A 54,680-nucleotide genomic window follows, 5' to 3' on the forward strand; every position below is an offset into this window, starting at 1 on the left:
CAAGAACAGATCCGTATGAGAGAGGCGGGGATCCTGCCCTCTCCCCGCTTTGCAGAAAAAATAACCAGCCCATGCCCTTGAAATAGCCCGTACGGGCCTCATCTTTCATCTCAGAAAGTTATGTTGTTTGCCGCGCAAGCGGCGTCTGCCTGTTTGAAGGGGGAGTGCAATGCGCCTCGATCGCCTGACCAGCAAATTCCAGATTGCTATTTCCGATGCCCAGTCTCTTGCGCTGGGTCGTGACCACCAATTCATCGAACCCGTTCACCTGATGACCGCGTTGGTCAATCAGGATGGCGGCTCTATCCGTCCGTTGCTCACCCTGACCGGGATGGATATCAACGCCCTGCGCTCCCGTCTCGGTGAGGAGCTGGATCGCCTGCCGCGCGTGAGCGGCGTGGAAGGGGACGTGCAGCTCTCCAACGGCCTCGGCCGCCTGCTCAACGTCTGCGACAAACTGGCCCAGCAGCGCAAGGATCAGTTCATCTCCTCCGAGCTGTTCGTGCTGGCTGCCCTCGACGACAAGGGAACGCTGGGTGAGCTGCTGCGCGCCCAGGGGCTGACCAAGGAAAAACTCGAAGCGGCCATCGACAAGGTGCGTGGCGGCAAGAAGGTGGAAGATGCCAACGCCGAGGAGAACCGCCAGGCGCTGGAGAAGTACACCATCGATCTGACCGAGCGGGCCGAAATCGGCAAACTCGACCCGGTGATTGGCCGCGATGACGAGATCCGCCGTACCATTCAGGTGCTGCAACGCCGCACCAAGAACAACCCTGTGTTGATCGGTGCTCCCGGTGTCGGTAAAACCGCCATCGTCGAGGGGTTGGCCCAGCGCATCATCAACGGCGAAGTACCGGAAGGGCTCAAGAACAAGCGGGTGCTGTCGCTGGACATGGGGGCGCTGGTGGCCGGGGCCAAGTATCGCGGCGAGTTTGAAGAGCGGCTTAAGGCCGTACTGACCGATCTCGCCAAGGAGGAGGGCAACGTCATCCTCTTTATCGACGAGCTGCACACCATGGTCGGCGCCGGCAAGGGTGAGGGGGCCATGGACGCGGGCAACATGCTGAAACCTGCGCTGGCCCGTGGCGACCTGCACTGCGTCGGCGCCACCACCCTGGATGAGTACCGCCAGTACATCGAGAAGGATGCTGCCCTCGAGCGCCGTTTCCAGAAGGTGCTGGTGGAAGAGCCGAGCGTGGAGGACACCATCGCCATCCTGCGCGGCCTGAAAGAGCGTTACGAGCTGCATCACCATGTGCAGATCACCGACCCTGCCATCGTGGCGGCGGCCCAGCTGTCGCACCGCTATATCGCGGATCGCCAGTTGCCGGACAAGGCTATCGACCTTATCGACGAGGCGGCAGCCAGCATCCGGTTGCAGATCGACTCCAAGCCCGAGGCGCTCGATCGTCTCGAGCGGCGCATCATCCAGCTCAAGCTGGAGCAGCAGGCGTTGATGAAGGAGGACGATGACGCCAGCCGCAAGCGTCTGGAGCTGATCAATCAGGAGATTGGCGAAAAAGATCGGGAATACAACGAGCTGGATGAGGTGTGGAAGGCCGAGAAGGCCGCCCTCGCCGGCACCCAGCACATCAAGGCGGCCCTCGAACAGGCCCGCCAGGATCTCGACGTGGCGCGCCGCGCAGGCGACCTGGGCCGGATGTCCGAGCTGCAGTACGGCCGCATTCCGGAGCTGGAGAAACAGCTGGATCTCGCCACTCAGGCCGAGATGCAGGAGACCAGTCTGCTGCGCAACCGGGTCACCGACGTGGAGATTGCAGACGTGCTGGCCCGCTGGACCGGTATTCCGGTCGCCCGCATGCTGGAAGGGGAGCGCGACAAGCTGCTGCGGATGGAAGATCAGCTGCACAGCCGGGTGATTGGTCAGGAGGAGGCGGTCGATGCGGTCTCCAACGCCATTCGTCGCTCCCGTGCCGGTCTCTCCGACCCGAATCGCCCCATCGGCTCCTTCCTGTTCCTGGGGCCCACCGGGGTGGGCAAGACCGAGCTGTGCAAGGCGCTGGCGGAGTTCCTGTTCGATACCCAGGATGCCATGGTGCGGATCGATATGTCCGAGTTCATGGAGAAACACAGCGTGGCCCGTCTGGTGGGGGCGCCTCCCGGATACGTGGGTTATGAAGAGGGTGGTTATCTGACCGAGGCTGTGCGCCGTCGTCCCTACTCGGTGATCCTGCTGGACGAGGTGGAGAAAGCGCATCCGGATGTGTTCAACATCCTGTTGCAGGTGCTTGATGATGGCCGCCTGACCGATGGTCAGGGTCGCACCGTCGATTTCCGTAACTCGGTGGTGATCATGACCTCCAACCTCGGGTCGGATCTGATTCAGGAGCACCACTCCGAGAAGGATTACGACGAGATGAAGGCCATGCTGATGGATGTGCTGACCCGCAGTTTCCGGCCGGAGTTTATCAACCGGATCGACGAGACCGTGGTGTTCCATCCGCTCGGCGAGGAGCACATCAAGTCCATCGCCCGCATCCAGCTCAAGAGCCTGATGGGCCGTCTCGAGGCTCAGGGTTACGAGGTGGAGGTGAGCGAAGCGCTGCTCAACAAGCTGGTTCACGCCGGGTTCGACCCCGTTTACGGGGCACGACCCCTCAAGCGGGCGATCCAGCAGAAGGTGGAGAACCCGCTGGCGCAGGCCCTGCTCTCCGGCCGCATCGTCCCCGGCAAGAAACTGTTGCTGGGAGCCGACAGCAACGGCCTCACCATGACCCAGTAACCGATCTCGTGTCGATGTTTGCAACGCCAGCCCTCGGGCTGGCGTTGTCATATCTGGTGGCGGGGATTCGGGCGCAAAAAAACGGCAATCCGAAGATTGCCGGGAGGAATGTAGTGAAGCGACCTGACGTGGGTTGAGCGGGTCGCAGGGGCAAGCCCCAGTTTCGCCGTGGGCCATCAGGGATGACCACGCGACTTACAGCATGTCCGGACTGCGCTCGTTCAGTCCGCACCGCCACACACCTTCAGGGCTGACCCGCGAGCCACTGCGCGCAGGCCAGACCGATGAAATCAACGCGTTTACAGCATGCCCGGGATGGCGGCTTTCATCTCGGCTGGCCAGACACCGACCTGCACCTGACCGATGTGCTCTTTTTGCAGCAGCAGCATGGCCAGACGGGATTGGCCGATGCCACCGCCGATGGTCTGCGGCATCCGTGCGGCCAGCAGGTCCTGATGCCAGTCGTACTGCAGGCGATCCTCGTCGCCTGTGATGGCCAGCTGGCGGCGCAACGCCTCGGCATCGACCCGGATCCCCATGGAGGAGATCTCGAAGCTGTCTTGCAGCACCGGGTTCCACACCAGAATGTCACCGTTCAGACCCGCCAGACCCAGCTCGCTGTGGCTGCTCCAGTCGTCGTAGTCCGGGGCGCGGACATCGTGACGCTCGCCGTGGGAGAGGGCACCGCCGATGCCGATCAGGAACACGGCCCCCAGCTCTTTGGCGATGGCACGCTCGCGCCCCTTGGTATCGAGGTCCGGGTAACGGGCCAGCAGCTCTTCGCTGTGCAGGAACTGGATCTCGGCTGGCAGGAAGGGGGTCAGCTCATGTTCGGCGCAGACTGCGCGCTCGGTGGCCTTGATGGCGGCCCAGATGCCGCGCACGGTTTCCTGCAGATAGGCCAGATCGCGGCGCTCGCTCGGCATCACCTTCTCCCAGTCCCACTGATCCACATAGACGGAGTGGATGGGGGTGAGGCGATCCTCGTCCGGACGCAGCGCCTTCATGTGGGTGTAGATCCCTTCACCCGGGCCGAAGCCGAAGCGACCCAGTGTCTGGCGCTTCCATTTGGCCAGTGAGTGCACAACTTCGTAGCTGTGCTCCGGCAGGGTCTTCACCTTGACCTGCACTGCATTCTCGTGGCCAGAGAGGTTGTCCTGAGTGCCATCACCGACCCGGCTCAGGATGGGGGCTTGTACCTCCATCAGACCTAGTTGCTGGGCGAGTTGGCGGGAGAACATCTCTTTGACGAAGCTGATCTGCTGTTGGCTGCGAATGTAGTGCTGTTTCATGCTGAATTCCTGTTTCAAACCCCGTTGGATGTGGTGATTCTTCAACGGATTGCCAACTAAATTCAATATTCGATAATAGAAATAGGCTTTATGTATTTTTTTCTTCAAAATAAGCCGTTATTTAATGAGGTATCGTCAACGGGAGTGCAAAAAAATGCCGGAAAATTACCGGATCGATAATCTCGATCAGGCCATCCTCACTGCTCTGATGGAAAATGCGCGGATCCCTTACGCCGAACTTGCGAAACAACTGGCGGTCAGCCCGGGCACCATCCATGTGCGGGTGGAGAAGATGAAACAGGCGGGGATCATCGAGGGGACACGGGTGCAGGTTAACCCCAAGAAGCTGGGTTACGACGTCTGCTGCTTTATCGGGATCAATCTGAAGAGTGCCAAGGATTACCCCTCGGCACTGGCCAAGCTGCAGGCGCTGGACGAGGTGGTGGAGGCCTACTACACCACGGGCCACTACAGCATCTTCATGAAGGTGATGACCCGCTCCATCGACGAGCTGCAGATAGTGCTGATCAACAAGATCCAGACCATCGACGAGATCCAGTCCACTGAAACCCTGATTTCACTGCAAAACCCGATCCTGCGGGATGTGAAACCCTGACCCCTGATCAGGGGTCGATATAGGGGATGGCGTACTTGTCGTAGAGGGTCTTGAGGCTGCCGTTTCGCTTCATGCGCAGCAGTTCGGCATCGTAGGCCGCCATCAGGGCGGGGGTCTGTGCATCCGCTCGTGCGCGGGCCCAGGTGTTGAAGTAGGGGCTGCTCTTGAGCGGTTTGGGCAGGTAATCGACCTTGCCTGTCAGCCCCTCCTCCTTGATCTGGGTGAAGGCGGTGACCAGCGGCATGGGCACGGTATCGATCCGTCCGGCCAGCAGTTTGCGCAGTTGCAGCTGGTTCATGGTGATCTTCTGGAACTGATAGGCCGGGTCGGTCATGGCCGCTGCCAGTTCAGGGGTGTAGGAGAAATCCTTGGTCACGCCGATGCGCCAGGGTTTGAGGTCGGCCAGCGTTTCGTAGCGGATCTTCATCAGGTCCGCCTTGCGCACGAAGAAGTGCCAGCTGTGGCGAAGATGGGCCTGCTGGGGATAGATGAGATAACTCTCCCGCTCTGCCTTGTAGGAGTGGGTCATCACCAGATCGCAGGCGCCGGTTTCGGCATTGCGGGTGAGGCGGGCACCGGAGTCGGCCAGTTCGATCCGAAAGGGCGTCTCCAGCTTGTCGAAGATGGCGGTGACGATGTCGATATCGAGTCCGCGGGGTTTCTGATCGACATCGAGAAACTTGAGCGGGGGCTCTATGGTGCCGCAGATCACCAGCTCTTTGGCGGGCAATCCGAGTGGAAACAGCAACCAAAACAGGGGGATCACACGCAAACTATGTCTCCTGAGCCCGTTTGAAGATATTCCAAGACCTGATTCCAGTATATTGGATGGCACCTGATCCGTTAGAAGCGACTGTTTATGGCAAATCCTGAAATTGAGAGCCCGCTGGACGGGATCGACAAGTTGACCGTCTCGCTCTACCGCCTTGGCTTGAGTGCGGCTGCCCTGTTGCTGCTTTGCCGCGGTGCGGCGCTGCTGAGCGGGATGGCATTGCTCCCGTCGGCACAATGGTTGATGTCGCTGGCAGTGGCAAGCGCAATCTGCGGCTTCTCGCTGCATATCTACGACAAGCGGATTCGCCTGATTCTGCAGGGATTTGGTTGGGGCGCGCTGGCCCTGGCTGCGGTGGGGGCTCCGGATGCGCTGGTGCTGGGGGCGGCGTTGGCGACCCTCTCCGGGCTGGCGTTCAAGGAGCAGTTTTGTTTCGCCATTCCCGGCATCAAGCTGGTGCCCGTATTGCTGCCGGCGTTATGGCTGCTGGAGTGGTTGCGGGTGGAGTGGGCTGCCGCACTGGTGGCGCTGGTCTGTGGCGCCCTGTTGACCTTGCTGGCGCTGGCCAAGTGGCGGATGCCCCTGCACTTCGATATCGGTGACAAGGGGCGTTACCAGATCTAGGTCTGCTGGCACACCTTCATCTGCTGGTTGAGGGCCTGCATCACCTGACGGCGGCTGATGATGCCGACCACCTTGCCCTGTTGCAGCACCGGGTAGATCTTGGGCTTGGCATCGGCCATCTGGCGAGCCAGATCCAGAATGCTCTCATCCGGCCCGACCGAGAGGGGCGAACGGTTCATCAGATCCTCCACCCGGGTGCGGGTATCGCAGTGGTAGCTGCCGGTGAGCAGGCTGGGGATGCAGTCTTGTTCGGAAAGAAAGCCGATCAGCCGTTTCTGCTCATCCAGCACCGGCAGGCCGCCAAGACCCGATTGATGCAGGCGATCCAGCGCCTCGGCCAGGCCGAGTCCGGCAGTGAGGGAGTGGGTCAGGCGACCCATGTGGTGGTGTACTTTCAGCATGGTGGTGACTCCGCAAGATGGGGATGCCGCCACTATGACGCGGGCGGGTAGCTCGCGACCAATGGCTTGTGCCGCAGGGATTGATAGGCACAAGCCATCGGCGGTGATCCGCTGGCAGGCGGGCTTCGTTCATGCAAGACCATGAAAGGGAAAGGAGATCGTATGCGTGCATTGGTTACGGGCTGCGGCCGTCGACTCGGATTTTATCTCTGTGAACAACTGGTGGCAGCGGGCTGGCAGGTGACGGGCAGTTATCGCAGCGAGCGGCCGGAGCTGGCCACGCTGGCAGTACTGGGGGTCGAACTGGTGCAGGCGGATTTTGGCCGGGAAGAGGACGTTGGCAAGCTGATCGATGTGCTGGCGACCCATCAGGATCTGACGCTGGTGATCCACAACGCCTCGGCCTTCGAGCCGCAGGCAACTGATCCGGCTGCACAACTGGCCCAGTTCGAGCAGTTCTACCGTGTACACATGGCGGCCCCCTTCCAGCTAAACCGGGCGTTGGCCCCCCAGCTTGCCAGCAATCCCAACGCCAGCATCATTCATATCACCGATATCTATATCCATGCCCCGGCCCCCCGTTTTGCCAGCTATGTGGCGACCAAGGCGGGAGCCCATTCGCTGGCCATGAGCTTTGCCCGGGAGCTGGCGCCAGCGGTTCGGGTCAACACTATAGAGCCGGGCCCCATCCTGTTTCTCGACGAGCATGACGAGGCATGGCGCCAGCAGGTGTTGGCGAAAACACCGCTGGCGCGGGAGGGAGGACTGGAGCCCATCTGGCAGGCGGTGCAGTTACTGATGGGGAATAGTTATATGACGGGGGCCAGCATCAAGGTAGATGGCGGGCGTGCGCTGGCTACCCTCTGAAGAATTGCCAAGCACCAGCGGCCCCAGCCCGACCTGCCGGGTCAGCAAGCCCTTGCCGGGTTTGAGCTTGCCCGATGGGGCGGGGAGCGTCACTTGCAGCGCCACCTTGGGGTCATGCACCTCGCCATGGCCATAGAGCTCTGCCAGCAGCTCCGCCAGATAGGAATCGACCTCTGCCGAGGCAAAGTCACCGCTCCTGTTGCTGGCCAGAATATCGATGTCGAGCGGCCGGTCGTGGACCTTGCAGAGCGGATCGCTGCGATCCCGGCCGTGCGCCACCTCGAGGGTGACAAAGTGCTGCTTGAGGCGGGCGGCATCGAGCGGGCTCTCCACCACCAGCAGGCAGTTGAGAAAGTCGTGGTTTGAGTGCATTCCCACCGGCTTGGTGCGGATCACCGAACTCAGCCGCAGGGGGCCGACGTTCGCAAGCAGCTCGGCCAGCGCGCGGCTGACATGGATATGCGGGTCAATATTGGAACCAATGCTACACAGATAGAACATGCTCACCTTCCCGGGGTTGGGCTCATCTGAAATGTATACGCAGCTCACGGTTATCGGATTAACTATGGCTTAACATTGTCTTATCTATTGTGATCCGGCACTGATTGGCAGAAAGGAGGTTTGCATGAGTGTGGAGCTGAAATGGGCGCTGTTGACCGCCTCGGGCGCGCTGGCGATGATCATGATTATCTGTCTGGCCTCTGTCGCGTTGGCGTGAATCACCACAATCCAGATAATACAAACCGGCCTGTTGGCCGGTTTTGTTTTTTGGGGCGGTGCGGCTATGCTGGCGCACCGGTGAGAATGCAAGAGAAGAGATGATGACCAAGGTTCGCCCACGCTCCCTGCTGCAGGTGGTATTGATGGGATTTGTGCTGGTATTGATGCCGCTGGGCGGCATGATCTGGCACAACAGCACCTCCCTTGCCCACCTCAGTCAGCTCACCAGCGACGAGATGGAGCGGGCAGTCAAGGATACCCGCCGCGCCACCCTGCTGACGGCGCAAGCCATCGATATCGAGCGCACCTTGCGCCGCTTCGCGGTGCTGGGGGATCGCCGCAGTCTCACCAGCTACCAGCAGCAACTCGACGGGTATCGGGTGTTGCTGGCGGAGCACCGCAACTCCATCACCGACGGCCAGCTCTACAGCGGGCTCGATCAGGGGCTGGCTTGGCTCGACAGCCTGCAGGATGCCGCATTGGCTCGTGCTGCGGTAGCGGGGGACAAGCTGGAGCAGTTCAACGATGCCAACAAGCAGCTCGAAATAGTCACCCGCAGCCGGGTTGACGAACACATGGATCGGGTGCAGCTCACTATCGCCGGACTGACCAGTGAACTCTGGTGGGTGAGCGGAGCGGTGGCGGCGCTCAGCCTGCTGATGGTCTTTATCTTCACCTACCTCATCATCCACCCGGTACGACAGATTGAGTCGCGCATCTTGAGTCTGGGAGCCGGGGTCGAACCCGATCCCAAGCCGGTTGACGGCCCTGCCGAGCTGGTATTGCTGGGGGAGCGGATCGTCTGGCTGCACGACAAACTCAAGGAGCTGGAGCTGCAGAAATACCAGTTCCTGCGCCATGTATCCCACGAGCTCAAGACCCCGCTGGCGGTGCTGCGGGAAGGGACGGATCTGCTCTGCGAGCAGCTGGTCGGGCCTTTGACGCCGGATCAGCTGGAGATCTGCCAGATGCTCGATGAGAACAGTCGGCGCCTGCAGACCCTGATCGAGCGGCTGCTCGACTTCAACCGGCTCAGTCAGCAGGAGGCCTTCGAACTGGAGCCCGTCCCCCTGCTGCCGATGTTGTCGGAACTTTCTGCCGAGTACCGGCTGGCATTGGAGTCCAAGCAGATCCGTGTACACTTGCCGACCGTGCCGGTTACCCTGTGGGCGGAGCCCTACCGGCTAAGACTGATCCTCGATAACCTCTTCTCCAACGCCGTCAGTTACGGCGCCAGCGGGGGCAATATCTGGATCAGGGCAGGGCAGGATGAACAGATAAGCTGGCTGGAAGTGGCCAACGAGGGGCCCAAGATCCCCGTGGCCGATCAGCAACGCATTTTTGAACCCTTCGAGCAAGGCAGCACAGTGCGGCAAGGTCTCTTGAAAGGCTCGGGCATGGGCCTTTCCATCGCCCGCGAGTCTGCCAACAGCCTGGGGGGGGAACTGGTTCTGGTAGAGGATGAACAGGCGGATGTCTGTTTCAGGTTGATGTTGAAATGAGGACTATGAAGATACAACGCGTATTTCCAGCTCTGATGGCAGGGCTGCTCGCGGGTTGCTCCTTGCTGCCGCAACAGGCACAGCGGGAGTCCTCCGATATCGCTTTTGCCAAGCGGATGGAGTTTGCCAATAAGGAGATGCAGGTGCGTCTGCAATACTCCGACTGGCTGCTGGCCAGTCACCCCCAGCAACGGGTGCAGGAGCGTCAGCGTCTGAAAGGGGCCGACGATCTGGAGAGCCGGGTCAGTCTGGCGATGGTGGACTCCCACCCCGCCGAATCGGTGGCCAATCGCACCGCCGGTCTGGCGCGCCTGAAGCAGATGTTGCCCGAACTGGGTCTCGATGCGCAGGCCTTTTTACGTAGCTGGATCGCCCTTGGCGAGCAGCTGCTGGCTCGCGACAGCCGTCGCGATGACCAGAGTCAGGAGATCCAGCGGCTGCGCCGCCAGATCGAGCAGCTGACCGCTATCGACGACCAGCTCAACCAGCGTAAGCTGAACGAGAATCGTGAGGTAATACCATGAGCCGGATCCTGTTGGTGGATGACGACGTCAGCCTGCTCAAACTGATGAGCATGCGGCTGCGCAGTCAGGGTTATGAAGTGGATACCGCCGACAGTGCGGAAGGGGCCCTCGACCGGTTGCGTCAGCAACGGGCCGATCTGGTGCTGAGCGATCTGCGGATGGCCGGCATGGACGGTCTGGCGCTGTTCGAGCGGATCCAGGCCCAGTGGCTGGGTTTGCCGGTGATCATCATGACCGCCCACGGCACCATCCCGGACGCCATTCAGGCGACCCGCTCCGGCGTCTTCAGCTTCCTGACCAAACCCATCAACAAGGATGAGCTGTTCGCCACCATCGAACATGCGTTGAGTCTGACGCGGCCGAAACAGCAGCAGGAGTGGCAGTCGCTGATCCTGACCCGCAATCCCCAGCTGGAACAGCTGCTGATCCAGGCCCATAGCATTGCGACCATGGAGGTGCCGGTGCTGATCATGGGGCCGTCAGGCTCCGGCAAGGGGGCGATGGCGCAGGCGCTGCACCAGGCCAGCCAGCGGCGCGACAAGCCGCTCCATACCATCAACTGTGCCGCCATTCCGTGGGCGTCACTCGACTTGCAGCTGTTTGGTGAAGATGGCCAGTCCGGTCTGTTCGAGCAGGCCAAGGGGGCGACCCTGTTTCTCGACGAGATTGGCAGCCTCTCCGAATCCCTGCAGGCCAAGCTGCTGCAGGTGATGGAGGAGTATGGTCAGGGCACGCCGGAGGTGCGGGTGCTCAGCTCCAGCCATCAGGATCTGGTCAAGGCGATGGAGGAGGGGCGCTTTCGGGAAGATCTCTTCTACCGTCTCAATGTCGCCAATATCACCTTGCCGTCTCTCAGTGCCCGCAGCGAGGATATCCCCCTGCTGGCCCGTCAGGCGCTCGACGATTACCGTAGCCGCCACAGCGACTGCGCCGCCATGGGTTTTTCGCCCGAGTCGCTGGCGATGCTGGCGGCCGCTGCCTGGCCCGGCAACGTGCGCCAGCTCTGCAACGTGGTGGAGCAGCTCGCCAGCCTCTGTTGCAGCCCGGTGATCGGGGTCTCCATGGTGGAGTCCGCCCTGAGCGGCGGTGGCGGTGGCATCCCCTCGTTCAACGAGGCGCGGGCCGAATTCGAGAAGGAGTATCTGATCCGTTTGCTGCGCACCACCGAGGGCAACGTGACCCTGGCGGCCAACATGGCGGGCAGAAACCGTACCGATTTCTACAAGTTATTGAATCGGCACGGTATTGAAGCAGCAAACTTCAAATCGAAGGGATAAATCAGGCGGGATCAATCACCGCCGGAGCGGCATCGGCTTTTTGAGTTTTATGGGAGAGCCAGAGGCCGCTCGCCTTCATCAGGTAACCGAACAAGGCGCCAATGATGAGGGAGGGCAGGATCAGCCGCCACTCGCCAGCCGCCCCGAAGGTGGCACAGCAACCGGCAAAAGTGCCGGGAATGTAGCCGAGCCACTGCTGCTTGGCCTGTACGCACATCAGGGTTGCGACCACCCCCGTCATCACATAACCCGCCACACCCGCTCCCCACAGACTGTCGCCATGGATCAGCAGTAGTGCCCACAGCATGCCGCTGGTGTTGCAGAAGATGGTCTGCAGCAGCGCCTTGTAGCCGCCGCTTGACGCGAAATAGCTGGTGCAGCCGAGAAAGCCGACCCAGGAGATAAGGCCGAACGCGACGGCAATCCAGCCCCAGACGGCGGAGAGAATACCTGTGGTGATGGCGATGGCGATCAGTGGGCTCATGGGGCGACTCTTCAGTTGGCTTCGCAAAATGGGCAGCCTACCCTCGGCAATCGGGGCGGCAAGCGGGGGCCGAATTGTGTGTGATCTTCATCACCCTTTTCAACTCAGGAATACGCTTGCGCTCGCGAAAAAAATTCATTGGTGACCGGCCTGACAGTCGGCCATAGTTAGAGGCCCTGTCCTGCTCATGGAGTGAGTCTGATGGCGCCAAATGTGATCGTTCCCCTGCTGGTGTTCGTAGTCCTGTTTCTGGTCGGCACCATGGCCAAGGCACTGCCCCTGCACCACATGATGTAAATTTGTGTGAAATAAAAATCTGCCGGGGCGGGTCTTATCCATACTGCCTCACTCAGCCCCGGGAGTTTTTCATGTTGATCAAGCGTCGTACCGCCCACCCCCTCACCGAACAGGATGTCACCCCGGAAGCCGTTTATCAGGACCGCCGCCTTATTCTCAAAGGGCTGGGTCTGGGCGCTGCCACCCTCGCTTTCCCCACTCAGGCCGGTGTACTCGACCTGCTGCGCGGTAAAGAGGATGCTCCCCAATTAGCCACCAAGCCGCTCAACAGCAAGCCTGCCGAGCGCCCGGCCAATCTGGCACTGACACCGGAAGAGAAGGCCACCAGTTACAACAACTTCTATGAGCTGGGCACCGACAAGTCCGACCCGGCTCGCAACGGCCATTACCTCAAGCCCGAACCCTGGACCCTCAAGGTGGAGGGGGAGGTGGCCAAGCCTTTTACCCTCGATGTGTGGGACCTCATCAACAAGAGCGAGCTGGAGGAGCGGATCTACCGGCTGCGCTGCGTTGAAGCCTGGTCCATGGTACTGCCCTGGAACGGCATCTCGCTGGCGGAGATTATCCGCCGTGCCGAGCCCACCAGTCGCGCCAAGTTTGTTGCCTTCGAAACCCTGTTTGATCCGAAACAGCTGCCGGGTCAGGCCTCCAGTCTGGGGGGCGGTATAGAGTATCCCTACGTCGAAGGGCTGCGTATCGACGAGGCGATGCACCCTCTCTCTTTCCTTGCGATGGGGCTCTATGGCAAGACCCTGCCCGCCCAGAATGGCGCGCCGATCCGGCTGGTGGTGCCGTGGAAGTACGGCTTCAAGAGCATCAAGAGCATCGTCTCGATCCGGCTGGTGGAGGAGATGCCGCCGACCACCTGGAACCTGCTGGCTCCTAACGAATATGGCTTCTACGCCAACGTCAATCCGCAGGTGGATCACCCGCGCTGGAGTCAGGCCAGCGAGCGCTTTATTGGCGAGGGTGGAGTATTTGGTGCCAAGCGTCAGCCGACCCTGATGTTCAACGGCTATGGTGACGAAGTCGCCTCGCTCTATCAGGGGATGGATCTGCGCCAATGGTACTGAGATTGAAACCGGCCCATATCAGCGGCTTGCGGGCGCTGGTGCATCTGGGCTCCTTGGGTTTCCTGCTCTGGCTGGTTTTTGCCATTCCAGCGGGTCTGCTGGGGGGGGATCCGGTGCCCGAGCTTATCCACTACCTTGGCAAGGGGGCGCTCAATCTGCTGCTGCTCACCCTGCTGGTCTCGCCGCTGGCCAAGCGCTGGCGGCAGGGGCAGCTCATCAAGCTGCGCCGCCCCCTCGGGCTCTGGTGTTTTGCCTGGGCGCTGCTCCACTTCATGGCGTGGCTGGGGCTGGATCTGCAGTTTGACTGGGGCCTGATTGGCGGCGAGCTGGTCAAGCGCAGCTACATAGTGGTGGGGATGGTGGCATTGCTGCTGCTGGCCGCCCTCAGCATCACTTCGCTGCCCGCATTGCAGCGCCGCATGGGCGCCGCATGGCAGAAGCTGCACAACTGGGTCTATGCCATCGCCTTGCTGGTGCCGGTGCATTACTGGTGGTCGCTCAAGAGTGGTTGGGGGGAGCCCCTCATCTACCTGCTGCTGGCCTGCGCCTTGCTCTGGCCGAGACGGGAAAAACTGCTGCGCCCCATGCGGGGACGCTGGAATGCAAAAGAGGCCTAATCGGCCTCTTGTTGTTTGATCTCGCCAGTGTAGGCATCGACGATGAGATGCACCTTCTGATCCTGGCGATTGAGGGTTTTGACCTCGAATTTGTCCCCTTCCAGCTCCACTTCCCGAATGTCGTGATACCCTTGCGCCAGCAGGAGTTTGACCAGCCCGGCCATGTCGAGACGGCTCTGGGCCGCCCAGCTTGTGGCACTCAACAGGCAAAGGATCAGCAGGAAACTGCGCGGGATCATATTCATTCCGGATTCATGGCTGGCAGACTATAAACGCCATTATGTTAGGTTTTTGGAGATGAATCATCCATGAATAGAGCGCTCCCTCTGCTTGGGTTATTGCTGCCGTTGCTGGCGCAGGCGGTCACGCCTGATGAAGCCATGCTGCAGCAAGCTGTCCATGAGGGACGGGTTCGGCCCTTCCATGAAATGATGGAGGTGGCGGCCAGATTGCCGGTGCGGGTGTTGCGGGTGGATCTGGGGGAAGAGGATGGTATCTGGCTCTATGAACTGAGAGTCATCGATCGGGAAAACAGCGTGATCAAGGTGGCCTATCGGGCTGACAACCTTGAGCTGGTGTGGGCCAAGGGCCACCATCTGGAGCGGCTGTTCGAACCGCCAAAGCCCCCGGTCGAGGATGATGAATAACCCCTGTGTGGAAGCCTGTTCATGCGAATTCTGATTGTTGAAGACGAAAAAATTCTGGCTGGCCAGCTGGCCGAACAGCTGCGCCTCTCCGGCTTTGTCACCGACCTCTGCCACGATGGCAACGAGGCCGGCTTCCTCGGTGAGACCGAACCCTATGACGCCATCATTCTCGACCTCGGCCTGCCGGGGCGCGATGGCCTGAGCGTGCTGAAAGAGTGGCGCAGCAAGGGGATCGATACCCCTGTGCTGGTGCTGACCGCCCGTGGTCAGCTGCACGAGAAGATCGAAGGGCTCAACGCCGGTGCCGATGACTACCTTACCAAGCCGTTCCAGGTGGCCGAGCTGGTGGCGCGAGTCCATGCGCTGGTGCGCCGGGCGGCAGGCAACGCCAGCTCCATTCTGGAGATTGGTGGGGTGCGGCTCGACATGGCTGCGTCGCAGGTGTGGTACGAAGGGACTCCCATCAAGCTGACCGCCCACGAGTTCCGGGTGCTGGGTTACCTGATGCAGCACAGGGGCAAGGTGGTGTCGCGTAGCGAGCTGATCGACCACATCTATGCTCAGGATTTTGACCGTGACTCCAACACCGTGGAGGTGTTCATCGGCCGGATCCGCAAGAAAACCAACCCCGATCTGATTGAGACAGTGCGCGGCCTCGGGTACCGGATCAACGAATGAGGCTGGTCAGAACCCTGCGGGGGCGACTGGTCGCCATCGCGCTGGTCTGGTGCGGGCTGTTTCTGTTCGCCACAGGTTTCAGCCTGCAGACCATGATGCGCAACTACTGGCAGGAGGCGGAGGCCGACGGCCTTCGCCTGCAGCTTTATGATCTGCTCTCTCGGCTGGAAGTGGCCAAAACCGGCCTGCCGGTGGTCACCGGCTCCCTCTCCGATCCCCGCTTCAATCAACCCTACTCCGGCTACTACTGGCAGCTGGAGCTGGGCCGCGATGTGGTGGGGCGCTCCCGCTCCCTGTGGGATACCAACCTGAAGAGCGATGGCCTCAAGTCGGCGTTTGGCGATCCCGACCTCTTTGTCGGCAAGGGGCCCAACAAGGAACCGCTGCTGATCATGACCCGTACCGTGCTGCTGCCAGGTTCTGATCGGGTCTTCACTCTGGTGATGGCCAAGGACAGCAGCGCCCTGACCCAGACCCTCAACAAGACCCGCATCAGCCTGTTTCTCGGTCTCGGCTTTGCTGCCGCCGGTCTGGTGCTCGGCTTCATGTTCCAGATCGTCTACGGCTTGCGGCCGCTGCACCAGCTGCGCCGCGAACTGGGGCGGGTTCACGAGGGTCATCAGGAGGGATTCCGGCTGCGCTATCCGCTGGAGATCCAGCCGCTGGTGGAGGATATCAACCGGCTGCTGCACCACTACGGCGAGCTGCTTCAGCGGGCGCGCTCCCACACCGGCAATCTGGCCCACGCCCTCAAGACGCCGCTCAGCATCATGCGCAATCAGGTGGCCCAGTTGCCGCCGGAGGATCAGGCCGCCATCGGCGAGCAGCTCGACCAGATCCAGCGACATATCGACTATCACCTCGGCAAGGCACGGGTGACCGGCGCCGCCAAGATCCTCGGGGTCTCTACCCCGGTGCGGGCGCGGGTAGAGTATATCTGCCGCGCCTTCTCCCGCCTCTATCCGGGCAAGACGGTGGACTTGCAGGTGCCGGCCGAACTGGCGGTCGGGGTGGAAGAGCAGGATTTCGACGAGATGGTGGGCAATTTGCTGGAGAACGCCTTCAAGTGGTCTGCCAGCGAGCTGCGCATCTCCAGCGCCGAGCTGGGGGGCTGGATCACCTTGCGTATCGAGGATGACGGCCCTGGCATGAGCGAAGATCAGATCGCCAAGGCGGTGCTGCGCGGGGTGCGGCTCGACGAGAAAGTGCCGGGCTCGGGCCTGGGCCTCAATATCGTCTCCGATCTGGCGGAAGCCTATCGGGGCAGTTTCATCATGGGCCGCGCCGAACTGGGCGGTCTGGCCGCCTCCCTCTCGTTGCCCAAGGTGGCAAGAGTCGAGAGCTAGGCATAACATATGGCATTTGTTTTAGCCTGAGGAAGAGAAGCATGACCGACGATCCGTGGGCACTGTGTCACCTTGACGATTCGTTTGATGCCTCTGTGCTGGGGGTCAAGGGCGCCCAGATCCAGTGGTTTGAAGACAGGGATGGCCTGATCGCGTTCCTGCTGGAAGATTTTGTCGACCTGCTGGCCGATGTGGGCGAGCTGGACGAGGAGCAGACCGAGCAGGCGCGCGAGCGCTTCACCCTGCTGGTGGAGCAGAGCTTTGACGATCGCACCCTGATGGATGCCATCAACGATCTCGCCTCCGGCCTGCGCCGCATCGCCTGGTTGGGGCCGCTCTCGGAGCTGGCCGAGATCAGCGACGAGTTTGCCTCCGGTCTGCGCCGCTACTTCTGGAGCCAGTACGACGGGGATGAAGATGACCCGGACGCCTGGGTGCCGGAAGAGCTGTGGCCGCAGCTGGTTGAATGCGCGCAGGAATATATGGAGGAAGGGGAGTTCTAAACCCGTCCCGACCATGCCTGCGCTTTGGCAGACAGATAAAGAAACGGCGCCTTGATGGCGCCGTTTTTATTGGGTGGCAATCGCCTTAGCCGTTGGCCGGTACCGCGTGGGCGGTGTTGGCCAGCACAGGGCCTGTGTACTTCTCGATCTGCAGCTGGGCCATGTGGCCGCAGTTGCCCTGCGCCAGGCTGGACGAGCCTTCGTCGAAGGTGAGGCAGTTGACGTTGCCGTTTTTGCAGATGCTGCCCGCTTCGCCCGGCTTGGCCGGGTCGTACCAGGCCCCTTCGCAGATCCGCACCACCCCTTGGCGCACATCCTCGGAGAGCAGGGCGCCCACCAAAATCTGGCCGCGCTCGTTGAAGGCGCGCACCAGATCCCCTTGGGCGATGCCACGGGCCTTGGCGTCGGCGGGATGGATCATGATCGCCTCGCGGTCGGCGATGGCGAACTTGTCCCGCAGCGGAGTGTTGTCGAGCTGGGAGTGCAGCCGCTGGGTCGGGTGGGAGGTGTTGAGCGACAGCGGATAGCGTGCCGCCACCTCGCTCTTCACCCACTCCTTGGGCTCATACCACTTGGGATGGCCGGCGCAGTCGGCATAACCCATCCCGGCTACCGTGTTGGAGAAGATCTCGATCTTGCCGGACGGGGTGCCGAGCGGGTTGAGCAGCGGATTCTCGCGAAAATCGGCGTGACGGATCCACTGGCGGTTGGCCTCCGGGATCGGGAAGCGGATGTAGTTGTTGGACTCCCAGAACATGTTGAACGGCGGCAGCGCCACGCGGGCACCGCGGGCCTGCGCCGCCATGCCGTCGTACATCTGCTTGAGCCACAGCATCTCGTCTTTGCCTTCGGTGTACTGCTCCTGCACGCCCAGCTTGGCGGCGATGGCGCTGAAGATGTCGAAGTCGTTGCGGGACTCGTGCTGGGGCGGTACGCACTGGTGCATCGGGAACACATAGCGCTGGGAGTAGTCGCCGCCCATCTCCAGATCGTTGCGCTCGTAGCTGGTGGTGACCGGCAGCACGATATCGGCGTGCTTGGCGGTGGCGGTCCAGTAGGGCTCGTGGACGATCACGGTCTGCGGCTTGCGCCACGCTTGCAGCAGGTTGTTGGTGTCCTGATGGTGGTGGAAGGGGTTGCCGCCCGCCACGTAGACCAGCTTGATATCCGGATAGGTCACCTTGCGGCCGTTGAAGTCGATGGTCTTGCCCGGATTGGCGAGACAGTCGGCGATGCGGGCCACCGGGATCGGTGCCGGGCTGTTCTTCGGTGCGTTGCCGGCGGATATACCGGCCAGAATGCCACCTTTGGCGGTGGGGCTGCCACCGGAGGAGTAGTGGTAGCTGAAGCCGTAGCCGCCGCCCGGCAGGCCGATCTGGCCCAGCATGGAGGCCAGAGTGACCAGCATCCAGTTCGGCTGTTCGCCGTGTTGCTGACGCTGCATGCCCCAACCGGCCATGATCATGGTGCGCTTGGCGGCCATGTCGAGAGCCAGCTGGCGGATCACCTTGGCATCGACGCCGCAGACGGTGCTCGCCCATTCGGCGCTCTTCGGTTGGCCGTCATCCTTGCCGAGCAGGTAGTTCAGGAACTTGTCGAAGCCGACGGTGTAGCGATCGAGGAAGGCCTGATCGTGCTTCTTCTCGCTGTAGAGGGTGTGAGCCACACCCAGCATCATGGCCACGTCGGTGTAGGCGTTCGGCGCAATCCACTCGGCACCGACCAGCTTGGCGGTCTCGTTGTAGATAGGGTCGATGCTGATGACGCGGGTGCCTTTCTCTTTCAGCGCCATGAAGCCAGCCTGACCTTCGTGATCCGGCATGTTCCAGCTGTTCTTCAGGGTGACCTGGGCGTTGACCCCCCACAGCACCACCAGTTCGGCGTTCTCCACCACGTTAGGCCAGGCGGTCTGCTGCTCGTACACCTCGATGGAGCCCATCACGTGGGACATGATCACCTGAGCCGCGCCGGTGGAGTAGTCACCGGCATAACCGGTAAAGCCGCCGGAGAGGTTCATCAGGCGGTGCAGCAGGGTGCGGCTGTTGTGGAACATGCCGACACTCTTCCAGCCGTAGGAGCCGGCGTGGATCGCCTGCGGGCCGAAGTCACTCTGAACCCGCTGGATTTCACCGGCCACCAGTTCGATCGCCTTGTCCCAGCTCACTCGTACCCACTCGTCGGCACCGCGCAGCTCGGGTTTGGCGCCCGGGCCACGCTCCAGCCAGCTCTTGCGTACCATGGGGTATTTGATGCGGTTCTTGGCGTGCACCTGGAACGGCGCCATGTCGATAAGGTCGTTCGGCGCCGGATCATCGGCTACCGGCTGGACGCGCACCATGCGGCCATCCTCGACGATCGCCTCGAAAGCCCCCCAGTGGGCGCCGGTCAGAATGCCCTTCTGGGCGGGCACCAGAGTCGGGAACTGACTCAATGCGGTGCTGATGGCTTGCGCCAGCGCACTCTTGGGAAAAATGCCGCCGAGCAGGGGCAGGGCTGCGCAGGCGCCGAGCCCCTTGAGCAGGTTGCGGCGGGACAGATTGGTCTTCTTGTCATTGAAAAAAGTCATAACGGTTTTCCTCTGTGCCAGCCTTAGTGGGCCGCGCTCATGTCACTGGCGTGTTTCTGGACATACTGGGTCAACATGCGAGCCTGTTCCGGGGTCAGGGAGGTACGAGATTCCATCCCCTTGATGACGCCGATCCACTGGTTGGCATTGAAGTGATCCAGCGCGGTGAGGCCGTGGCAGCCGGTACAGTTGTTGGACATCAGGGTGGAGGCGTATTGCCACAGCTTGCCCTGATCGCCGATAAGCTGGCTTTGGTCGACCCAGGCGGTCAGCTTGACCTGATGCCAGGTGAGGTTGGTGGCGCTGTCGGTTTCGCTCTGGCCGGTGACCAGCGCTTTCTTGGCGGCATCGCCGACCAGTACGCTGAGGATCCGCTTGCCCGGTGCGGCGTAGAACACTTCGCTCACACCATCCTGTTGCCAGCCTTCGATCTGCACCTTGGCGCGGCCGTTTTCGTTGGCCAGAACTTCCACCTTGGTGGAGGGCATCAGGGTGCCTTCGTCGGTCTTGGCGGCAGCATCGAGGAACAGCGGGGTGGTGGCGATGGCGTAACGGGTGGTGACGTTGGCCGGGGTCTGGGCCGCAGCCTGCGCCAGCTCGCTGGCACCGGCGGCAGCCAAGCCGCTCATGTCAGGCATGATGTGGGCGACACCACGGTGGCAGTCGATACAGGTCTGGCCTTCCTTGATGGCGACCGGGTGCTCGGCACGGGCATTGGGGCGCTGGGCCAGAATGTCCATCGCCTCGTAGCTGTGGCAGCTGCGGCAGGTGGCGGAGTCGTTGGCTTTCAGCTCGTCCCAGACGGACTGGGCCATCCGCAGCTTGTGGGCTTCATACTTTTCCGGGGTATCCAGGGTGCCGATCGCCTCGTGATAGATATCCTTCACGGCGCGGATCTTGGTCCACAGGTAGGAGGTGGGGTCGCCCGGGATGTGGCAGTCGGCGCACTCGGCGCGGATCCCCTTGGTGTTTTGGAAGTGGACACTGCCCTGATACTCGGCGAGCGGAGTCTGCATGGAGTGGCAGGAGACGCAGAATTCGGTGGAGCTGGTCTTGTGCAGCACGGTCACGGTGACACCCAGTGCCGCGACACCCAGCAGGGCCCCGAGCAGCAGGAGCCAGAACCAGGTTTTTCTTATCAGTTTTCCAATCATGGCGGCGTTTTCCTACGGTCAATAATTACCTACATAGTACTAGTCCAATAGTAGTAGTAATGATAGGGATAAGGCGTTGACCTCCATCATGGTTTATATTTTTGATTACTGTCACATTTTGTCTTTTATTTTGTTATTGATATATTTGTCGAATTAAATTCAGTTGTTTTCTGTTTTATCTATTTGTGCACTTTCCGCGACAGCTGTTAGCCCCCTCGCAAAACCCCACAAGATTCGCTGATATAGTGAGCAGTGAGCCTCAACGGAGTGTCGCTGATGAGCCCTTTCTCACTGCTGTGTGTCGCCGCCAACGTGCAACTGCTGGCCGAATTCGAACAGGAGTTGGCTCCGCTGCTCGGCCATTTCGCGCTGGTGGTGGTGGTCGGTCAGGGGTCGGCTGAGCTGGCCCTGGACGAGCTGGATCGTAAGGGGCAGCCACCCGCCGTAGTGGTGTGTGACAGCGAGCTGGGGGATGGGAGAGGGGCCGATTTTCTGATCCGCCTCGGCAGCCGTCACGAGGCGTGCCGCAAGATCCTGCTGGGCAGCCAGCCGGAGATGAAATCGATCATCGAGGCGGTCAACCTCGGTCGTCTCGACTACTACCTGCAACGCCCCTGGCGCGATGGCAGCCTGCGCCGGGCGGTGATCGAGCAGGCGAGCCACTTTGTATTGCAGCGTCCCGAGGCGGATCTGCTGAGCTATGCCGCCGTGCTCGACAACCAGAAGCTGCTGCGAGCCCATGTCGATCGCCAGTTGGCTGCCTATCGGCAGGGCTTTATGGATTACACCCACTGCAGCGATGAAGAACTCTCCCGGGTGGTGATCGACGGTCTCTACCAGTTTTTCGAGGGCAATGACGAGGAGCGGGTCTGCCGCCACTACAGTCCGGGCCATGTGCTGACCCGCGAGGGGGAGCCCAACAGCTTTCTCTGGTTTATCGCCAAGGGGGAGGTGGTGCTGCGCAAGCGGGACGAGCAGGGGATCGATCAGGAGGTGGTGCACTACCGTACCGGCTCGCTGGTGGGGGGCATGTCCTTCGTCACCGGCGAACCCGCCTTCACCACCGGCGTGACCCTGACCGGTGCCGAGGTGATCAAGCTCGACAAGCTGCAATTCTCCCGGGTGATGCAGGCGCGCAGCGAACTGCTCCCCTCCTTTACCAACCTGCTGCTGCGCCACTTCAACCGCCGTCTGCAAAACAGCATCCGCACCGAGATGCGGCTGCAACAGACCCTCAACTCCCTCGATGCCGCTCACGCCCAGCTGGTGGAGAGCGAAAAGATGGCGATGCTGGGTCAGCTGGTGGCCGGTGTCGCCCACGAGCTGAACAACCCGGTGGCGGCCATTATCCGTGGCAACGAGACCCTGCGGGCCGCCATCCCGGATCTGGTCAATCTCGAGCTGCCAGCAACCATCAAGGGGCTTGGCAACCAGACCCTCTGTCAGGCGCTCTCCTCCCAGCCGGTCTCGACCAGCGAGATCCGTGACAAGACCCGGCAGGCAGAGGGGCGCTTTGGCGATCGTCAGCAGGCGCGGCTGGCGGTGCAGATGAATCTGGATGACGAGCTGAACTGGCAGCGCTGGTTTGCCAGCCGCACTGCCGACGAGCGGGAGGCGCTGCTCTCCCGGCTGGAGCTGTTCCAGCAGACCGGCAGCTTCCTGCGCAATATCGAAGTGTGTGCCCGTCGCATCGGCGATCTGGTCAAGAGCCTCAAGCAGTACGCCCGGCAGGATCGGGCCGAGCCCTCGCTGGTGGACTTGCACGAGGGGCTGGAAGATACCCTGATGATTTTCGAAAACCGCCTCAAGCATCATGAGCTCTGCAAGGAGTACCAGCCGCTGCCGCTGGTTCGCTGTCACCCCATCGCCCTGCAACAGGTGTGGACCAACCTGATCGCCAACAGTCTGGATGCCATGAGCGGCCCGGGGCGACTCACCATCCGCACCGGATTGCTGGATTCCGAGTGGGTCATGGTGGAGATAGAGGATAGCGGTTGCGGCATCGAGCCCGAGCTGTGGCAGCGGATCTTCGATCTCAACTTCACCACCAAGCGGGAGGGCCATTTCGGTCTCGGCATTGGTCTGAGCGTTTCGCTGCAGATAGTGCAGCAGCACCACGGCCGGATTGAGGTGTCCTCGGAGCCTGGCCGTTACACCCGGATGCGGGTCTGTCTGCCGCTGGACGGCATGGGGCAGGCCGGTTACGGGGGCGAACCTCATCACAACAAGGAGCATGCGGCCTGAGCCGTCGCCAGCATCAATCGCGCGGCGTGCCAAACCATGTCGCCAAGGAGGAGCAATGAACAAACACTATCTGATCCTGTGTGTGGACGATGAGCGTGAGGTGCTGGATGCGGTGATCCACGATCTCGCCCCGTTCCGTTCCCACTTCGAACTGGAAGCCGCCGAGAGCGTCGATGAGGCGCGAGCGGTGGTGGAGGAGTGGGAGCGCGACGGCAACAAGCTGGCGCTGATCCTCTGTGACCACATCATGCCGGGAACCCTGGGGGTCGATTTTCTGGTGGAGCTGAACCGGCGTGCCACCACTCGGGCCAGCCGCAAATTGCTGCTGACCGGACAAGCGGGGCTGGAGGCCACCGTCGAGGCGGTCAATCGTGGCGGGTTGCACTACTACCTTGCCAAGCCGTGGAAGCTGGAGACCCTGCAAGAGGCGGTGCGCGAACAGCTGACCGACTATCTGCTGGCGGAAGATGGCGAAAATGCCTTCCACTATGCGCCGCTGCTCAATCAGGCGCGGCTGTTTGCCGCCATCCACGATCACCCGTTCGACGAATAGGGGAAGTTGGGCTTTCGCGGTGGCAGTTGTATACTGTCTGCATATACAGTATTGCAGGTAGCCACCGATGCGACTCTTTATCGCCGAGAAGCCCACGCTGGGCCGCGCCATTGCCGATGCCCTGCCCAAGCCCCATAAGAAGGGCGACGGTTTTATCGAAACAGCCCAGGGGGATGTGGTCACCTGGTGCATCGGCCATCTGCTGGAGCAGGCCGAGCCCGATGCCTATGACGCCGCCTTCAAGCAGTGGCGGATGGATCACCTCCCCATCATCCCCGCCCAGTGGCAGCTGGTGGCCAAACCCAAGACCAAAACCCAGCTCACCGTCATCAAGCGGCTGATCAAGCAGGCGGACTGCGTGGTCAACGCCGGTGACCCGGATCGGGAAGGGCAACTGCTGGTGGATGAGGTGATCGACTTTCTCGGCTACCCGAAAACCAAGCCGGTGCAGCGTTGTCTTATCAGCGATCTCAACCCGCCTGCGGTGCGCCGCGCCCTCGACAAGCTCAGAGACAACAAGGAGTTCGTGCCGCTGGCGGTCTCCGCACTGGCCCGCAGTCGGGCCGACTGGCTCTATGGGATTAACATGACCCGTGCCTACACCCTGCTCGGGCGCAAGGCGGGTTGCAGCGAGCTGCTCTCGGTCGGTCGGGTGCAGACTCCGCTGCTGGGGCTGGTGGTACGGCGGGATCTCGAGATCGAGGCCTTCGTGCCCAAACCCTTCTACGAGGTGCTGGCCCATCTGCTGACCGACGGCAACGAGCGCTTCACCGCCAAGTGGCTGCCATCGGAAGCCTGCCTGCCGTGGCAGGATGAGGAGGGGCGGGTGCTCAACCGGGCGCTGGCCGACAAGGTGGTGAGCCGGATCAACGGCCAGCCCGCTCAGGTCGAATCGGTGGAGGAGCAGGCCCGCAAGCAGGCTGCGCCGTTGCCCTACAACCTCTCCAGCCTGCAGATCGATGCCGCCAAGCGCTTCGGCATGGATGCCAAGCGGGTGCTCGACATCTGCCAGAGCCTCTACGAGCGTCACAAGTTCATCACCTATCCTCGCTCCGACAGCCGCTATCTGCCGACCGATCACTTCAAGCGGGCCGAGCAGGTGCGCGGTGCCATCGCTGCCACTGCGCCCGCGCTGGCCAAGGCAGTTGCCGAGGCGGACGGCAAGATCCGCAGCAAAGCGTGGAACGACAGCAAGGTGGATGCCCACCACGCCATCATACCCACCGAGAAGCAGGGCAACCCCGCCACGCTGGGGGCCGACGAGGCGAAGCTCTATGGCCTGATTGCCCGCCAGTATCTGCTGCAGTTCTATCCCCCGTTCGAATACAACGACAGCAAGGTGCTGCTGCGCATCGCCGGTGGTCTGTTTCAGGCTAAGGCACGGCGCATTCTCAAAGCAGGCTGGAAGGCGCTGCTCGGGGTGGAAGAGGATGACGATGAAGAGAAAGCTGGCACGTTGCCGGCTCTCAAAGAGGGGGAGCAACTGCTCTGCGAGCGGGGCGAACTGCTGGAAAAGATGACCCAGCCGCCCAAGCCGTTCACCGATGCCACTCTGCTGGCGGCCATGACCGGCATCGCCCGCTATGTGCAGGATCCCGAGATCCGCAAGACCCTGCGCGACACCGATGGTCTCGGCACAGAAGCGACCCGGGCAGGCATTATCGACCTGCTGTTCAAGCGCCGCTTTCTGGTGCGTCAGGGCAAGAGCATCAAGGCGACCCCGACCGGGCGGGCGCTGGTTCAGGCGTTGCCAGCCACCGCTACCACGCCGGATATGACTGCGCTGTGGGAGCAGAGCCTAGGCCAGATCGCCGAGCGTCACGGCAGCTACCAGCAGTTTATGGGCCCGCTCACCGAGCAGCTCAACGGCCTGATTGAAGGGGCGCGGCAGGACTCCGGCGCCAGCTTCAGCGCCCTGCCCAAGGAGGCACCGGGTGCCGGTAAGCGGCGTTTTACCAAACGCAAGAGTTCGGCGGCCAGCACGACTGGCGGGCCCCGACTGCGCAAGACGACCAGCAAGCGCCAGACTAGGGCTGCATAACGAAAAAAGGCGCCCATCCCGGGCGCCAAAGGCATTGTTGTCAGGCTGCCTGAGTGGACAAGCTGGCACGGATCCTGTGCTGGTAGTGCAGAACCACACCGAGAAACACCAGATCCTTGAACAGGAAGAACTCGGTGACTGGCACGCCATCAACCACTTTCCAGACACCTGTCAGGGTCAGCAGGAAGCTCAGCGTCGCCAGGAAGGTGACGATAGCCCCCATGCTGCACCAGTAACCGATGCGAGGTTGCCACAGACCCACGACCAGCCCGATGGCGATCACTATCTCGACCACCCCGATCAGGTTCGATACGCTCTGTTCCGACAGGGGGCCATAGAGCCAGCTCATCAAGGGGTGGCTGGCTACCAGTGGTTTGATGGCGGCTGCCTCTGTCGGGGTAAACTTGAAGACGCCGATCCAGAGCAGGGTCAATACCACGCCCGCCAGGGCGACCAGAAAGCCTTTGTCATGTTGCTGCATGGGGGCTCCTTGTTTAAGGGGTCAGAGTGACGGGCGGGAAGTCGATCTCGGTCGCCGCCAGGTGGTTGCCATAGTTGGTCAGGGTATTGACGACCACCTGGCCGAGCACCTCCAGCAGCAGCTCGTCATCTACGCCTGCGGCCCGGGCGCTAGCAAGCTGCTCGTCACTGATGACCCCGCGTTGGTTGACCAGTGCCGTTGCCAGTTGCAGCAGGGCGTGATCAAGGGGAGCCGAGGCCTGGCCGAGTCGGGCTGCCCGGATCTCCTGGGCCGAGAATCCGGCCTTGCCCGCCAGTAGTGTGTGGGCAGACAAACAGTATTGGCAGGCGTTGGCTTGACCTATGGCCAGTGCCAGCAACTCCCGTTGTGAGGCGGTGAGGCGCCCCTTGCCAAGAGCCTCGGCAAAGGCCAGGAAGCCATTGAGCAGGGCTGGCGAGTGGGCCAGGGTGGCGTAGAGGTTGGGCACCATACCCAGATTGCGTTGCAGGGTGGCCAGGGTCTGGGCGGCTGCGGGTTGCGGTTGGGGTACGGGTTGGATACGGCTCATGATCTTCTCCTGTGGTAGTGAAGGTACGGGAGACAGTGTGCCGTCATTCGTGATACGGTTTATCACTCATCGTCTGCAAATAAATACTATTCGTCTCAAATATGGATCCGCTCTCTGCCCTGTTAGTTCATGCCTCCCCCGAAGCCAAGATCTTCTTCGCCGGCAACCTGTGCCAGAACTCCTCCAGTGATGATTACCCGAGTGGCGGACATCTTCATCTGCTGCGCAGTGGCGCCGTCATGTTGCGTGAAGAGGGGGGGGCCAGCTTGCTGCTCGAGGAGCCGACCCTGATCCTGTTCCCTCGGGGACGTCCTCACAAGCTTGAACCCAGAACGCTGGGAGGTTGTGATTTGGTGTGCGCCAATGTCGCATTCGGCAAGGGGGGATCATCGCCGTTGCAACTGGCATTACCGGGCTCGCTGGTGCTGCCGCTAAGGGAGTTGCCTGCCCTGACGCCGGTGCTGAACCAGTTGTTTGACGAGGCGTTTCACCCCCGCTACGGGCAGGATCAGCTGATCTCCCGCTTGCTGGAGGTACTGTTGATCCTGCTGCTGCGTCATCTGGTCGAGCAAGGGGTGTGTCAGCAGGGGATGCTGGCAGGTATTTCCGATCCCCAGTTGGCCAAGGCGATCTCGGTGATGCATCAGCGTGGGGATGAACCCTGGACGGTGGCCACGCTGGCGCGGGAGGCCGGCATGTCGCGGGCCCGCTTTGCCGCGAGGTTTCAGGAGCGGGTTGGTCAAGCGCCGCTGGGTTATCTGACCCACTGGCGCATGGCGCGCGCCTGCCAGCAACTGCTGGTGGGGGAGCCTATGGTGCTGGTGGCGCTGGGGGCGGGGTACAGCAGCAGTGTTGCCTTTGGTCGGGCATTCGAGCGGGAGCTGGGGGTGAGCCCGGGGCGCTGGCTCAAGGCGCAGCAACAAGCTGAATAGAAAAACGGGGCAGCCAGTGGCTGCCCCGTGTTCATGGCTGGTCAGCCAGTATAGACGTTCTCTTCCGGATAACGGATGCGGGTCTCGACCGGGCGGGCCAGCATAAAGGCCAGGGTCAGCGGGCCGAGACGGCCGCAGATCATCACCAGCACCAGGATCAGCTTGCCCGGCTCGCTCAGGGAGGCGGTGATGCCGGTGGAGAGGCCGACGGTAGCAAATGCCGAAATGGTCTCGAACATGATTTTGTCGAACGGCAGATCCTCGGTCACCATCAGCAAGAACATCGCCAGCATCAGCACCATGGTGCTGACGATGATGATGGCCAGCGATCGGGTCACGATCTGGGGCGACAGGGTGCGGCCAAAAGCGGTGACATGGGGCCGTTTGGTCAGAAACGCCTTGGTTGCCAGCAGCACTACGGCGAAGGTGGTGACCTTGATACCGCCACCGGTCGAGGTGGCACCGGCACCGATAAACATCAGCATCATCAGGAACAGCAACGCCGCCGGGGTCATCAGCCCGATATCTATGGTATTGAAACCGGCGGTACGGGCACTGGCAGACTGGAAGAAGGCCGCCAGCAGCTGGCCACCGATACCGGCCTTGCCGAGGGTGCCGGGGTTGTTGTGTTCCAGCAGCCAGAACATCAGGGTACCGGCCAGCAGCAGCGCCGGGGTCATCAGCAACATCAACTTGCTGTGCAGCTTCAGCTTGCGCCAGCGGCGGTTGCGCACCAGATCGACGATGACGGTAAAGCCGATCCCCCCCAGGATCAGCAGACCGGCGATGGTCAGGCTGATGATGGGGTCGTCCCTATAGTCGATGAGGTTGTTGGCAAACAGCGAAAATCCGGCGTTGTTGAAGGCCGAGACTGCGTGGAAGAAGCTGACATAGAGGCCGTGCACCCAACCCATCTCGGGCACCCAGCGGATCGCCATGATGCCGGTGCCGATCAGTTGGGCAATAAAGGCGAACAGCACGATCCGTTTGACCAGCTGGATGATGTTGACCGAGCCCTCTTGTCCCAGCGCCTCCTTGGCCAGCACCTGTTGGCGCAGACCGACCCGCTTGCTGAAGATGGCGATCAGCAGCAGGGTCATGGTCATTTGGCCCAGACCGCCGATCTCCATCAGCATCAACAGGAAAATCTGCCCCTGCAGGGTGAAGGCGGTGCCTGTATCCACCACGCCAAGACCTGTCACGCTGATGGCCGAGGTGGCGGTAAACAGGGCGTTGACGAAGGTAACCTCGCCATTGTGGCTGGAGGGTTGCACCAGAAAGATGGTGCCAATCAGCAGAATGATCAGAAAGCTGCCGAGGATCAGCCGGGCTTCGCTCCAGCGAGAGTCCTGCTCCCGATGGAGGGCGAAGGCGTAGCTGCTGCGCCAGTTGATCATAGGGTTTCGAGCCAATGGTCGATGGCGTGCTTGTTGCCCGCCAGGATCAGGATGTCGCCCAGTTGCAGCTCCATCTTGCCGGTCAGCACGTTGTGCAGCACGTCACCACGCTTGATGGCGAGCAGCTGGAAATCGCTCTGTTGCAGCAGATGGAAGTCGCCCAGTTCCCGGCCGTTCTGTTGCAGGCCAATCACGAACTCGGTCAGCAGCATGTCGTGGCCCAGCTCCAGATAGTCGAACAGCCGGTTGTCCAGCATGCTCTGGGCGACCCGGCGGCCCATGTCCCACTCCGGGTTGATCACCTTGTCGGCGCCCACTTTCTGCAGGATCTTGGCGTGGAACTTGTCGCGCGCCTTGACCCACACCTTCTTCACGCCCGCCTCTTTCAGGACGAGGGTGGTGAGGATGCTGGTCTCCAGGTTGTCACCGATGGCAACGAAGACGATATCGAAATTGGCCAGTCCCAGCTCGGCCACGGTGGCCTCATCGGTGGCATCCGCCACGATGACGTGATTGCAGAGGGCGGCGATTTGCCGGGTCTTGCTCTCGTCGATATCGATGGCCAGTACTTCGGCATCTTGCCGTTGCAGCTCTTCGCACAGCGCGCTGCCAAACAGGCCCAGGCCGATGACGGCAAACTGGTTGTTCATGAGTTGTTCCTCAGCAGTTGAAGTCGCCTACTCTAAACCACTGCTATTCCCCCGAAAAGGGCTCGGGTTTTTCGTCATGGGGCAACTTGAGGTAGACTGCGCCCTTGCACCAAGCCGGGATAGACCGATGAAACTGAATGCCAACGCCTCCTTGTTGAAGCTCAACACCCTTGCCCTCGATGCGTACTGCCTCTGGCTGGCCGAGGTGGAGCAGGTTGCCGATCTGGCGACCCTGCGTGCCGATCCGCAGCTCAACCAGCTGCCGCGCCTCAATCTGGGCGGCGGCAGCAACATGCTCTTCACCACCGATTTTCTCGGTCTGGTGGTGCTCAACCGGCTCAAGGGGATTACCGCTGAAGATGGTGGCGATCACTGGTTGCTCCATGTGGCGGCCGGTGAAGATTGGCATCAGCTGGTGCGTCATACCTTGCAACAGGGCTGGTTCGGGCTGGAGAATCTGGCGCTCATTCCCGGCACGGTCGGTGCGGCGCCGGTGCAGAACATCGGTGCGTATGGCGTTGAGCTGGCCGACTTCTGCGCCTATGTCGAGGCGTTCAACTGGCAGAGTGGCGAGATTGAACGGATCGCGGCGGCAGAGTGCCGCTTCGGTTATCGCGACAGCATCTTCAAACACGAGTATCAGGATTCCCACCTGATCACCGCCGTCGGGCTCAAACTGCCCAAGGCGTGGCAACCTGTGCTGGGCTATGGCCCGCTGGCGGCGCTCGGTGATGCGCCTTCGGCGCAGGCCATCTTCGATACTGTCTGTGCCACCCGCATGGCCAAACTGCCGGATCCTGCGGTGCTCGGCAATGCGGGCAGCTTCTTCAAGAATCCGGTGGTGCCTGCCGCGCTGGCGGAGAATCTCAAGGCGCGCTACCCACAGATGCCCTGCTATCCGGCCGGAGAAGGGCAGGCCAAGCTGGCGGCAGGCTGGCTCATCGATCAGTGTGGTCTGAAAGGTTTCGCCATCGGCCGCGCCGCTGTTCATCAGGAGCAAGCGCTGGTGCTGGTCAATCTGGGGGGCGCCAGTGCCATGGAGCTGATCGCGCTGGCGGCTCATGTCCGCGACAGCGTGGAGCAGACGTTTGGCGTGGTGCTGGAGCACGAGGTGCGCTTTATGAGTGCGCATGGTGAAACCTGGCTCGACGAGGTGCTCTCATGACGTTGACTCCCATCAGACAGACCCTGATCACCCTGCTTAGCGACGGCCAGTTTCACTCCGGCGAACAGCTGGGTGAGCAGCTCGGCATCAGCCGGGCGGCGGTAAGCAAACACATGGCGGCGCTCAAGGAGCTGGGGCTGGATCTCTTTAGCCTGACCGGCAAGGGCTACCGGCTGGCGGTGCCGATGGCGCTCTATGATCAGGCCACCTTGCAGGCACTGGCCCCGATGGCGCCGGTGCACTGTTTTCCGGTCATCAGCTCGACCAACCAACACCTGCTGGATCGGGTCAATGAGCTGCGCTCTGGCGAGAGCTGTCTGGCCGAGTGCCAGACAGCCGGGCGCGGTCGTCGTGGCAAACCCTGGATTTCGCCGTTTGGTTGCCAGCTGATCCTCAGCATGTACTGGCGACTCGAACAAGGCATGGCGGCGGCCATGGGGCTGAGTCTGGCGGTCGGCGTGGCAGTGGTTGAAGCGCTGGAGTCCCTTGGTTATCAGGGGGTCGAGCTCAAGTGGCCGAACGACCTCTACTATCAGGGCCGCAAGCTGGCGGGCATTCTGGTAGAGATGAGCGGTAGCGCCGGGGCCAGTTGTCATCTGGTGATCGGCATCGGTCTCAATCTGGCGATGCCTGCCCGCGAAGGTGAGAAGATTGATCAGGCCTGGGCCGAGCTGCGTCACATCAATCCGGAACTGGTGGATCGCAATCAACTGGCGGCCCGGATGATCGTCCATCTGCAGCGGGCGCTGCACACCTTTGAGCAACAGGGGCTGGCAAGCTTTGTCGATGAGTGGAACCGGCTCGATCACTTTGCCGGTCGCCCGGTGCGCTTGTTGATGGGGGATCAGGAGATCCGCGGCATCGCCCGTGGCATCGACGATCGCGGCGCCCTGCGGCTGGAGACGGAGGAGGGCACCAAGTTCTATCTGGGTGGCGAACTCTCCCTGCGCCGGGGTGATTGAGGGTCAGCAAGGCCGCTCATGATGCCAAACAGAAGAGGGGGCCTGCGGGCCCCCTCTTCGTTATCCGGCAACCGCCGTCATCATTTGCGCAGCTTGATTTGCTCGATGGCGTGCTCATGGCCCTTGGTCATGATCAGGTTGGCTCGCTCACGCGTTGGCAAGATATTTTCTTGCAAATTCAGATAGTTGATATCTTGCCAGATGTTGCTGGCGATCTGGGTCGCCTCACTCTCCGCCAGCTTGGCGTAGTTATGGAAGTAGGAGTCGGGATCCGAGAAGGCGCCGCTGCGGAATTTCAGGAAGCGTTCGATATACCAGGTGCGCAGCAGTTCGGCATCGGCATCCACATAGATGGAGAAGTCGACGAAGTCCGACACGAAGACCCGATGGGGCTCCTGAGGGTAGTCCATGCCGCTTTGCAGCACATTGAGCCCTTCCAGGATCAGAATGTCCGGCTGCTCCACCACCTTCTTCTCATCGGGAATGATGTCGTAGATAAGGTGGGAGTAAACCGGCGCTTCGACCTTCTCGTGACCAGCGCGGATGTTGGCGACAAACTCCACCAGATGGCGGATGTCGTAGGACTCAGGGAACCCCTTGCGGCGCATCAGGCCGCGCTCTTCCAGTACCTTGTTGGGATAGAGGAAGCCGTCGGTGGTGACCAGCTCCACCCGCGGATGTTCCGGCCAGCGCTCCAGCAGGGCCTGCAGAATACGGGCCGTGGTGCTTTTGCCCCCCGCCACGCTGCCGGCGATGCTGATGATATAGGTACCCTTGCCGCGTGACTGGCCGAGGAACTGCTCCAGCACCCGGCTACGGCGCTGCTTGGCTTTGACATAGAGATTGAGCAGGCGGGAGAGAGGCAGATAGATCTCTTCCACTTCCCGCAATGACACCTTCTCGTTGATCCCGCGCAGGGTCTGCAGATCGTGTTCGGTCAGGGTCAGGGGGACCGAATCGCGCAATAACGCCCATTGTTCGCGGGTGAATTGCAGATAGGGGTTATGCTCTGTCGTCATGGTGTCATCACTGTTTCTTGGGCACGGCGACCATACACCAAGGGTGGGGGAGCGACAAGGGACGCAGCAGGATTGGCTTGTTTGCCCCCGCTTTTTTGCAAACTTCCCAGCAATAAAGCATATTTTGCCGGGTTCAATGGTTGCATCCCCCAAAACCTTACAATAAAATGCGCGACGCTTGACTGTCTGTCGTCTATTTGCCGTGCAAAAGCGATAAACACAACGGGTGCAAGCAGAATTACCGTTGTGACAATCTGGCGTCTGGAGGGGTTCCCGAGCGGCCAAAGGGATCAGACTGTAAATCTGACGGCTCTGCCTTCGAAGGTTCGAATCCTTCTCCCTCCACCATATTTCTCTGCGGTTTGAGTTCTTTGGGTTAGAGAAATGCGGGCATCGTATAATGGCTATTACCTCAGCCTTCCAAGCTGATGATGCGGGTTCGATTCCCGCTGCCCGCTCCAAGATGCTGATATGGCTCAGGCGTTAGCAGAGCCGCACCCTAGGGTGAGTTCGGCAAGCGAACCAGCCATCAGTACCTCTCTCTTTCCCACCAGATTCAAATCCATCATATAAACTGTTCTGTGGTTAGCTTGCCACCGCGTACTCAGCGTTAGTTTAGAGGGACGATCATGTCTAAAGAAAAATTTGAGCGTAATAAACCGCACGTTAACGTGGGTACCATCGGCCACGTTGACCACGGTAAAACCACCCTGACTGCAGCTATCACCAACGTGCTGGCCAAGCACTTCGGTGGTAAAGCTTTCGCCTTCGACCAGATCGACAAGGCACCGGAAGAGCGTGAGCGTGGTATCACCATCAACACCTCCCACGTAGAATACGACACCGCTACCCGCCACTACGCCCACGTAGATTGCCCGGGTCACGCCGACTACGTTAAAAACATGATCACCGGTGCTGCCCAGATGGACGGCGCGATCCTGGTAGTAGCAGCGACTGACGGCCCGATGCCGCAGACTCGTGAGCACATCCTGCTGGGTCGTCAGGTAGGCGTTCCGTACATCATCGTGTTCATGAACAAGTGCGACATGGTAGATGACGAAGAGCTGCTGGAACTGGTCGAGATGGAAGTTCGCGAACTGCTGTCCGAGTACGACTTCCCGGGTGATGACCTGCCGGTAGTCCGTGGTTCTGCCCTGAAAGCGCTGGAAGGCGAAGCTCAGTGGGAAGAGAAGATCCTGGAACTGGCTGGCCACCTGGACAGCTACATTCCGGAGCCGGAGCGTGCGATTGACCAGCCGTTCCTGATGCCGATCGAAGACGTATTCTCTATCGCTGGCCGTGGTACTGTAGTTACCGGTCGTGTAGAGCGCGGTATCGTTAAAGTAGGTGAGACCGTAGAAATCGTTGGTATCAAAGATACCGTTTCTACCACCTGTACTGGTGTTGAAATGTTCCGCAAGCTGCTGGACGAAGGTCGTGCAGGCGAGAACATCGGCGCCCTGCTGCGTGGCGTGAAGCGTGAAGAAGTTGAGCGTGGTCAGGTACTGGCCAAGCCGGGCACCATCAAGCCGCACACCAAGTTTGAATCTGAAGTGTACGTGCTGTCCAAAGAAGAAGGTGGTCGTCATACCCCGTTCTTCAAAGGCTACCGTCCGCAGTTCTACTTCCGTACTACCGACGTGACCGGTACCATCGAACTGCCGGAAGGCGTAGAGATGGTAATGCCGGGCGACAACATCAAGATGGTTGTTACCCTGATTGCGCCGATCGCGATGGACGACGGCCTGCGTTTCGCTATCCGTGAAGGTGGCCGTACCGTAGGTGCTGGTGTTGTAGCTAAAGTTATCGCTTAATCTTTGGCTTACATAAATAAAGCAAAGCCCCTATAATAGGGGCTTTCTTGTGTAGGGGCGTAGTTCGAATTGGTAGAACAGCGGTCTCCAAAACCGATGGTTGCGGGTTCGAGTCCTGCCGCCCCTGCCATATACCTCGTCTCGTACGGGGCTTTTGTGTCTTTGGTTACGTCAGATACAGGTGGGTTGTATGAGTGTTAGTTCTGAGAGCCAGGGCGGAAGCAAGGATACCCTGCTTTGGGGCCTGGTTTTCATTATCCTGGCGGCCGCTGTAGTGGGTAATTACCTGCTCAACGATGTTGTCGCTGCCGTCCGCGCCTTGGGTGTGGTCGTTGTCATTGCTGCTGCTGGTGCAGTAGCCCTGCAAACCACCAAGGGAAAGGCAACACTGGCATTCGCCCGTGAGTCTCGCCTGGAAGTCCGCAAGGTCGTATGGCCGACCCGTCAGGAAGCCATTCAGACAACCCTGATTGTGCTGGCGGTGACCGCCGTGATGGGGCTGCTGCTGTTCGTTCTGGACGGTGCCTTGGTCTGGTTGGTCAACCTGATTACCGGTGTGTAAGGATAAGCCATGACTGAACAACGTGAACAACGTATGAGATGGTATGTCGTGCAGGCTTTTTCCGGCTATGAAGGCCGTGTAGCCAAGTCCCTGCGTGAACATATCAAGATGCATGGCATGGAAGACATGTTCGGTGAAGTACTGGTCCCGACCGAAGAAGTGGTCGAGATGCGTGCTGGCCAGAAGCGCAAGAGTGAGCGCAAGTTTTTCCCGGGTTATGTCCTGGTCCAGATGATCATGGATGAAACCACATGGCACCTGGTGCGTAACGTACCGCGTGTAATGGGCTTCATCGGCGGTACTTCCGACCGTCCGGCACCGATCTCCGACAAAGAGGCCGATGCCATCCTGAACCGTCTGCAGGATGCCCACGACAAGCCGCGTCCGAAAACCCTGTTTGAACCGGGTGAAATGGTGCGGGTTGCTGATGGTCCGTTTGCCGACTTCAACGGTACCGTTGAAGAGGTCGATTATGAGAAGAGCCGCGTGAAGGTCTCTGTACTGATCTTCGGTCGTTCTACTCCTGTTGAACTGGATTTTGGTCAGGTCGAAAAAGGCTGATTGAATTCTGTACGTTTAACGGTTGTCAGGGGCAGCGAATATCTCTATAATTCGCTGCCCCTTTATTAGTTGGGGAGCCGTTTGCAGGAGCAAGTCTCCGAGGCGCTAGAACCCATTTTTGAGGTATTTTCCTAATGGCTAAGAAAGTCACAGCTTATATCAAGCTGCAGGTTGCTGCTGGTGCAGCCAACCCGTCTCCTCCCGTTGGTCCTGCACTGGGTCAACACGGTGTTAACATCATGGAATTCTGTAAGGCGTTCAACGCTCGTACAGAGAAGCTGGAAAAAGGTTCACCGACTCCGGTCGTGATCACCGTTTACAGCGACCGTTCCTTCACCTTCGAAACCAAGACTCCGCCTGCTTCCTTCCTGCTGAAGAAAGCTGCTGGCATCAAGTCTGGTTCTTCCAAGCCGAACAAAGACAAGGTTGGTAAGGTGACCGTTGCCCAGCTGCAAGAAATCGCCAAGACCAAAGAGCCGGATATGACTGGTGCCGATCTGGATGCAAAAGTACGTTGCATCGCAGGCTCCGCTCGTTCCATGGGTCTGGTAGTGGAGGATTAAGACAATGGCTAAACTTTCCAAGCGTATGCGCGTTATTCGCGAAAAAGTTGACGGTACCAAAGAGTACTCCATCAACGAAGCCATTGCCCTGCTGAAAGAACTGGCTACCGCCAAGTTCGTTGAAAGCGTTGACGTTGCTGTCAACCTGGGTATCGACGCTCGTAAATCTGACCAGAACGTACGTGGTGCTACTGTACTGCCGCACGGTACCGGTCGTGATGTACGCGTTGCCGTATTTACCCAAGGTGCCAATGCCGAAGCAGCTAAAGCTGCCGGTGCTGACCTGGTAGGTATGGATGACCTGGCCGATCTGGTTAAGAAAGGCGAGATGAACTTCGACGTAGTTATCGCATCCCCGGATGCCATGCGCGTTGTTGGTCAACTGGGTCAAATCCTGGGCCCGCGCGGCCTGATGCCGAACCCGAAAGTTGGTACTGTAACTCCTAACGTTGCCGAAGCTGTCAAGAACGCCAAGGCTGGTCAGGTTCGTTACCGTAACGACAAGAATGGTATCATCCATACCACTCTGGGTAAGGTTTCTTTCAACGAAGTTCAGCTGAAAGAAAACTTGGAAGCTCTGCTGGTTGCCCTGAAAAAAGGCAAGCCCTCTTCCGCCAAAGGTCAATTCATCAAGAAAGTCAGCATCTCCACCACCATGGGTGCCGGTGTTGCCGTAGACCAAGCTTCTCTGGAAGCTCAGGCCTAATTGATGGGTTTTACAAGGCGCAAAATTTAATCTATAATTTTGCGCCTTGATTGGTTGGGGGTTTCGACCTCCGTCCAAGACCGCAGGAGGCTGCAAAGCCTTAATGTTTCCTGCGTAGACGGTGCCGGAAACCCAGCGAGAAAGATTCTTTCTCTTCTGGAATCCTGCTACCGCATCGTTCCCCTCTGTTGTAAAGGTAGGGGGGATGTGTCAGTACTGGGTCAATAGACCCGGATTCAATCCAGGAGTTAAGCCAATGGCATTGGGACTCGAAGACAAAAAGGCAATTGTTGCTGAAGTCAACGAAGCTGCCAAAGGCGCTCTTTCTGCAGTTGTTGCCGATTCTCGCGGTGTAACTGTAGACAAGATGACCGTCCTGCGTAAAACCGCTCGTGAAGCCGGTGTGTACATGCGCGTTGTGCGTAACACCCTGCTGCGTCGCGCGGTAGAAGGTACCGAATACGAGTGCCTGAACGACGCATTTACCGGTCCTACCTTGATTGCTTTCTCTAACGAACACCCGGGCGCTGCTGCTCGTCTGTTCAAAGAGTTTGCCAAAGCGAACCAAAAGTTCGAAATCAAGGCTGGCGCTTTTAACGGTGAGTTTATCGCCGCAGCACAAATTGATCGTCTGGCCACGCTGCCGACTTACGAAGAAGCAATTGCGAAGTTGATGGCGACTATGAAAGAAGCCTCTGCTGGCAAGCTGGTTCGTACTATCGCTGCTGTTCGCGACCAGAAACAAGCTGCTGCTTGATTCTCGCCTATTTAGGCTGTTTGAGTTTATTCAACATCAGGAATTTTTGTCATGTCTATCACTAAAGACCAAATCATCGAAGCCGTTGCTTCCATGTCCGTAATGGAAGTTGTTGAGCTGATCGAAGCTATGGAAGAGAAGTTCGGTGTTTCTGCCGCTGCTGCCGTAATGGCTGGCCCGGCTGCTGCTGAAGCAGTAGAAGAGAAGACCGAGTTCGACGTAGTTCTGACTGCTGCTGGCGCCAACAAAGTTGCCGTTATCAAAGCCGTTCGTGGCGCTACCGGTCTGGGCCTGAAAGAAGCCAAAGATCTGGTAGAAGCTGCTCCGGCTAACCTGAAGGAAGGCGTGTCCAAGGACGAAGCTGAAGCTCTGAAGAAAGAGCTGGAAGCTGCCGGTGCTTCTGTTGAGATCAAATAATCTGCATTTATGTAGATTAGCCTGATAAAACAGGCTAGGGCTGGTGAATTTTTGTTCACCAGCCTTTTTGCGCTGTAGACTGAGAGCATTTCACACCGTTTACGACTCTCGGTGCACCAGCAATCCGGACTGTCTTCTTTCGTCCGGGCCAACACAAAACGGTGTTGAGACAGAGCTGTCCCGCGGGACAGAGTGGGTCACTTATCAGCGAGCTGAGGAACCCTATGGTTTACTCTTATACCGAAAAAAAACGCATTCGTAAGGACTTCGGTAAGCGAGACCAGGTACTGGACACGCCTTATCTGTTGTCCATTCAGCTGGACTCCTTCAAGCAGTTCATCGAGGCTGACCCGGAAGGTGAATATGGCCTAGAGGCCGCTTTCCGTAGCGTTTTCCCGATCACCAGTTACTCCGGTAGTGCTGAGCTTCAGTATGTCAGCTATCGCCTGGGTGAGCCGGTATTTGACGTAAAAGAATGCCAGATCCGTGGAGTGACCTACTCCGCGCCGCTGCGTGTCAAGCTTCGTATGGTTCTGTACGACCGTGAAGCAGCTGCCGGCACCGTCAAAGACATCAAGGAACAAGAAGTATACATGGGCGAAATTCCGCTCATGACCGAGAACGGCACCTTTGTTATCAATGGTACCGAGCGGGTTATCGTCTCCCAGCTGCACCGCAGCCCGGGCGTCTTCTTCGACCACGATAAAGGCAAAACTCATTCATCCGGTAAGGTACTGTATAACGCTCGCGTTATCCCCTACCGTGGCTCCTGGCTGGACTTCGAGTTTGATGCGAAAGACAACCTGTTTGTCCGTATCGACCGTCGTCGCAAACTGCCAGCATCCATTATTCTGCGCGCCCTGGACTTCACTTCCGAACAAATCCTGGCCACCTTCTTCGAGACCATCGGTTTTGAAGTAAAAGATGGCAAGTTGATGATGGATCTGGTGCCGGAGCGTCTGCGTGGTGAAACTGCGACCTTTGACATCGTGGCCAATGGCGCCGTGGTGGTTGAGACCGGTCGTCGTGTGACTGCGCGTCACATCCGTCAGTTGGAAAAAGATGCCGTTACCCAGATTGAGGTACCGGTTGAGTATGTTGTTGGCAAAGTTGCTGCCAAGGACTACGCACATCCGCAAACTGGCGAGATGGTCGTGACCGCCAACCAGGCGCTGAGCCTGGAAGCGATCGCCAACCTGTCCCAAGCCGGCTTCAAGCATTTCGAGGTTCTGTTCACCAACGAACTGGATCACGGTGCTTACATGTCCGAGACCCTGCGTGTCGACTCCAGCTCCAACCGTTTGGAAGCGCTGGTCGAGATCTATCGCATGATGCGTCCGGGCGAGCCGCCTACTCGCGAAGCTGCAGAACAGCTGTTCGAAAACCTGTTCTTCTCCGCCGAGCGTTACGACCTGTCTACCGTAGGTCGGATGAAGTTCAACCGCCGTCTGGGTCGTGAAGACGAGACTGGCGCTGGTGTACTGACCAAAGACGACATCGTCGATGTGATGAAGCGCCTGATCGACATCCGTAACGGTAACGACGAAGTGGATGATATCGACCACTTGGGTAACCGTCGTATTCGTTCTGTCGGTGAAATGGCTGAAAACCAGTTCCGCGTCGGTCTGGTGCGTGTCGAGCGTGCGGTCAAGGAGCGTCTCTCCCTGGGCGACCTGGACACCCTGATGCCGCAGGATCTGATCAATGCCAAGCCGATCTCCGCCGCAGTCAAAGAGTTCTTTGGTTCCAGCCAGCTGTCCCAGTTTATGGACCAGAACAACCCGCTCTCCGAAGTGACCCACAAGCGTCGTATCTCCGCGCTGGGCCCGGGCGGTTTGACTCGTGAGCGTGCCGGCTTTGAAGTCCGAGACGTACACCCGACCCACTACGGTCGTCTGTGCCCTATCGAGACTCCTGAAGGTCCGAACATCGGTCTGATCAACTCTCTGTCCGTGTACTCTCGTACCAACGAGTACGGTTTCCTCGAGACCCCGTACCGTAAGGTCATTGACGGTGTGATCACCGACGAAGTGGACTACCTGTCTGCTATTGAAGAAGGCAAGTACGTGATCGCACAGGCTAACGCCGCGACCACCGAAGATGGCCGTCTGAAAGATGAATTGATCCCGTGCCGTCACAAAGGTGAATCCACCTTTATGAACGCCGACCAGATCCAGTATATGGACGTGAGCCCGCAGCAGATCGTATCTGTGGCAGCGGCTCTGATCCCGTTCCTGGAACACGATGACGCGAACCGCGCATTGATGGGTTCAAACATGCAACGTCAGGCTGTACCGACTCTGCGTGCTGACAAGCCGCTTGTAGGTACCGGTATGGAACGCGCTGTGGCCGTTGACTCCGGTGTAACCGTAGTGGCCAAGCGTGGCGGCGTAATCGACTATGTCGATGCCTCCCGTATCGTCCTGAAGGTCAATGAAGATGAGCTGATGCCAGGCGAAGCCGGCATCGACATCTACAACCTGACCAAATACACCCGTTCCAACCAGAACACCTGTATCAACCAGCGTCCTTGCGTGATGTTGGGTGAGCCGGTCATGGCTGGCGACGTACTGGCTGACGGCCCGTCCACCGATCTGGGTGAACTGGCGCTGGGTCAGAACATGCGCGTCGCGTTCATGCCGTGGAACGGTTACAACTTTGAAGACTCGATCCTGGTGAACGAGCGTGTTGTTCAGGAAGATCGCCTGACCACCATCCATATCCAGGAACTGGCCTGTATCTCCCGTGACACCAAGCTGGGTCCGGAAGAGATCACTGCTGACATCCCGAACGTGGGTGAAGCCGCTCTGTCCAAGCTGGACGAGTCCGGTATCGTCTACGTGGGTGCTGAAGTGAAGGGCGGCGACATTCTGGTCGGTAAGGTAACCCCGAAAGGTGAAACCCAGCTGACGCCGGAAGAGAAGCTGCTGCGCGCCATCTTCGGTGAGAAGGCGTCCGATGTGAAGGACTCCTCCCTGCGTGTGCCGAACGGTGTGTACGGTACCGTGGTTGACGTGCAAGTCTTTACCCGCGATGGCGTGGAAAAAGACAAGCGCGCCAAAGAAATCGAAGAGATGCAGCTGAAGGAAGCGAAGAAGGACTTGACCGAAGAGTTCAAGATCCTGGAAGACGGCATTTTCGGCCGCTCCCGCAACCTGCTGCTGGCCGCCGGTTACAGCGAAGATCGTCTGAACAAGCTCGATCGCTCCAAGTGGTTTGAACTGGCCATCGAAGACGAAGGCAAGCAGACCGAACTGGAACAGATCGCTGAACAGCACGTTGAGCTGAAAGCCGAGTTCGACAAGAAATTCGAGAACAAGCGTCGCAAGATTATCCAGGGTGATGATCTGGCGCCGGGCGTACTGAAAATCGTCAAGGTTTATCTGGCAGTCAAGCGTCGCATCCAGCCGGGTGACAAGATGGCGGGCCGTCACGGTAACAAGGGTGTTATCTCCAAGATCTGTCCGGTCGAGGATATGCCTCATGACGAGTTCGGCCGTCCGGTCGACATCGTACTGAACCCGTTGGGCGTACCATCCCGTATGAACATCGGTCAGATCCTCGAAGTGCACCTGGGCCTTGCGGCCAAGGGTATCGGCGAGAAGATCGATCGCATGGTCAAAGAGCAGCGCGAGCTGCACGAGATGCGCAACTTCCTGCAGCAGGTCTATGACCTGGGCGAGAAGGACACCCAGCAAGTGAACATCGCCGAACTGTCTGATGACGACGTACGTACCCTGGTGGGTAACCTGCGTAAGGGTCTGCCGGTTGCTACTCCAGTGTTTGATGGTGCCAAAGAGCGCGAAATCAAAGCCCTGCTGAAGCTGGCCGATCTGCCGGAATCCGGTCAGATTGATCTGTTCGATGGCCGTACCGGTAACCGCTTCGAGCGTAAAGTAACCGTTGGTTACATGTACATGCTCAAGCTGAACCACTTGGTCGACGACAAGATGCACGCGCGTTCTACCGGTTCTTACAGCCTGGTTACCCAGCAGCCGCTGGGTGGTAAGGCTCAGTTCGGTGGTCAGCGTTTCGGTGAGATGGAAGTGTGGGCCCTGGAGGCTTACGGTGCGGCATATACCCTGCAGGAAATGCTGACCGTCAAGTCTGACGATGTGAATGGCCGTACCAAGATGTATAAGAACATCGTGGATGGCGACCACCGTATGGAGCCGGGCATGCCCGAATCCTTCAACGTATTGCTGAAGGAAATCCGCTCTCTGGGTATCAACATCGAGCTGGACGAAGAGTAAGAGCTCGCTCTTATTGTTCGAGAATTGACGTGGGCGCCCCGCTGTTTTGGCAGCCGGGGCGCCGAGGTTAGACTCCTGACAGGGGAAACACGTGAAAGACTTACTCAAGTTTTTGAAGGCTCAGACCAAGACCGAAGAGTTTGACAGTATCAAGATCGGTCTGGCCTCTCCTGACATGATCCGCTCCTGGTCATTCGGTGAGGTCAAAAAGCCTGAGACCATCAACTACCGGACTTTCAAGCCGGAGCGTGATGGTCTGTTCTGCGCCCGTATCTTCGGACCGGTGAAGGACTACGAGTGTCTGTGCGGCAAGTACAAGCGCCTGAAACACCGTGGTGTGATCTGTGAGAAGTGCGGCGTTGAAGTGACCCAGACCAAGGTCCGTCGTGAGCGTATGGGCCACATCGAGCTGGCCAGCCCGACTGCCCACATCTGGTTCCTGAAGTCCCTGCCGTCCCGTATCGGTCTGCTGCTGGACATGACCCTGCGCGACATCGAGCGTGTGCTCTACTTCGAATCTTTCGTGGTAATCGAGCCGGGTATGACCAACCTCGAACGCAGCCAGATGCTCTCTGAAGAGCAGTACCTGGATGCGCTGGAAGAGTGGGGCGACGAATTTGACGCCAAGATGGGTGCCGAAGCAATCCTGGCATTGCTGCGCGCTATCGATCTGGAAGGTGAAGTCAAAACCATGCGTGAGGAGCTGGATCAAACCAACTCCGAGACCAAGCGCAAGAAGACCACCAAGCGTCTGAAGCTGATGGAAGCTTTCCTGCAGTCCGGCAACAAGCCGGAGTGGATGATCATGACAGTGCTGCCTGTGCTGCCGCCGGACCTGCGTCCGCTGGTACCGCTGGACGGCGGCCGTTTCGCGACTTCCGATCTGAACGATCTGTACCGTCGCGTGATCAACCGTAACAACCGCTTGAAGCGTCTGCTGGATCTGGCTGCTCCGGACATCATCGTGCGCAACGAAAAGCGTATGCTGCAAGAGTCCGTCGATGCACTGCTGGATAACGGCCGTCGTGGTCGTGCCATCACCGGTTCCAACAAGCGCCCGCTGAAATCCCTGGCTGACATGATCAAGGGTAAGCAGGGTCGTTTCCGTCAGAACCTGCTCGGTAAACGTGTCGACTACTCCGGTCGTTCCGTTATCACCGTAGGCCCGACTCTGCGTCTGCATCAGTGCGGTCTGCCGAAGAAGATGGCGCTGGAACTGTTCAAGCCGTTCATCTATGGCAAGCTGGAAACCCGCGGTCTGGCGACCACTATCAAGGCCGCCAAGAAGATGGTGGAGCGCGAGGAAGCTGTCGTTTGGGATATCCTGGACGAAGTGATCCGCGAACACCCGGTTCTGCTGAACCGTGCACCGACTCTGCACCGTCTGGGTATCCAGGCATTCGAACCGACTCTGGTCGAAGGCAAGGCAATCCAGCTGCACCCGCTGGTTTGTGCTGCGTATAACGCGGACTTCGATGGTGACCAGATGGCGGTCCACGTACCGCTGACCCTGGAAGCCCAGCTGGAAGCGCGTGCGCTGATGATGTCTACCAACAACATCCTGTCGCCTGCCTCCGGTGAGCCGATCATCGTTCCTTCTCAGGACGTGGTCTTGGGTCTGTACTACATGACCCGTGCCCGTATCAACGCCAAAGGCGAAGGTATGGTGCTGGCCGGCCCGAAAGAAGCCGAGAAAGTATATCGCGCCGGTCTGGCCGATCTGCATGCTCGTGTGAAAGTACGCATTACCGAATACCTGCGTCAGGAAGACGGTTCTCTGCGTGAACACACCGAGATGAAGAACACCACCGTTGGTCGTGCGATCCTGAGCCTGATCCTGCCGAAAGGTATGGAATACGCCCTGATCGACGAGCCGAAGGTGCTGACTGCTGCAGAACAGGCTGATCTGGATGCCAATCCGCAGAACTGGATCAAGTGCGTATCCAACAAGGCGCTGGGCAAAAAGCTCATCTCCCGTCTGCTGAACACCTGCTATCGCAAGCAGGGCCTGAAGGACACCGTTATCTTCGCTGACCAGCTGATGTATACCGGTTTCCACTACGCGGCCCTGTCCGGTGCTTCCGTTGGTATCGATGACATGGTCATCCCGGATGCCAAGAAAGACATCATCGCGGCAGCCGAAGCCGAAGTTGCCGAGATCCAGGACCAGTTCCTGTCAGGTCTGGTAACTGCGGGCGAGCGTTACAACAAGGTTATCGATATCTGGGCCAGCGCCAACGAGCGCGTCTCCAAGGCCATGATGGAGAACTTGTCCAAAGAGCGTAACGTCAACTCGCTGGGTGAAGAAGAAGAGCAGGCCTCGTTCAACAGCATCTTTATGATGGCCGACTCTGGTGCGCGTGGTTCCGCCGCCCAGATCCGTCAGCTGGCCGGTATGCGTGGCCTGATGGCCAAGCCGGATGGCTCCATCATCGAGACCCCGATCATCGCGAACTTCCGCGAAGGTCTGAACGTACTGCAGTACTTTATCTCTACCCACGGTGCTCGTAAGGGTCTGGCGGATACCGCACTGAAGACTGCGAACTCCGGTTACCTGACTCGTCGTCTGGTAGACGTGGCGCAAGACATGGTGATCACCGAGGACGATTGCGGTACTACCGACGGTCTGTGGATGACTCCGCTGATCGAGGGTGGCGACGTGGTCGAGCCGCTGCGTGAGCGCGTGCTGGGTCGTGTGGTGGCAGAAGATGTCATCAAGCCGGGTACCGAGGACGAGATCCTGGTTGCTCGCAACACCCTGCTCGACGAGCAGCTGTGTGACCTGCTGGAGCGTAACTCCGTTGACCGTGTGAAGGTACGTTCTGCCATCACCTGTGAAACCGACTTCGGTAACTGTGCTCACTGCTACGGCCGTGATCTGGCCCGTGGTCACCTGGTTAACAAGGGTGAGGCTGTCGGTGTTATCGCCGCCCAGTCCATCGGTGAACCGGGTACCCAGCTGACGATGCGTACTTTCCACATCGGTGGTGCTGCATCTCGTGCCGCTGCTGAAAGCAGCATCCAGGTCAAGAACACAGGTACCATCAAGCTGCAGAACGCCAAGTTCGTTCACAACAGCGATGACAAACTGGTTATCACCTCACGTTCTACCGAACTGACCATCATGGACGACATGGGCCGTACCAAGGAAAGCCACAAGCTGCCTTACGGTTCCGTGCTGGAAGTGAAGGACGGCCAGGCCGTGAGTGCTGGCGAGACCGTTGCCAACTGGGATCCGCACACCCACCCGATCATCACCGAAGTGGCAGGTCGCCTGCAGTTCGAACACATGATCGATGGCGTGACCATCACTCGTCAGACCGACGAGCTGACCGGTCTCTCTTCTATCGTTGTTCTGGACGTCAACGAGCGTCCGAGCGCCGGTAAAGAGATGCGTCCGACCGTTAAACTGGTCGACCTGAACGGCAAAGACGTGATGATCCCGGGTACCGATGTAGCCGCCCAGTACTTCCTGCCGGGCAAGGCGATCGTGAACCTGGAAGATGGTGCCAACGTGGGCGTGGGTGACGCGGTAGCGCGTATCCCGCAAGAGTCCGGCGGTACCAAGGACATCACCGGTGGTCTGCCGCGCGTTGCGGATCTGTTCGAAGCACGTCAACCGAAGGAACCGGCAATTCTGGCCGAGATCTCCGGTACCATCTCCTTCGGGAAAGAGACCAAGGGCAAACGCCGTCTGGTCATCACCCCGACCGATGGTGGCAACGTCTACGAAGAGATGATTCCGAAGTGGCGTAACCTGAACGTGTTCGAAGGTGAAAAAGTTGAGAAGGGTGAAGTGCTGGCGGACGGTCCTGAGTCTGCTCACGACATCCTGCGTCTGCGCGGTATCAGCCCGGTCGCCAACTACATCGCCAACGAAGTGCAAGACGTTTACCGTCTGCAAGGCGTTAAGATCAACGACAAGCACATCGAAGTCATCGTTCGTCAGATGCTGCGCAAGTGCGAGATCCTGAGCGCTGGCGATACCGATCTGATCGAAGGCGAACAGGTTGAAGTGGCTCGTGTGAAGATTGCCAACCGTAAGCTGGTTGCCGAGGGCAAGACCCCTGCAACCTACCGTCATGTACTGATGGGTATTACCAAGGCATCTCTGAGCACCGAGTCCTTCATCTCCGCGGCTTCCTTCCAGGAAACCACTCGCGTTCTGACCGAAGCCGCCGTAGGTGGCAAGCGTGATGAACTGCGTGGTCTGAAAGAGAACGTCATCGTGGGTCGTCTGATCCCGGCTGGTACCGGCTTTGCCTACCACCATAGCCGGATCAACCAGCGTGCTGCCGCAGCTCGTGCTGTTGGTACCCCGCAGGTGACCGCTGATGAAGCGGAGCAGAACCTGGCGGATCTGCTGAACGCAGCCGGTAGCTTCGACGAAGAGTAACTCGTCATCCGTGATTGAAAAGGGCTCCTTCAAGGAGCCCTTTTTGTTGGCCAATTCCTCGGCAAAGGTAGACGCAGCGCGGGTTTCAGGATGATCCAGAGCAAAGTTGTAGAGTAAAAAATCAAAAAAAGTTGACTTTACTCCCCTGCAATTTAAAACTCGGGAAAGTTGAATGGTTATTACAGGGGTAGAACATGACTGTCGGTATCGAGGAAGCCATGCTTCCCGAAGAACAGCTGATCAGCCGCACTTTTACAGATGAAGACAGGGAATTGTTGCGCTCATACGATGGGCTCATCGATGGCTTGGCCGAGCTGTTCGGCAAGCATTGTGAAGTGGTACTCCACTCCCTGGAAAATCTGCACGAGTCGGTGATCAAGATCGCCAATGGCTTCAATACCGGACGCACCCTCGGGGCGCCCATCACCGATCTCGCCCTGCGCATGCTCAAGGATATCGAGAGCACCGGCCAGGATTACACCCAGAGCTATTTCGCTCGCAGCCGTACCGGCGCGCTGATGAAGTCGAGCACCATCGCCATTCGCAACAGCGAGCGGCAAGTAGTGGGGCTTATCTGCATCAACCTGCACATCAATGCGCCTTTCCACGAGTTCGTGGCCGAATTTTTCCCGACGCCCCAGCAGGCGGCGCGTCAGTCACCAGAGACCTTCGCCAATAGCGTGGAAGAGTTGGTTGCCCAGACGGTGGATAACACCATCGACGAGATCAACCGCGATCCCACCGTGGCCAACAATGCCAAGAATCGCTTCATCGTGACCCAGCTGTTCGAGAAGGGCATTTTCGACATCAAGGATTCGATCAATCTGGTGGCGGACAAACTCAATATTTCAAAACATACCGTTTATCTTTACATCCGACAGCGCAAGCAGGGTGAAGACGAGAACGAGTAACTCATTCCAGAAGGGGATAGATGAATGGCTAAAGAAGTGATTGCAACCGACAAGGCGCCTGCCGCGATTGGTCCGTATGTTCAGGCTACCAAGGTTGGCGAGATGATCTTCACCTCCGGGCAGATCCCGCTCGATCCTGCCACCATGGAGATCGTGGCCGGCGGCATCGAAGAGCAGGCCGAACGGGTGATGAAGAATCTGGTCGCCGTGTTGCAAGCTGCCGGTGCCGATGCCAGCAAAGTGGTCAAAACCACCTGTTTCCTGAGTGACATGAACAACTTCGTTGCCTTCAATCAGGTCTATGCCCGCTACTTTGGCGATGCAGCACCAGCCCGCTCCTGCGTGGAGGTGGCCCGTCTGCCGAAAGATGTGCTGGTCGAGGTCGAGGCGATTGCCCATCTCTGATCAACAGATCGAATCAAGCCCCTCCTGGCAGGGGCTTTTTTGTTTTTGGCGTAAAATGGACCGGGTCAGCACAGGAGTCCTGCTATGAGTCTGAGTTTTGCCATCCTGGTCACGGGGCCCGCCTATGGCACCCAATCGGCCAGCACAGCCTATCGTTTTGCCCGCACCCTGTTGGCACAGGGGCATACCTTGTCTCACCTGTTCTTCTATCAGGATGGGGTCTGCAACGGCAACGGTCTGCATCTGCCTGCATCCGATGAGACTGACCTGGTGCGTTTGTGGCGAGAGCTGGCAGAAGAGCAGGGGATCCGTATCGACGTCTGTGTCGCCGCCGCCATGCGGCGCGGTGTACTCGATGAACAGGAAGCCAAGGGGGCAGGGCAGGTGCACTTCAATCTGCAACCGCCATTTTGCCTGAGCGGTCTGGGCCAGTTGGCCGAGGCTGCACTCACCGCCGATCGGCTGGTTCAGTTCTAGGGGGAGTCATGAGCAAGAAAATCGCCTTTATCTGCAGTCATGGCCCCCATGGCCATGCCGCCGGCCGGGAAGGACTGGATGCCCTGCTGGCCACCTCGGCCATGACCGATGAGCTGGCCCTCTTCCTGATTGGGGACGGCGTGCTGCAACTGCTCAAGGAGCAGCAGCCTGCCGCCATTTTGCAGCGCCACTACGCGCCCACCTTCAAAATGCTGGAACTCTACGACATCGAAGAGGTCTATGTTTGTGCTGACTCGCTGGCAGAGCGTGGCGTGACAGTGGATGATCTGCTGATCCCCGTCGAGAGTCTGCCGCGCCAGGAACTGGCTCGGCGTTGGGCACAATGTTCGACTCACATCAGCTTTTGAGGTCTCCATGTTGCATCTGATATTGAACTCCCCCTTTCAGAGTCAGGCTCTGGCAGAGGCGCTCTCATACCTTCAGCCCGAGGATGAGCTGGTACTGATGCAGGATGCCGTGATTGCGGCATCGGCTCCCCAGTGGAGCGCGCGGCTGGCGGGTATCTCGGTTTATGTGATGCAGGAAGATCTGCAAGCTCGCGGTTTGCAGCATCGGGTGGGCAAGGTGCTCGATATGGCGGGTCTGGTGGCACTGATTGCGCAAAAAGGTTCCCCGCGCACCTGGGGTGGCTGATAAGCACATTTCCAAGGAAATTCAAGGAGATGTCGTGAAATCAAACGGATCCGAATTGCCCTTTTGTGACGCAAATTGTATAAATCTTGACTCCCCAGACAACAGGGCATAAAATTTCGCGTCCCCGTATCTGCGGGGAGGATTTTCCACACGTTTATGAAGTCATTATCAGGAGCCTTTTGATGGCAACTATTAACCAGTTGGTTCGCAAGCCACGCATCAAGCTCGTTGTGAAAAGCAACGTGCCGGCGCTGGAAGCGTGCCCTCAGAAGCGTGGCGTATGCACTCGTGTATATACCACCACCCCGAAGAAGCCTAACTCTGCACTGCGTAAAGTGTGCCGTGTACGTCTGACCAACGGCTTCGAAGTCACCTCCTACATCGGCGGTGAAGGTCACAACCTGCAAGAGCACTCTGTTGTTCTGATCCGTGGCGGTCGTGTAAAAGACTTGCCAGGCGTTCGTTATCACACCGTTCGTGGTGCGTTGGACTGTGCCGGTGTTAAAGACCGTAAGCAGGCTCGCTCCAAGTATGGCGTGAAGCGTCCTAAAGCTTAATGGTTCTCCGTTAAGTAAGGCCAAACGTTAATTCGTTTCTAGTTAGATAGCTTTCTAGTTTTGGGTAATCCCTGAAGTTACGGAGAATTTGAAATGCCAAGACGTCGTGTTGTTGGTCAGCGTAAAATCCTGCCAGATCCCAAGTTCGGATCAGAGCTGCTGGCTAAATTTGTCAACGTAGTAATGGTTGACGGTAAGAAATCTGTTGCAGAAGCCATTGTTTATGGCGCCCTGGACATCATTGCCACCAAATCTGGCAAAGAGCACCTGGCCGTATTCGAAGAAGCTCTGGATAACATTCGTCCGGCGGTCGAGGTTAAATCTCGTCGCGTCGGTGGTGCAACCTATCAGGTGCCGGTAGAAGTTCGTCCGGTACGTCGCAATGCCCTGGCAATGCGCTGGTTGGTTGATGCCGCTCGTAAACGTGGTGAAAAATCAATGGCTCAGCGTCTGGCTGGCGAGCTGCTGGATGCCGCTGACAATAAGGGTTCGTCTGTCAAGAAACGTGAAGACGTTCACCGTATGGCTGAAGCGAACAAAGCCTTCGCTCACTTCCGCTGGTAATCCGCTTGCGCAGGGTCTTTTGACTCTGCGCACCTTTAATTATCTAGGGACAAGCGCCTTAGTAAGAGGATGACAATGGCTCGTACAACCCCCATTGAGCGTTATCGTAACATCGGTATCTCCGCTCACATTGACGCCGGTAAGACTACTACTACCGAGCGCGTACTGTTTTACACCGGTGTAAGTCACAAGATCGGTGAAGTTCACGATGGCGCTGCCACCATGGACTGGATGGAACAGGAACAAGAGCGTGGTATCACCATCACCTCCGCCGCGACCACCGCTTTCTGGTCCGGTATGGGTAAACAGTTCCAACCGCACCGTATCAACATCATCGATACCCCGGGCCACGTTGACTTTACTATCGAAGTAGAGCGTTCAATGCGTGTTCTGGACGGTGCCGTGATGGTGTACTGTGCCGTAGGTGGCGTACAGCCACAGTCTGAAACCGTATGGCGTCAGGCTAACAAGTACAAGGTTCCCCGTATCGCGTTCGTCAACAAGATGGACCGTACCGGCGCCAACTTCCTGCGCTGCGTTGAGCACATCAAGACCCGTCTGAAAGGTACTCCGGTTCCCCTTCAGCTGAACATCGGCTCTGAAGAGAACTTCAAGGGCGTTGTTGACTTGGTCAAGATGAAAGCCATCAACTGGAATGAAGCTGATCAGGGCGTATCCTTCGATTACGAAGACGTCCCGGCCGAGTTGCTGGAACAGGCGCAAGAAATGCGCATGAATCTGGTTGAAGCCGCTGCTGAAGCGTCTGAAGACCTGATGGAAAAATACCTGGGCGGCGAAGAGCTGACCGAGGAAGAGATCAAAGGTGCTCTGCGTCAGCGCGTGCTGAACAACGAAATCATCCTGGTAACCTGTGGCTCCGCGTTCAAGAACAAGGGCGTACAGGCAATGCTGGATGCCGTGATCGAGTACCTGCCGGCTCCGACCGACGTTGCTGCTATCGACGGCCTGAAAATGGACGGCGAGACCAAAGACGAGCGTCACGCTTCTGATGACGAGCCGTTCTCTGCTCTGGCGTTCAAGATCGCTACCGACCCGTTCGTTGGTAACCTGACCTTCTTCCGTGTCTACTCTGGCGTGATCAACTCCGGTGACACCGTGCTGAACTCCGTCAAGGACAAGCGCGAGCGTTTTGGCCGTATCGTTCAGATGCATGCCAACAAGCGTGAAGAGATCAAAGAAGTACGCGCTGGTGACATCGCTGCTGCCATCGGTCTGAAAGACGTGACCACTGGTGACACCCTGTGTGACCCGAACGCACCGATCATCCTCGAGCGTATGGAATTCCCGGAGCCGGTAATTTCTATCGCAGTTGAGCCGAAAACCAAGGCTGACCAGGAGAAGATGGGTCTGGCACTGGGCCGTCTGGCTCAGGAAGATCCGTCCTTCCGCGTATGGACTGACGAAGAGTCAGGTCAAACCATCATCGCTGGTATGGGTGAGCTGCACCTGGACATCATCGTTGACCGTATGCGTCGCGAGTTCAAGGTTGAAGCCAACGTAGGTAAGCCGCAGGTTGCCTACCGTGAAACCATCCGTACCACCGTTAAAGACATCGAAGGCAAGCATGCCAAGCAGTCTGGTGGTCGCGGTCAGTACGGTCATGTTGTTATCGACATGTACCCGCTGGAAGAAGGCAAAGCCTACGAATTCGTCAACGACATCAAAGGTGGTGTCATTCCTGGTGAATTCATCCCGGGTGTTGATAAAGGTATCCGTGAGCAGCTCAAATCTGGTCCGCTGGCTGGTTACCCGGTTATGGATCTGGGTGTGCGTCTGCACTTCGGTTCTTACCACGATGTCGACTCTTCCGAACTGGCGTTCAAAATCGCTGCTTCTATGGCCTTTAAGGCTGGCTTCATGAAAGCCAACCCGGTTCTGCTCGAACCGATCATGAAAGTAGAAGTTGAAACTCCGGAAGATTACATGGGCGATGTTATCGGTGACCTGAACCGTCGTCGTGGCCTGATCGAAGGTATGGAAGATGGTCCGTCCGGCAAGATCGTACGTGCTCTGGTGCCGCTGGCCGAAATGTTCGGTTATGCAACTGCACTGCGTTCCGCTACCCAGGGTCGTGCTTCCTACGCCATGGAATTCGCCAAGTATCACGATGCACCGACCAACGTTGCACAAGCCGTGATCGAAGAGCGCAAATCCAAGTAATTTAAGATTCCCCGCCTACGACGGTAGGCGGGTTTAACCTAGAAGGACTACGTCGTGTCTAAAGAAAAATTTGAGCGTAATAAACCGCACGTAAACGTCGGCACCATCGGCCACGTTGACCACGGTAAAACCACCCTGACTGCAGCTATCACCAACGTGCTGGCCAAGCACTTCGGTGGTAAAGCTTTCGCCTTCGACCAGATCGACAAGGCACCGGAAGAGCGTGAGCGTGGTATCACCATCAACACCTCCCACGTAGAATACGACACCGCTACCCGCCACTACGCCCACGTAGATTGCCCGGGTCACGCCGACTACGTTAAAAACATGATCACCGGTGCTGCCCAGATGGACGGCGCGATCCTGGTAGTAGCAGCGACTGACGGCCCGATGCCGCAGACTCGTGAGCACATCCTGCTGGGTCGTCAGGTTGGTATCCCGTACATGATCGTGTTCATGAACAAGTGTGACATGGTTGATGACGAAGAGCTGCTCGAACTGGTTGAGATGGAAGTTCGTGAACTGCTGACCGAGTACGACTTCCCGGGTGATGACCTGCCGGTAGTTCGTGGTTCCGCACTGAAAGCGCTGGAAGGCGACGCTCAGTGGGAAGAGAAGATCATCGAGCTGGCTGGCCACCTGGATACCTACATCCCGGAGCCGGAGCGCGCGATTGACCAGCCGTTCCTGATGCCTATCGAAGACGTATTCTCTATCGCTGGCCGTGGTACCGTAGTTACCGGTCGTGTAGAGCGCGGTATCGTTAAAGTAGGTGAGACTGTAGAAATCGTTGGTATCAAAGATACCGTTTCTACCACCTGTACCGGTGTAGAAATGTTCCGCAAGCTGCTGGACGAAGGTCGTGCAGGCGAGAACATCGGCGCGCTGCTGCGTGGTGTTAAGCGTGAAGACGTAGAGCGTGGTCAGGTACTGGCCAAGCCGGGTTCTATCAAGCCGCACACCAAGTTCGAATCTGAAGTGTACGTACTGTCCAAAGAAGAAGGTGGTCGTCATACCCCGTTCTTCAAAGGCTACCGTCCGCAGTTCTACTTCCGTACTACCGACGTGACCGGTACCATCGAGCTGCCGGAAGGCGTAGAGATGGTAATGCCGGGCGACAACATCAAAATGGTTGTTACCCTGATTGCTCCGATCGCGATGGACGACGGCCTGCGTTTCGCTATCCGTGAAGGTGGCCGTACCGTAGGTGCTGGTGTTGTAGCTAGCGTAATCGCCTAATCGATTCGTTATATACAAGCATGAAAAGGGGTGGCTTCGGCCACCCCTTTTATTTTTGGGGCTATTTATGGCCTGTGAGATACTGGGCAAAACCATTGATAGAGGTAGTTTCCGTGAGCAACCCCGCCATTTTTCTGGATCGTGACGGTGTCATCAATGAAGACACTGGCTATGTCAGTCAGGTCGATGATTTTCATTTTCTGCCCGGAGTCATAGACGCCCTGCAGCTCCTCAAAAAGAAAGGCTATCTGCTGGTCGTCGTCACTAACCAGTCCGGAATCGCCCGCGGCTACTTCAGTGAAGATGACTTCATGAATCTGACTGAATGGATGGATTGGTCACTGGCTGATCGGGATGTGGATCTCGATGGTATCTACTTCTGCCCCCATCATCCGGATCACGGCGCCCCCTGTGATTGCCGCAAACCGGAGCCAGGCATGCTGCTGTTGGCGCAACAGGAACTGGGGATCGACATGAGTCGTTCCTATATGGTGGGTGACAAGCCCTCTGATCTGAAAGCTGCCATCAATGCCGGGGTTGGTCACAAGATCATGGTCAGAACCGGCAAGCCGGTGACCGAAACGGGTAGTGCGCTGGCCGATGCTCTCTATGACAATCTGCACGATTTTGCTGTTACGGTGCCTGCAGTGAGCTGATTTCGCCGGTTTAATATGCCAATTGGTGGCTTTGTGAGCGAACGAACAGCGAAAGCCATCTTTTTGCAATTATCTGCTTGCCAGAAAGAATCTGTTCCCTATAATGCGCCTCCATCGACAGGGCAAGCGGCAACGCACACAACCTCGTCGATAACCTCGAAAGCCTTTGAAAATAAGGCTTGACTCGAGAAGGCGGTTGAGTAGAATTCCACTCCCGCAGCAACACACTGTTGCGTCGCTCTTTAACAATTTGAATCAAGCAATCTGTGTGGGCACTCACAGCATCGAACATCAAAAACAATTTTTGATTTTC

Annotated in this window: 53 protein-coding genes and 3 tRNA genes; 42 read left to right on the top strand and 14 right to left on the bottom strand. The window is 58.8% G+C overall.

Annotation, left to right across the window (positions count from 1 at the left end; translation table 11 throughout):
- The first annotated feature begins 169 nt into the window (after positions 1–169).
- A complete protein-coding gene (gene clpB / locus OKC42_RS09935) occupies positions 170–2,743 on the top strand; it encodes an ATP-dependent chaperone ClpB (protein WP_064337531.1) in 2,574 nt (857 codons plus the stop codon).
- 299 nt (positions 2,744–3,042) lie between these two features.
- Here clpB and asnA read toward each other — a convergent pair whose 3' ends face one another.
- Positions 3,043–4,035: an aspartate--ammonia ligase gene (gene asnA / locus OKC42_RS09940; protein WP_201953982.1), complete on the bottom strand. Its 993-nt coding sequence runs from the start codon at positions 4,033–4,035 to the stop codon at positions 3,043–3,045.
- 154 nt (positions 4,036–4,189) lie between these two features.
- Between asnA and asnC the strand changes: the two genes are divergently transcribed.
- Positions 4,190–4,651, top strand: coding sequence for a transcriptional regulator AsnC (gene asnC, locus OKC42_RS09945; RefSeq protein ID WP_005339783.1), 462 nt, complete (start codon positions 4,190–4,192; stop codon positions 4,649–4,651).
- Positions 4,652–4,658: 7 nt separating this feature from the next.
- Here asnC and OKC42_RS09950 read toward each other — a convergent pair whose 3' ends face one another.
- Entirely contained in the window at positions 4,659–5,423 is a 765-nt protein-coding gene (locus OKC42_RS09950; protein ID WP_103250714.1) for a substrate-binding periplasmic protein, read from the bottom strand.
- Positions 5,424–5,510: 87 nt separating this feature from the next.
- Between OKC42_RS09950 and OKC42_RS09955 the strand changes: the two genes are divergently transcribed.
- Positions 5,511–6,047: a DUF2301 domain-containing membrane protein gene (locus OKC42_RS09955; RefSeq protein ID WP_005357578.1), complete on the top strand. Its 537-nt coding sequence runs from the start codon at positions 5,511–5,513 to the stop codon at positions 6,045–6,047.
- Here the strand turns inward: OKC42_RS09955 and OKC42_RS09960 are convergent.
- The gene (locus tag OKC42_RS09960) at positions 6,044–6,448 is read right to left on the bottom strand and encodes a CBS domain-containing protein (protein WP_139472527.1); all 405 of its coding nucleotides are present in this window, start codon (positions 6,446–6,448) and stop codon (positions 6,044–6,046) included. The genes OKC42_RS09955 and OKC42_RS09960 overlap by 4 nt on opposite strands.
- Positions 6,449–6,610: 162 nt before the next feature.
- On the opposite strand from OKC42_RS09960, the gene OKC42_RS09965 reads away from it, so the two are divergent.
- On the top strand, positions 6,611–7,315 hold the full coding sequence (locus tag OKC42_RS09965; protein WP_201953983.1) for an SDR family oxidoreductase: 705 nt from the start codon (positions 6,611–6,613) through the stop codon (positions 7,313–7,315).
- Here OKC42_RS09965 and OKC42_RS09970 read toward each other — a convergent pair.
- Positions 7,241–7,816, bottom strand: a complete 576-nt coding sequence (locus OKC42_RS09970) for a 2-amino-4-hydroxy-6-hydroxymethyldihydropteridine diphosphokinase (RefSeq protein WP_129504898.1) — start codon at positions 7,814–7,816, stop codon at positions 7,241–7,243. The genes OKC42_RS09965 and OKC42_RS09970 overlap by 75 nt on opposite strands.
- A 124-nt stretch (positions 7,817–7,940) precedes the next feature.
- On the opposite strand from OKC42_RS09970, the gene cydH reads away from it, so the two are divergent.
- The 4 genes from cydH to OKC42_RS09990 all read left to right on the top strand — a co-directional run bounded on the left by cydH (position 7,941) and on the right by OKC42_RS09990 (position 11,338).
- On the top strand, positions 7,941–8,033 hold the full coding sequence (gene cydH / locus OKC42_RS09975) for a cytochrome bd-I oxidase subunit CydH (RefSeq protein ID WP_005339800.1): 93 nt from the start codon (positions 7,941–7,943) through the stop codon (positions 8,031–8,033).
- Positions 8,034–8,136: 103 nt separating this feature from the next.
- Complete coding sequence (locus OKC42_RS09980) at positions 8,137–9,537, top strand: sensor histidine kinase (protein WP_201954036.1); 1,401 nt, start codon at positions 8,137–8,139, stop codon at positions 9,535–9,537.
- Between the two features lie 5 nt (positions 9,538–9,542).
- Entirely contained in the window at positions 9,543–10,061 is a 519-nt protein-coding gene (locus OKC42_RS09985) for a hypothetical protein (protein ID WP_040070048.1), read from the top strand.
- A complete protein-coding gene (locus tag OKC42_RS09990) occupies positions 10,058–11,338 on the top strand; it encodes a sigma 54-interacting transcriptional regulator (RefSeq protein ID WP_005339807.1) in 1,281 nt (426 codons plus the stop codon). Before OKC42_RS09985 ends, OKC42_RS09990 begins: the two co-directional genes overlap by 4 nt.
- A gap of 1 nt (position 11,339) precedes the next feature.
- Here the strand turns inward: OKC42_RS09990 and OKC42_RS09995 are convergent, their stop codons facing one another.
- Positions 11,340–11,822 carry a DUF1097 domain-containing protein gene (locus tag OKC42_RS09995; protein WP_201953986.1) on the bottom strand — a complete coding sequence of 161 codons (483 nt, stop codon included), beginning with the start codon at positions 11,820–11,822 and terminating at the stop codon, positions 11,340–11,342.
- Between the two features lie 368 nt (positions 11,823–12,190).
- On the opposite strand from OKC42_RS09995, the gene msrP reads away from it, so the two are divergent.
- Positions 12,191–13,192 carry a protein-methionine-sulfoxide reductase catalytic subunit MsrP gene (msrP, locus tag OKC42_RS10000; protein ID WP_201953990.1) on the top strand — a complete coding sequence of 334 codons (1,002 nt, stop codon included), beginning with the start codon at positions 12,191–12,193 and terminating at the stop codon, positions 13,190–13,192.
- Positions 13,183–13,809 carry a protein-methionine-sulfoxide reductase heme-binding subunit MsrQ gene (gene msrQ / locus OKC42_RS10005; protein WP_005339821.1) on the top strand — a complete coding sequence of 209 codons (627 nt, stop codon included), beginning with the start codon at positions 13,183–13,185 and terminating at the stop codon, positions 13,807–13,809. The genes msrP and msrQ overlap by 10 nt, the downstream gene beginning before the upstream one ends.
- On the opposite strand, the gene OKC42_RS10010 is transcribed toward msrQ, so the two are convergent.
- Entirely contained in the window at positions 13,806–14,054 is a 249-nt protein-coding gene (locus OKC42_RS10010) for a PepSY domain-containing protein (protein ID WP_013724184.1), read from the bottom strand. The genes msrQ and OKC42_RS10010 overlap by 4 nt on opposite strands.
- Positions 14,055–14,117: 63 nt before the next feature.
- Here OKC42_RS10010 and OKC42_RS10015 point away from each other — a divergent pair, with 63 nt between their 5' ends.
- Genes OKC42_RS10015 through OKC42_RS10030 form a run of 4 tightly spaced genes read left to right on the top strand, consistent with a single transcriptional unit; the run spans position 14,118 to position 16,983 of the window.
- Positions 14,118–14,456: a PepSY domain-containing protein gene (locus tag OKC42_RS10015; protein ID WP_005339825.1), complete on the top strand. Its 339-nt coding sequence runs from the start codon at positions 14,118–14,120 to the stop codon at positions 14,454–14,456.
- A 21-nt stretch (positions 14,457–14,477) separates the two neighbouring features.
- A complete protein-coding gene (locus OKC42_RS10020; RefSeq protein WP_005339826.1) occupies positions 14,478–15,134 on the top strand; it encodes a response regulator transcription factor in 657 nt (218 codons plus the stop codon).
- Positions 15,131–16,480, top strand: coding sequence for a sensor histidine kinase (locus OKC42_RS10025; RefSeq protein WP_270819600.1), 1,350 nt, complete (start codon positions 15,131–15,133; stop codon positions 16,478–16,480). The genes OKC42_RS10020 and OKC42_RS10025 overlap by 4 nt, the downstream gene beginning before the upstream one ends.
- Positions 16,481–16,521: 41 nt before the next feature.
- Complete coding sequence (locus OKC42_RS10030; RefSeq protein ID WP_005339830.1) at positions 16,522–16,983, top strand: hypothetical protein; 462 nt, start codon at positions 16,522–16,524, stop codon at positions 16,981–16,983.
- An 85-nt stretch (positions 16,984–17,068) separates the two neighbouring features.
- Here the strand turns inward: OKC42_RS10030 and torA are convergent, their stop codons facing one another.
- On the bottom strand, positions 17,069–19,549 hold the full coding sequence (gene torA, locus OKC42_RS10035) for a trimethylamine-N-oxide reductase TorA (protein ID WP_201953993.1): 2,481 nt from the start codon (positions 19,547–19,549) through the stop codon (positions 17,069–17,071).
- 23 nt (positions 19,550–19,572) lie between these two features.
- On the bottom strand, positions 19,573–20,703 hold the full coding sequence (locus tag OKC42_RS10040; RefSeq protein WP_005339847.1) for a NapC/NirT family cytochrome c: 1,131 nt from the start codon (positions 20,701–20,703) through the stop codon (positions 19,573–19,575).
- A 276-nt stretch (positions 20,704–20,979) separates the two neighbouring features.
- On the opposite strand from OKC42_RS10040, the gene OKC42_RS10045 reads away from it, so the two are divergent.
- The 3 genes from OKC42_RS10045 (at position 20,980) to OKC42_RS10055 (ending at position 25,541) form a co-directional block, all read left to right on the top strand.
- A complete protein-coding gene (locus OKC42_RS10045; RefSeq protein WP_270819603.1) occupies positions 20,980–22,947 on the top strand; it encodes an ATP-binding protein in 1,968 nt (655 codons plus the stop codon).
- Between the two features lie 55 nt (positions 22,948–23,002).
- The gene (locus tag OKC42_RS10050; RefSeq protein WP_042054822.1) at positions 23,003–23,500 is read left to right on the top strand and encodes a response regulator; all 498 of its coding nucleotides are present in this window, start codon (positions 23,003–23,005) and stop codon (positions 23,498–23,500) included.
- Positions 23,501–23,567: 67 nt separating this feature from the next.
- Positions 23,568–25,541, top strand: coding sequence for a DNA topoisomerase III (locus OKC42_RS10055; RefSeq protein WP_201954002.1), 1,974 nt, complete (start codon positions 23,568–23,570; stop codon positions 25,539–25,541).
- A 40-nt stretch (positions 25,542–25,581) separates the two neighbouring features.
- Here OKC42_RS10055 and OKC42_RS10060 read toward each other — a convergent pair whose 3' ends face one another.
- Both OKC42_RS10060 and OKC42_RS10065 read right to left on the bottom strand, forming a co-directional pair.
- Positions 25,582–26,022 carry a DUF417 family protein gene (locus OKC42_RS10060; RefSeq protein WP_005341854.1) on the bottom strand — a complete coding sequence of 147 codons (441 nt, stop codon included), beginning with the start codon at positions 26,020–26,022 and terminating at the stop codon, positions 25,582–25,584.
- Between the two features lie 13 nt (positions 26,023–26,035).
- Complete coding sequence (locus OKC42_RS10065) at positions 26,036–26,569, bottom strand: carboxymuconolactone decarboxylase family protein (protein WP_201954005.1); 534 nt, start codon at positions 26,567–26,569, stop codon at positions 26,036–26,038.
- Between the two features lie 101 nt (positions 26,570–26,670).
- On the opposite strand from OKC42_RS10065, the gene OKC42_RS10070 reads away from it, so the two are divergent.
- Positions 26,671–27,501, top strand: a complete 831-nt coding sequence (locus tag OKC42_RS10070; protein ID WP_201954008.1) for an AraC family transcriptional regulator — start codon at positions 26,671–26,673, stop codon at positions 27,499–27,501.
- A gap of 41 nt (positions 27,502–27,542) precedes the next feature.
- Here the strand turns inward: OKC42_RS10070 and OKC42_RS10075 are convergent, their stop codons facing one another.
- Together OKC42_RS10075 and OKC42_RS10080 are read right to left on the bottom strand one after the other, a co-directional pair.
- On the bottom strand, positions 27,543–28,898 hold the full coding sequence (locus tag OKC42_RS10075) for a TrkH family potassium uptake protein (protein ID WP_005341850.1): 1,356 nt from the start codon (positions 28,896–28,898) through the stop codon (positions 27,543–27,545).
- Positions 28,895–29,548, bottom strand: coding sequence for a potassium channel family protein (locus OKC42_RS10080; RefSeq protein WP_270819604.1), 654 nt, complete (start codon positions 29,546–29,548; stop codon positions 28,895–28,897). The genes OKC42_RS10075 and OKC42_RS10080 overlap by 4 nt, the downstream gene beginning before the upstream one ends.
- Positions 29,549–29,675: 127 nt before the next feature.
- Here OKC42_RS10080 and murB point away from each other — a divergent pair, with 127 nt between their 5' ends.
- Both murB and birA read left to right on the top strand, forming a co-directional pair.
- On the top strand, positions 29,676–30,713 hold the full coding sequence (murB, locus tag OKC42_RS10085; RefSeq protein ID WP_201954024.1) for a UDP-N-acetylmuramate dehydrogenase: 1,038 nt from the start codon (positions 29,676–29,678) through the stop codon (positions 30,711–30,713).
- Positions 30,710–31,675 (top strand): bifunctional biotin--[acetyl-CoA-carboxylase] ligase/biotin operon repressor BirA, encoded by a 966-nt coding sequence (birA, locus tag OKC42_RS10090; RefSeq protein WP_118854372.1) that lies wholly within the window; start codon positions 30,710–30,712, stop codon positions 31,673–31,675. Before murB ends, birA begins: the two co-directional genes overlap by 4 nt.
- An 80-nt stretch (positions 31,676–31,755) precedes the next feature.
- On the opposite strand, the gene coaA is transcribed toward birA, so the two are convergent.
- Positions 31,756–32,694, bottom strand: a complete 939-nt coding sequence (coaA, locus tag OKC42_RS10095) for a type I pantothenate kinase (protein WP_005339877.1) — start codon at positions 32,692–32,694, stop codon at positions 31,756–31,758.
- Between the two features lie 263 nt (positions 32,695–32,957).
- On the opposite strand from coaA, the gene OKC42_RS10100 reads away from it, so the two are divergent.
- The 22 genes from OKC42_RS10100 (at position 32,958) to gmhB (ending at position 54,367) form a co-directional block, all read left to right on the top strand.
- Positions 32,958–33,042: transfer RNA gene (locus OKC42_RS10100), tRNA-Tyr, on the top strand.
- Positions 33,043–33,080: 38 nt separating this feature from the next.
- Positions 33,081–33,155: transfer RNA gene (locus OKC42_RS10105), tRNA-Gly, on the top strand.
- Between the two features lie 168 nt (positions 33,156–33,323).
- Positions 33,324–34,508: an elongation factor Tu gene (gene tuf, locus OKC42_RS10110; protein WP_005341825.1), complete on the top strand. Its 1,185-nt coding sequence runs from the start codon at positions 33,324–33,326 to the stop codon at positions 34,506–34,508.
- Between the two features lie 53 nt (positions 34,509–34,561).
- A tRNA-Trp gene (locus OKC42_RS10115) sits at positions 34,562–34,638 on the top strand.
- Positions 34,639–34,698: 60 nt separating this feature from the next.
- On the top strand, positions 34,699–35,070 hold the full coding sequence (secE, locus tag OKC42_RS10120) for a preprotein translocase subunit SecE (protein ID WP_005306322.1): 372 nt from the start codon (positions 34,699–34,701) through the stop codon (positions 35,068–35,070).
- A gap of 9 nt (positions 35,071–35,079) precedes the next feature.
- Positions 35,080–35,631: a transcription termination/antitermination protein NusG gene (gene nusG / locus OKC42_RS10125; protein WP_005306318.1), complete on the top strand. Its 552-nt coding sequence runs from the start codon at positions 35,080–35,082 to the stop codon at positions 35,629–35,631.
- Between the two features lie 134 nt (positions 35,632–35,765).
- Complete coding sequence (gene rplK, locus OKC42_RS10130) at positions 35,766–36,194, top strand: 50S ribosomal protein L11 (RefSeq protein ID WP_005339887.1); 429 nt, start codon at positions 35,766–35,768, stop codon at positions 36,192–36,194.
- A gap of 4 nt (positions 36,195–36,198) precedes the next feature.
- Positions 36,199–36,900 (top strand): 50S ribosomal protein L1, encoded by a 702-nt coding sequence (gene rplA, locus OKC42_RS10135; protein ID WP_005339888.1) that lies wholly within the window; start codon positions 36,199–36,201, stop codon positions 36,898–36,900.
- 256 nt (positions 36,901–37,156) lie between these two features.
- Positions 37,157–37,657, top strand: a complete 501-nt coding sequence (gene rplJ, locus OKC42_RS10140; protein WP_005339895.1) for a 50S ribosomal protein L10 — start codon at positions 37,157–37,159, stop codon at positions 37,655–37,657.
- A gap of 51 nt (positions 37,658–37,708) precedes the next feature.
- Entirely contained in the window at positions 37,709–38,074 is a 366-nt protein-coding gene (rplL, locus tag OKC42_RS10145) for a 50S ribosomal protein L7/L12 (protein WP_005306304.1), read from the top strand.
- Positions 38,075–38,298: 224 nt separating this feature from the next.
- The gene (gene rpoB / locus OKC42_RS10150; RefSeq protein WP_005339897.1) at positions 38,299–42,327 is read left to right on the top strand and encodes a DNA-directed RNA polymerase subunit beta; all 4,029 of its coding nucleotides are present in this window, start codon (positions 38,299–38,301) and stop codon (positions 42,325–42,327) included.
- Between the two features lie 91 nt (positions 42,328–42,418).
- On the top strand, positions 42,419–46,723 hold the full coding sequence (gene rpoC / locus OKC42_RS10155; protein WP_005339899.1) for a DNA-directed RNA polymerase subunit beta': 4,305 nt from the start codon (positions 42,419–42,421) through the stop codon (positions 46,721–46,723).
- A 194-nt stretch (positions 46,724–46,917) separates the two neighbouring features.
- Positions 46,918–47,634 (top strand): helix-turn-helix transcriptional regulator, encoded by a 717-nt coding sequence (locus OKC42_RS10160; RefSeq protein ID WP_005339902.1) that lies wholly within the window; start codon positions 46,918–46,920, stop codon positions 47,632–47,634.
- Positions 47,635–47,658: 24 nt separating this feature from the next.
- Positions 47,659–48,039 carry a RidA family protein gene (locus tag OKC42_RS10165; RefSeq protein WP_019446597.1) on the top strand — a complete coding sequence of 127 codons (381 nt, stop codon included), beginning with the start codon at positions 47,659–47,661 and terminating at the stop codon, positions 48,037–48,039.
- An 84-nt stretch (positions 48,040–48,123) separates the two neighbouring features.
- Positions 48,124–48,516: a sulfurtransferase complex subunit TusD gene (gene tusD / locus OKC42_RS10170; RefSeq protein WP_124930370.1), complete on the top strand. Its 393-nt coding sequence runs from the start codon at positions 48,124–48,126 to the stop codon at positions 48,514–48,516.
- Positions 48,517–48,524: 8 nt separating this feature from the next.
- The gene (gene tusC, locus OKC42_RS10175) at positions 48,525–48,884 is read left to right on the top strand and encodes a sulfurtransferase complex subunit TusC (RefSeq protein WP_181270208.1); all 360 of its coding nucleotides are present in this window, start codon (positions 48,525–48,527) and stop codon (positions 48,882–48,884) included.
- Between the two features lie 7 nt (positions 48,885–48,891).
- Complete coding sequence (tusB, locus tag OKC42_RS10180) at positions 48,892–49,170, top strand: sulfurtransferase complex subunit TusB (protein ID WP_139401110.1); 279 nt, start codon at positions 48,892–48,894, stop codon at positions 49,168–49,170.
- 182 nt (positions 49,171–49,352) lie between these two features.
- The gene (gene rpsL, locus OKC42_RS10185; protein WP_005306278.1) at positions 49,353–49,727 is read left to right on the top strand and encodes a 30S ribosomal protein S12; all 375 of its coding nucleotides are present in this window, start codon (positions 49,353–49,355) and stop codon (positions 49,725–49,727) included.
- Positions 49,728–49,820: 93 nt separating this feature from the next.
- A complete protein-coding gene (gene rpsG / locus OKC42_RS10190; RefSeq protein ID WP_005339911.1) occupies positions 49,821–50,291 on the top strand; it encodes a 30S ribosomal protein S7 in 471 nt (156 codons plus the stop codon).
- A gap of 75 nt (positions 50,292–50,366) precedes the next feature.
- Positions 50,367–52,472 (top strand): elongation factor G, encoded by a 2,106-nt coding sequence (fusA, locus tag OKC42_RS10195; RefSeq protein ID WP_021229318.1) that lies wholly within the window; start codon positions 50,367–50,369, stop codon positions 52,470–52,472.
- Positions 52,473–52,526: 54 nt separating this feature from the next.
- Positions 52,527–53,711 carry an elongation factor Tu gene (gene tuf / locus OKC42_RS10200; RefSeq protein WP_005339879.1) on the top strand — a complete coding sequence of 395 codons (1,185 nt, stop codon included), beginning with the start codon at positions 52,527–52,529 and terminating at the stop codon, positions 53,709–53,711.
- 113 nt (positions 53,712–53,824) lie between these two features.
- The gene (gene gmhB / locus OKC42_RS10205) at positions 53,825–54,367 is read left to right on the top strand and encodes a D-glycero-beta-D-manno-heptose 1,7-bisphosphate 7-phosphatase (RefSeq protein ID WP_201905864.1); all 543 of its coding nucleotides are present in this window, start codon (positions 53,825–53,827) and stop codon (positions 54,365–54,367) included.
- 10 nt (positions 54,368–54,377) lie between these two features.
- Here gmhB and OKC42_RS10210 read toward each other — a convergent pair.
- Positions 54,378–54,680, bottom strand: a 303-nt coding sequence (locus OKC42_RS10210; RefSeq protein ID WP_270819609.1) for a hypothetical protein, incomplete at its 5' end; no start/stop codon positions are given.

The sequence above is a fragment of the Aeromonas sp. Y311-2 genome (genome assembly GCF_027706025.1).
Classification (GTDB): Bacteria; Pseudomonadota; Gammaproteobacteria; order Enterobacterales; family Aeromonadaceae; genus Aeromonas; species Aeromonas veronii.

Excerpts from the sequence above, each read along its gene's own strand:
- OKC42_RS09990 (WP_005339807.1), top strand. The coding sequence starts at position 10,058 with ATGAGCCGGATCCTGTTGGTGGATGACGACGTCAGCCTGCTCAAACTG.
- OKC42_RS10060 (WP_005341854.1), bottom strand. The coding sequence starts at position 26,022 with ATGCAGCAACATGACAAAGGCTTTCTGGTCGCCCTGGCGGGCGTGGTA.
- clpB (WP_064337531.1), top strand. The coding sequence starts at position 170 with ATGCGCCTCGATCGCCTGACCAGCAAATTCCAGATTGCTATTTCCGAT.
- OKC42_RS10020 (WP_005339826.1), top strand. The coding sequence starts at position 14,478 with ATGCGAATTCTGATTGTTGAAGACGAAAAAATTCTGGCTGGCCAGCTG.
- OKC42_RS10160 (WP_005339902.1), top strand. The coding sequence starts at position 46,918 with ATGACTGTCGGTATCGAGGAAGCCATGCTTCCCGAAGAACAGCTGATC.
- OKC42_RS09965 (WP_201953983.1), top strand. The coding sequence starts at position 6,611 with ATGCGTGCATTGGTTACGGGCTGCGGCCGTCGACTCGGATTTTATCTC.
- rpoB (WP_005339897.1), top strand. The coding sequence starts at position 38,299 with ATGGTTTACTCTTATACCGAAAAAAAACGCATTCGTAAGGACTTCGGT.
- msrQ (WP_005339821.1), top strand. The coding sequence starts at position 13,183 with ATGGTACTGAGATTGAAACCGGCCCATATCAGCGGCTTGCGGGCGCTG.
- rpsG (WP_005339911.1), top strand. The coding sequence starts at position 49,821 with ATGCCAAGACGTCGTGTTGTTGGTCAGCGTAAAATCCTGCCAGATCCC.
- OKC42_RS10025 (WP_270819600.1), top strand. The coding sequence starts at position 15,131 with ATGAGGCTGGTCAGAACCCTGCGGGGGCGACTGGTCGCCATCGCGCTG.
- OKC42_RS10015 (WP_005339825.1), top strand. The coding sequence starts at position 14,118 with ATGAATAGAGCGCTCCCTCTGCTTGGGTTATTGCTGCCGTTGCTGGCG.
- OKC42_RS09960 (WP_139472527.1), bottom strand. The coding sequence starts at position 6,448 with ATGCTGAAAGTACACCACCACATGGGTCGCCTGACCCACTCCCTCACT.
- OKC42_RS10010 (WP_013724184.1), bottom strand. The coding sequence starts at position 14,054 with ATGAATATGATCCCGCGCAGTTTCCTGCTGATCCTTTGCCTGTTGAGT.
- OKC42_RS10065 (WP_201954005.1), bottom strand. The coding sequence starts at position 26,569 with ATGAGCCGTATCCAACCCGTACCCCAACCGCAACCCGCAGCCGCCCAG.
- OKC42_RS09985 (WP_040070048.1), top strand. The coding sequence starts at position 9,543 with ATGAAGATACAACGCGTATTTCCAGCTCTGATGGCAGGGCTGCTCGCG.
- OKC42_RS10045 (WP_270819603.1), top strand. The coding sequence starts at position 20,980 with ATGAGCCCTTTCTCACTGCTGTGTGTCGCCGCCAACGTGCAACTGCTG.
- OKC42_RS10040 (WP_005339847.1), bottom strand. The coding sequence starts at position 20,703 with ATGATTGGAAAACTGATAAGAAAAACCTGGTTCTGGCTCCTGCTGCTC.
- torA (WP_201953993.1), bottom strand. The coding sequence starts at position 19,549 with ATGACTTTTTTCAATGACAAGAAGACCAATCTGTCCCGCCGCAACCTG.
- OKC42_RS10070 (WP_201954008.1), top strand. The coding sequence starts at position 26,671 with ATGGATCCGCTCTCTGCCCTGTTAGTTCATGCCTCCCCCGAAGCCAAG.
- fusA (WP_021229318.1), top strand. The coding sequence starts at position 50,367 with ATGGCTCGTACAACCCCCATTGAGCGTTATCGTAACATCGGTATCTCC.
- OKC42_RS10030 (WP_005339830.1), top strand. The coding sequence starts at position 16,522 with ATGACCGACGATCCGTGGGCACTGTGTCACCTTGACGATTCGTTTGAT.
- birA (WP_118854372.1), top strand. The coding sequence starts at position 30,710 with ATGACGTTGACTCCCATCAGACAGACCCTGATCACCCTGCTTAGCGAC.
- rplJ (WP_005339895.1), top strand. The coding sequence starts at position 37,157 with ATGGCATTGGGACTCGAAGACAAAAAGGCAATTGTTGCTGAAGTCAAC.
- OKC42_RS10080 (WP_270819604.1), bottom strand. The coding sequence starts at position 29,548 with ATGAACAACCAGTTTGCCGTCATCGGCCTGGGCCTGTTTGGCAGCGCG.
- rplA (WP_005339888.1), top strand. The coding sequence starts at position 36,199 with ATGGCTAAACTTTCCAAGCGTATGCGCGTTATTCGCGAAAAAGTTGAC.
- OKC42_RS10075 (WP_005341850.1), bottom strand. The coding sequence starts at position 28,898 with ATGATCAACTGGCGCAGCAGCTACGCCTTCGCCCTCCATCGGGAGCAG.
- tusD (WP_124930370.1), top strand. The coding sequence starts at position 48,124 with ATGAGTCTGAGTTTTGCCATCCTGGTCACGGGGCCCGCCTATGGCACC.
- coaA (WP_005339877.1), bottom strand. The coding sequence starts at position 32,694 with ATGACGACAGAGCATAACCCCTATCTGCAATTCACCCGCGAACAATGG.
- OKC42_RS09995 (WP_201953986.1), bottom strand. The coding sequence starts at position 11,822 with ATGAGCCCACTGATCGCCATCGCCATCACCACAGGTATTCTCTCCGCC.
- tusB (WP_139401110.1), top strand. The coding sequence starts at position 48,892 with ATGTTGCATCTGATATTGAACTCCCCCTTTCAGAGTCAGGCTCTGGCA.
- OKC42_RS10165 (WP_019446597.1), top strand. The coding sequence starts at position 47,659 with ATGGCTAAAGAAGTGATTGCAACCGACAAGGCGCCTGCCGCGATTGGT.
- cydH (WP_005339800.1), top strand. The coding sequence starts at position 7,941 with ATGAGTGTGGAGCTGAAATGGGCGCTGTTGACCGCCTCGGGCGCGCTG.
- OKC42_RS10055 (WP_201954002.1), top strand. The coding sequence starts at position 23,568 with ATGCGACTCTTTATCGCCGAGAAGCCCACGCTGGGCCGCGCCATTGCC.
- murB (WP_201954024.1), top strand. The coding sequence starts at position 29,676 with ATGAAACTGAATGCCAACGCCTCCTTGTTGAAGCTCAACACCCTTGCC.
- secE (WP_005306322.1), top strand. The coding sequence starts at position 34,699 with ATGAGTGTTAGTTCTGAGAGCCAGGGCGGAAGCAAGGATACCCTGCTT.
- rplK (WP_005339887.1), top strand. The coding sequence starts at position 35,766 with ATGGCTAAGAAAGTCACAGCTTATATCAAGCTGCAGGTTGCTGCTGGT.
- OKC42_RS09970 (WP_129504898.1), bottom strand. The coding sequence starts at position 7,816 with ATGTTCTATCTGTGTAGCATTGGTTCCAATATTGACCCGCATATCCAT.
- asnC (WP_005339783.1), top strand. The coding sequence starts at position 4,190 with ATGCCGGAAAATTACCGGATCGATAATCTCGATCAGGCCATCCTCACT.
- rplL (WP_005306304.1), top strand. The coding sequence starts at position 37,709 with ATGTCTATCACTAAAGACCAAATCATCGAAGCCGTTGCTTCCATGTCC.
- OKC42_RS10050 (WP_042054822.1), top strand. The coding sequence starts at position 23,003 with ATGAACAAACACTATCTGATCCTGTGTGTGGACGATGAGCGTGAGGTG.
- OKC42_RS09955 (WP_005357578.1), top strand. The coding sequence starts at position 5,511 with ATGGCAAATCCTGAAATTGAGAGCCCGCTGGACGGGATCGACAAGTTG.
- rpsL (WP_005306278.1), top strand. The coding sequence starts at position 49,353 with ATGGCAACTATTAACCAGTTGGTTCGCAAGCCACGCATCAAGCTCGTT.
- nusG (WP_005306318.1), top strand. The coding sequence starts at position 35,080 with ATGACTGAACAACGTGAACAACGTATGAGATGGTATGTCGTGCAGGCT.
- tusC (WP_181270208.1), top strand. The coding sequence starts at position 48,525 with ATGAGCAAGAAAATCGCCTTTATCTGCAGTCATGGCCCCCATGGCCAT.
- OKC42_RS09980 (WP_201954036.1), top strand. The coding sequence starts at position 8,137 with ATGACCAAGGTTCGCCCACGCTCCCTGCTGCAGGTGGTATTGATGGGA.
- tuf (WP_005341825.1), top strand. The coding sequence starts at position 33,324 with ATGTCTAAAGAAAAATTTGAGCGTAATAAACCGCACGTTAACGTGGGT.
- msrP (WP_201953990.1), top strand. The coding sequence starts at position 12,191 with ATGTTGATCAAGCGTCGTACCGCCCACCCCCTCACCGAACAGGATGTC.
- asnA (WP_201953982.1), bottom strand. The coding sequence starts at position 4,035 with ATGAAACAGCACTACATTCGCAGCCAACAGCAGATCAGCTTCGTCAAA.